Annotated in this window: 50 protein-coding genes and 1 pseudogene (1 of these 51 running past the window's edge); 6 read left to right on the top strand and 45 right to left on the bottom strand. The window is 49.9% G+C overall.

Annotated elements, in window-relative coordinates; all coding sequences use genetic code 11:
* The 23 genes from L1N85_RS13755 to L1N85_RS13660 all read right to left on the bottom strand — a co-directional run.
* Nucleotides 1-1,167: the 5' portion of a xylulokinase gene (locus tag L1N85_RS13755; RefSeq protein WP_235239375.1), read on the bottom strand. It extends 372 nt beyond the left edge of the window; 1,167 of the gene's 1,539 nt are visible here — the first part of the coding sequence; its start codon is at nt 1,165-1,167; the stop codon falls past the left edge of the window.
* Between the two features lie 13 nt (nt 1,168-1,180).
* Nucleotides 1,181-1,831: a fructose-6-phosphate aldolase gene (fsa, locus tag L1N85_RS13750; protein ID WP_235239372.1), complete on the bottom strand. Its 651-nt coding sequence runs from the start codon at nt 1,829-1,831 to the stop codon at nt 1,181-1,183.
* 89 nt (nt 1,832-1,920) lie between these two features.
* Nucleotides 1,921-2,934: an ABC transporter substrate-binding protein gene (locus L1N85_RS13745; RefSeq protein ID WP_235239370.1), complete on the bottom strand. Its 1,014-nt coding sequence runs from the start codon at nt 2,932-2,934 to the stop codon at nt 1,921-1,923.
* A 72-nt stretch (nt 2,935-3,006) separates the two neighbouring features.
* Nucleotides 3,007-3,996: an ABC transporter permease gene (locus L1N85_RS13740; RefSeq protein ID WP_235239366.1), complete on the bottom strand. Its 990-nt coding sequence runs from the start codon at nt 3,994-3,996 to the stop codon at nt 3,007-3,009.
* Entirely contained in the window at nt 3,996-5,516 is a 1,521-nt protein-coding gene (locus L1N85_RS13735; protein ID WP_235239363.1) for a sugar ABC transporter ATP-binding protein, read from the bottom strand. The genes L1N85_RS13740 and L1N85_RS13735 overlap by 1 nt, the downstream gene beginning before the upstream one ends.
* A gap of 326 nt (nt 5,517-5,842) precedes the next feature.
* Entirely contained in the window at nt 5,843-6,847 is a 1,005-nt protein-coding gene (locus tag L1N85_RS13730; protein WP_235239359.1) for a substrate-binding domain-containing protein, read from the bottom strand.
* A complete protein-coding gene (locus L1N85_RS13725; protein ID WP_235239357.1) occupies nt 6,826-8,616 on the bottom strand; it encodes a cache domain-containing sensor histidine kinase in 1,791 nt (596 codons plus the stop codon). Before L1N85_RS13725 ends, L1N85_RS13730 begins: the two co-directional genes overlap by 22 nt.
* A 2-nt stretch (nt 8,617-8,618) precedes the next feature.
* Nucleotides 8,619-10,232, bottom strand: coding sequence for a response regulator (locus L1N85_RS13720; RefSeq protein WP_235239355.1), 1,614 nt, complete (start codon nt 10,230-10,232; stop codon nt 8,619-8,621).
* A gap of 318 nt (nt 10,233-10,550) precedes the next feature.
* Complete coding sequence (locus L1N85_RS13715) at nt 10,551-12,044, bottom strand: sulfatase (RefSeq protein WP_235239352.1); 1,494 nt, start codon at nt 12,042-12,044, stop codon at nt 10,551-10,553.
* Between the two features lie 124 nt (nt 12,045-12,168).
* On the bottom strand, nt 12,169-13,035 hold the full coding sequence (locus L1N85_RS13710) for a carbohydrate ABC transporter permease (RefSeq protein WP_235239347.1): 867 nt from the start codon (nt 13,033-13,035) through the stop codon (nt 12,169-12,171).
* Nucleotides 13,036-13,058: 23 nt separating this feature from the next.
* Nucleotides 13,059-13,928 (bottom strand): carbohydrate ABC transporter permease, encoded by an 870-nt coding sequence (locus L1N85_RS13705; RefSeq protein ID WP_235239342.1) that lies wholly within the window; start codon nt 13,926-13,928, stop codon nt 13,059-13,061.
* Between the two features lie 85 nt (nt 13,929-14,013).
* Nucleotides 14,014-15,294, bottom strand: coding sequence for an ABC transporter substrate-binding protein (locus L1N85_RS13700; RefSeq protein ID WP_235239328.1), 1,281 nt, complete (start codon nt 15,292-15,294; stop codon nt 14,014-14,016).
* Nucleotides 15,295-15,489: 195 nt separating this feature from the next.
* On the bottom strand, nt 15,490-17,715 hold the full coding sequence (locus L1N85_RS13695) for a helix-turn-helix domain-containing protein (RefSeq protein WP_235239325.1): 2,226 nt from the start codon (nt 17,713-17,715) through the stop codon (nt 15,490-15,492).
* Between the two features lie 343 nt (nt 17,716-18,058).
* Nucleotides 18,059-18,271, bottom strand: a complete 213-nt coding sequence (locus L1N85_RS13690) for a hypothetical protein (RefSeq protein ID WP_235239322.1) — start codon at nt 18,269-18,271, stop codon at nt 18,059-18,061.
* 103 nt (nt 18,272-18,374) lie between these two features.
* The gene (locus L1N85_RS13685) at nt 18,375-18,884 is read right to left on the bottom strand and encodes a DUF6933 domain-containing protein (RefSeq protein WP_235239318.1); all 510 of its coding nucleotides are present in this window, start codon (nt 18,882-18,884) and stop codon (nt 18,375-18,377) included.
* A 6-nt stretch (nt 18,885-18,890) separates the two neighbouring features.
* Nucleotides 18,891-19,091 (bottom strand): hypothetical protein, encoded by a 201-nt coding sequence (locus L1N85_RS13680; RefSeq protein ID WP_235239314.1) that lies wholly within the window; start codon nt 19,089-19,091, stop codon nt 18,891-18,893.
* 44 nt (nt 19,092-19,135) lie between these two features.
* Nucleotides 19,136-20,272, bottom strand: a complete 1,137-nt coding sequence (locus tag L1N85_RS13675; RefSeq protein WP_235239310.1) for a DUF6155 family protein — start codon at nt 20,270-20,272, stop codon at nt 19,136-19,138.
* A 230-nt stretch (nt 20,273-20,502) separates the two neighbouring features.
* Nucleotides 20,503-20,691, bottom strand: coding sequence for a hypothetical protein (locus L1N85_RS13670; protein WP_235239306.1), 189 nt, complete (start codon nt 20,689-20,691; stop codon nt 20,503-20,505).
* Nucleotides 20,692-21,062: 371 nt separating this feature from the next.
* Entirely contained in the window at nt 21,063-21,395 is a 333-nt protein-coding gene (locus tag L1N85_RS27925) for a hypothetical protein (RefSeq protein WP_407946400.1), read from the bottom strand.
* Nucleotides 21,347-21,529, bottom strand: coding sequence for a CPBP family glutamic-type intramembrane protease (locus L1N85_RS27920; protein ID WP_407946417.1), 183 nt, complete (start codon nt 21,527-21,529; stop codon nt 21,347-21,349). Before L1N85_RS27920 ends, L1N85_RS27925 begins: the two co-directional genes overlap by 49 nt.
* A gap of 236 nt (nt 21,530-21,765) precedes the next feature.
* Nucleotides 21,766-22,002, bottom strand: coding sequence for a hypothetical protein (locus tag L1N85_RS13665; protein ID WP_235239303.1), 237 nt, complete (start codon nt 22,000-22,002; stop codon nt 21,766-21,768).
* Between the two features lie 123 nt (nt 22,003-22,125).
* Nucleotides 22,126-22,260: a zinc ribbon domain-containing protein gene (locus L1N85_RS27915; RefSeq protein WP_407946399.1), complete on the bottom strand. Its 135-nt coding sequence runs from the start codon at nt 22,258-22,260 to the stop codon at nt 22,126-22,128.
* Nucleotides 22,202-22,549 carry a hypothetical protein gene (locus tag L1N85_RS13660; RefSeq protein WP_407946419.1) on the bottom strand — a complete coding sequence of 116 codons (348 nt, stop codon included), beginning with the start codon at nt 22,547-22,549 and terminating at the stop codon, nt 22,202-22,204. The genes L1N85_RS27915 and L1N85_RS13660 overlap by 59 nt, the downstream gene beginning before the upstream one ends.
* A gap of 311 nt (nt 22,550-22,860) precedes the next feature.
* Here L1N85_RS13660 and L1N85_RS13655 point away from each other — a divergent pair, with 311 nt between their 5' ends.
* Both L1N85_RS13655 and L1N85_RS13650 read left to right on the top strand, forming a co-directional pair.
* Nucleotides 22,861-23,367 carry a TetR/AcrR family transcriptional regulator gene (locus L1N85_RS13655; RefSeq protein WP_235239299.1) on the top strand — a complete coding sequence of 169 codons (507 nt, stop codon included), beginning with the start codon at nt 22,861-22,863 and terminating at the stop codon, nt 23,365-23,367.
* Between the two features lie 116 nt (nt 23,368-23,483).
* A complete protein-coding gene (locus L1N85_RS13650) occupies nt 23,484-24,386 on the top strand; it encodes a hypothetical protein (RefSeq protein ID WP_235239296.1) in 903 nt (300 codons plus the stop codon).
* 582 nt (nt 24,387-24,968) lie between these two features.
* Here the strand turns inward: L1N85_RS13650 and L1N85_RS13645 are convergent.
* The 4 genes from L1N85_RS13645 to L1N85_RS13630 form a co-directional block, all read right to left on the bottom strand.
* Complete coding sequence (locus tag L1N85_RS13645; protein ID WP_235239293.1) at nt 24,969-26,504, bottom strand: solute symporter family protein; 1,536 nt, start codon at nt 26,502-26,504, stop codon at nt 24,969-24,971.
* 3 nt (nt 26,505-26,507) lie between these two features.
* Nucleotides 26,508-26,846 (bottom strand): DUF485 domain-containing protein, encoded by a 339-nt coding sequence (locus tag L1N85_RS13640; protein WP_407946398.1) that lies wholly within the window; start codon nt 26,844-26,846, stop codon nt 26,508-26,510.
* Between the two features lie 159 nt (nt 26,847-27,005).
* A complete protein-coding gene (locus L1N85_RS13635) occupies nt 27,006-27,758 on the bottom strand; it encodes a LytR/AlgR family response regulator transcription factor (RefSeq protein WP_235239287.1) in 753 nt (250 codons plus the stop codon).
* Nucleotides 27,755-29,515: a LytS/YhcK type 5TM receptor domain-containing protein gene (locus L1N85_RS13630; protein ID WP_235239284.1), complete on the bottom strand. Its 1,761-nt coding sequence runs from the start codon at nt 29,513-29,515 to the stop codon at nt 27,755-27,757. Before L1N85_RS13630 ends, L1N85_RS13635 begins: the two co-directional genes overlap by 4 nt.
* A gap of 215 nt (nt 29,516-29,730) precedes the next feature.
* On the opposite strand from L1N85_RS13630, the gene L1N85_RS27910 reads away from it, so the two are divergent.
* The gene (locus tag L1N85_RS27910; RefSeq protein WP_407946397.1) at nt 29,731-30,186 is read left to right on the top strand and encodes a helix-turn-helix domain-containing protein; all 456 of its coding nucleotides are present in this window, start codon (nt 29,731-29,733) and stop codon (nt 30,184-30,186) included.
* Here the strand turns inward: L1N85_RS27910 and L1N85_RS13625 are convergent.
* The 8 genes from L1N85_RS13625 to L1N85_RS13590 form a co-directional block, all read right to left on the bottom strand.
* Nucleotides 30,070-31,425: a glycoside hydrolase family 95 protein gene (locus tag L1N85_RS13625; protein ID WP_235239282.1), complete on the bottom strand. Its 1,356-nt coding sequence runs from the start codon at nt 31,423-31,425 to the stop codon at nt 30,070-30,072. The genes L1N85_RS27910 and L1N85_RS13625 overlap by 117 nt on opposite strands.
* A 58-nt stretch (nt 31,426-31,483) precedes the next feature.
* Nucleotides 31,484-33,805 (bottom strand): glycoside hydrolase family 95 protein, encoded by a 2,322-nt coding sequence (locus L1N85_RS13620; RefSeq protein ID WP_235239280.1) that lies wholly within the window; start codon nt 33,803-33,805, stop codon nt 31,484-31,486.
* Nucleotides 33,806-33,884: 79 nt separating this feature from the next.
* A complete protein-coding gene (locus L1N85_RS13615) occupies nt 33,885-35,486 on the bottom strand; it encodes an extracellular solute-binding protein (RefSeq protein ID WP_235239278.1) in 1,602 nt (533 codons plus the stop codon).
* Nucleotides 35,487-35,556: 70 nt separating this feature from the next.
* On the bottom strand, nt 35,557-36,429 hold the full coding sequence (locus L1N85_RS13610; protein ID WP_235239271.1) for a carbohydrate ABC transporter permease: 873 nt from the start codon (nt 36,427-36,429) through the stop codon (nt 35,557-35,559).
* Nucleotides 36,430-36,455: 26 nt separating this feature from the next.
* Nucleotides 36,456-37,436 carry an ABC transporter permease gene (locus tag L1N85_RS13605; protein ID WP_235239268.1) on the bottom strand — a complete coding sequence of 327 codons (981 nt, stop codon included), beginning with the start codon at nt 37,434-37,436 and terminating at the stop codon, nt 36,456-36,458.
* Between the two features lie 170 nt (nt 37,437-37,606).
* A complete protein-coding gene (locus tag L1N85_RS13600) occupies nt 37,607-38,350 on the bottom strand; it encodes a response regulator transcription factor (RefSeq protein ID WP_235239267.1) in 744 nt (247 codons plus the stop codon).
* Complete coding sequence (locus L1N85_RS13595) at nt 38,347-40,086, bottom strand: sensor histidine kinase (RefSeq protein WP_235239265.1); 1,740 nt, start codon at nt 40,084-40,086, stop codon at nt 38,347-38,349. Before L1N85_RS13595 ends, L1N85_RS13600 begins: the two co-directional genes overlap by 4 nt.
* Before the next feature lie 273 nt (nt 40,087-40,359).
* On the bottom strand, nt 40,360-41,226 hold the full coding sequence (locus L1N85_RS13590; protein ID WP_235239262.1) for a gamma-glutamylcyclotransferase: 867 nt from the start codon (nt 41,224-41,226) through the stop codon (nt 40,360-40,362).
* A gap of 725 nt (nt 41,227-41,951) precedes the next feature.
* Between L1N85_RS13590 and sstT the strand changes: the two genes are divergently transcribed.
* Complete coding sequence (gene sstT / locus L1N85_RS13585) at nt 41,952-43,181, top strand: serine/threonine transporter SstT (RefSeq protein ID WP_235239248.1); 1,230 nt, start codon at nt 41,952-41,954, stop codon at nt 43,179-43,181.
* Nucleotides 43,182-43,211: 30 nt separating this feature from the next.
* On the opposite strand, the gene L1N85_RS13580 is transcribed toward sstT, so the two are convergent.
* The 6 genes from L1N85_RS13580 to L1N85_RS13555 all read right to left on the bottom strand — a co-directional run bounded on the left by L1N85_RS13580 (nt 43,212) and on the right by L1N85_RS13555 (nt 53,329).
* Nucleotides 43,212-43,397 carry a hypothetical protein gene (locus tag L1N85_RS13580; RefSeq protein ID WP_235239244.1) on the bottom strand — a complete coding sequence of 62 codons (186 nt, stop codon included), beginning with the start codon at nt 43,395-43,397 and terminating at the stop codon, nt 43,212-43,214.
* Nucleotides 43,398-43,777: 380 nt separating this feature from the next.
* Complete coding sequence (locus L1N85_RS13575; protein ID WP_235239241.1) at nt 43,778-44,512, bottom strand: class I SAM-dependent methyltransferase; 735 nt, start codon at nt 44,510-44,512, stop codon at nt 43,778-43,780.
* A 340-nt stretch (nt 44,513-44,852) separates the two neighbouring features.
* Nucleotides 44,853-48,107: a UvrD-helicase domain-containing protein gene (locus tag L1N85_RS13570; RefSeq protein WP_235239238.1), complete on the bottom strand. Its 3,255-nt coding sequence runs from the start codon at nt 48,105-48,107 to the stop codon at nt 44,853-44,855.
* Nucleotides 48,100-51,015 carry a PD-(D/E)XK nuclease family protein gene (locus L1N85_RS13565; RefSeq protein WP_235239235.1) on the bottom strand — a complete coding sequence of 972 codons (2,916 nt, stop codon included), beginning with the start codon at nt 51,013-51,015 and terminating at the stop codon, nt 48,100-48,102. Before L1N85_RS13565 ends, L1N85_RS13570 begins: the two co-directional genes overlap by 8 nt.
* A gap of 27 nt (nt 51,016-51,042) precedes the next feature.
* On the bottom strand, nt 51,043-52,005 hold the full coding sequence (locus L1N85_RS13560) for a helix-turn-helix transcriptional regulator (protein ID WP_235239232.1): 963 nt from the start codon (nt 52,003-52,005) through the stop codon (nt 51,043-51,045).
* 76 nt (nt 52,006-52,081) lie between these two features.
* Complete coding sequence (locus tag L1N85_RS13555) at nt 52,082-53,329, bottom strand: vWA domain-containing protein (RefSeq protein WP_235239229.1); 1,248 nt, start codon at nt 53,327-53,329, stop codon at nt 52,082-52,084.
* 192 nt (nt 53,330-53,521) lie between these two features.
* Here L1N85_RS13555 and L1N85_RS13550 point away from each other — a divergent pair, with 192 nt between their 5' ends.
* Nucleotides 53,522-54,160, top strand: a complete 639-nt coding sequence (locus L1N85_RS13550; RefSeq protein ID WP_235239226.1) for a hypothetical protein — start codon at nt 53,522-53,524, stop codon at nt 54,158-54,160.
* Between the two features lie 112 nt (nt 54,161-54,272).
* Here the strand turns inward: L1N85_RS13550 and L1N85_RS13545 are convergent, their stop codons facing one another.
* Together L1N85_RS13545 and L1N85_RS13540 are read right to left on the bottom strand one after the other, a co-directional pair.
* Nucleotides 54,273-55,010, bottom strand: coding sequence for an NAD-dependent protein deacylase (locus tag L1N85_RS13545; RefSeq protein WP_235239223.1), 738 nt, complete (start codon nt 55,008-55,010; stop codon nt 54,273-54,275).
* A 198-nt stretch (nt 55,011-55,208) separates the two neighbouring features.
* A complete protein-coding gene (locus tag L1N85_RS13540) occupies nt 55,209-56,294 on the bottom strand; it encodes an S-layer homology domain-containing protein (RefSeq protein WP_235239220.1) in 1,086 nt (361 codons plus the stop codon).
* A gap of 261 nt (nt 56,295-56,555) precedes the next feature.
* Here L1N85_RS13540 and L1N85_RS13535 point away from each other — a divergent pair, with 261 nt between their 5' ends.
* The gene (locus tag L1N85_RS13535) at nt 56,556-56,732 is read left to right on the top strand and encodes a HupE/UreJ family protein (RefSeq protein WP_235239217.1); all 177 of its coding nucleotides are present in this window, start codon (nt 56,556-56,558) and stop codon (nt 56,730-56,732) included.
* Nucleotides 56,733-56,816: 84 nt separating this feature from the next.
* Here L1N85_RS13535 and L1N85_RS13530 read toward each other — a convergent pair whose 3' ends face one another.
* Together L1N85_RS13530 and L1N85_RS13525 are read right to left on the bottom strand one after the other, a co-directional pair.
* The gene (locus L1N85_RS13530) at nt 56,817-57,386 is read right to left on the bottom strand and encodes a 50S ribosomal protein L25 (RefSeq protein WP_235239214.1); all 570 of its coding nucleotides are present in this window, start codon (nt 57,384-57,386) and stop codon (nt 56,817-56,819) included.
* 189 nt (nt 57,387-57,575) lie between these two features.
* A pseudogene (locus L1N85_RS13525) lies at nt 57,576-57,671 on the bottom strand (DUF1861 family protein); the annotation flags it as partial.

Raw genomic sequence — 57,671 nt, 5'->3', positions numbered from 1 at the left:
TCCTTCCATGACGGCGCGCAGCATATCGAACCGGGTATGGCCGATCCCGAGTCCGAAAAACGTTCCGCGCGCGTCCTTGTCCCAGAGCGGCGAACGCTCGCCCATCAGATACGGGTGGAACACAAGTCCGTTCGCGCCCCACGGCAGCTTGCGAAGCTCCTGTTCCACCGCCTCGTAGGGCGATTCTCCGCTGCCGCGTCCGGCTTCAAAGTCCGCCAGCTCTTTGGCGGCAAAGCTGCGCACGGCCCATTCATAAGCGGCCCCCGCCGTCTGCATCGTGCCGAGCACGTTGTAGCTGTGCGCATCCGGGCCGCACATGTTAAAGACGCGCCGCTTTTCGTCGATGACAGGCTCTGCTGCCGTACGCGATACCCAGGCGGTCGTGCCGAGGTAGATATAAGCGTCACCGGTACGAACGGCTCCGGCTCCGAGCGCAGCGCATGAGCCGTCGCCTCCGCCGATGACGACCGGCGTGCCGGCTAGCAGTCCTGTCGCCGCAGCGGCTTCTGCCGTCACGCTTCCCGCAATCGCCGATGACGGCAGGATGTCCGGCAGACGGCCCTTGGGGACCGCGAATTCGTCCAGGATGCCGTCCGCCCATCCGCATGCGCCGATATCGAACAAGCCGGTCAGCGACGCGTCGGAGTAATCGGTCGTGCCCAGGCGGCCGGTCATCCGGAAGACGAGATAATCCTTCGCTTGAATAAAATAAGCCGTCCGCCGGAACACTTCGGGCCGGTTCTCCCGCAGCCAAAGCAGCTTCGGCAGCGGGTAATGACTGTCGATCCGGTTGCCGGTGATTCCGTACAATTGCTGTTCGCCGATCCGTTCGAACATACCGGCCTCGAGCGAAGCGCTCCGCGTATCCGCATGAATCAGCGCCGGATGCAGCACTTCGCCGCCGCTGCCGACCGGAACGACGCCCATCATATGGGCACCGAACGCGACGGCCTGAATCGACCCGGCGTCAACCCGCTCCAGCACCTGCCGGCTCGTGCGGACAACGGCGTCCCACCAATCCGCCGGCTGCTGCTCGGCCTCGCCGCCGCTGCGGATTTGCGTCGGGTAGACGGCCGTCGCGCCAGCCACGAGCCGTCCTTCCGCATCGAATATGGAGCACTTATGACTGGATGTGCCCAAATCATGGGCCATAAGATAAGCCGCCATCTCCCGATCCCCCTTAGATTCCGGCTTCCTTCCAATCCTGAAGAAACCGGTTCAACCCGATCTCCGTCATCGGATGATTCAGCATGGCCTCCAGAACCGGATACGCCATCGTTACCGCATCGACGCCGACCCGGAACATGTCGAGCACTTGACGGGGGCCCCGGATACTCGCGGCGATCACCTTCGTGTTCATCCCCAAATCCTTATAGGCCTGAACGATATCTCCGATCAACGCTTCGCCGGACCAGCCCACGTCGTCGACCCTGCCCAGATAAGGGCTCACGTACGCTGCGCCCGCTTTGGCGGCAATAATGGCCTGAGGCACAGAGTAGACAAGCGTCATATTGGTCTCGATGCCTTCCTTGGACAGGCGGCTTGCCGCCTTCACGCCTTCGGCCCCCATCGGCAGCTTCACGACGACGCGCGGCGCCCAGGCCTGCATCTCCTTCGCCTCCGATACCATCGTATCCGCATCCGTTCCGATCACCTCGCACCACACCTTGCCTGGCGCCTGTACGAGCTCGGCAATACTGCCGATCGTTTCTTTAAAGGGGCGCTTCTGCTTGGCGATGATCGAAGGGTTCGTCGTTACGCCGTCGAGGATGCCGAGCGAGACGGCTTCCCTGATTTGCGCCAGATCGGCTGTGTCCACGTAAAGTTCCATCTACATTCCTCTCCTTTATCCTATCGTATGCATGTCCGCTTAAAAAAGAAAAGCGAGTAGCCAAACCCCGCTTTTCTCCCGCTTATGGATTACTCGTACAGAACCGCTTTGATCTCTTCGTTATCGATATTAGTTTTGTCGTACCAGTAGAAACCGGTATCAATGTTCGCTTCGACGGCTTCGCCGTTCACGGCGGCTACCGCCGCTTTCACCGTTTCGTAGCCGATGCCGATCGGGTTCTGAGTAATGGCGCCCGCCATCGCGCCGCTCTTGATTGCGTCGATTTGCTGCTTGCCGGAATCATAGCCGATGACCGTGATTTTACCTTCCATGCCAAGCTCGGATACGGCGTTGATAACGCCGATGGCGGAGCCTTCGTTGGCGCCGAAGAAGCCGTTCAGATCCGGGTTGGCCTGCATGATCGCCTTCGCAAGGTCGGTCGATTTCAGGTGATCGCCTCCGCCGTATTGGATGTCGACGATTTTGATATCGGGATATTTGGCTTCAATCTGCTTCACGAAGCCGTCGCGGCGGTCGACGCCTGTACGGCTCGTTTGGTCATGCACGATCAGCGCCACTTTGCCTTTACTGCCGATCAGCTCTGCCATCTTGTCGGCTGCCAGGCCGGCCGCCGCAATGTTATCGGTCGAAGCCGTCGTGACCGGGATATCGCTTTCCACGCCGGAGTCAAAGGCGATCACCGGGATTTTCGCGTCTTTCGCCTGCTGGAGCAGCGGGATCGACGCCTGGCTGTCCAGCGCCGCGAAGCCGATAGCGCTTGGTTTCTTATCGAGCGCGGCTTGCAGCATCTCAATCTGCTTGTCGACCTGCGCCTCGGTCTCGGGACCTTCGAATGTAATTTCCACGCCCAGCTCGTTCGCCGCTTTCTCGGCACCCGTTTTCACCGCTTGCCAGAATTGGTGCTGGAAGCCCTTTGAGATGACGGGAATATACAGCTTCTCCCCGCCTGCGGCAGCCGGCTCGGCATTCGCGTTCGACGCGCCTTCTTTGGCATTCCCTGCGTTGTTGTTTCCGCCGCCGCAAGCACTTAGAACGGTTACCGCAACTAGCAGCATTGAGATCAGAACGGACATCTTTTTCATACCGGAATCTCCCCTTAGTTTGGTTTATTGTATGAAAACTCCCGAAGGACCGGGAGGCATTGCCGGATTCCCTTACTTCTTGCGGCGGCGAAGCATATCCGCGTATACCGCCAGCAGGATGACGAAGCCTACCACGACAGTCTGCCATTCCTGCGGAACGGACATGATGCGCAGCCCGTTGGTGAGGACGCTCATGATAAGTGCGCCGATGACGGTGCCGATGATCGTGCCTTTGCCGCCGCTGAGAGACGTTCCTCCAATGACGACGGCCGCAATCGCCTCCAGCTCGTAGCCCATGCCGAGTGCAGGCTGCGCGGAGTTCAGGCGGGAAGCCATCAGCACGCCGGCAAGACCGGTAAACAAACCGGTAATCGTATAAATGATAATCTTCCATTTGTCCACGTTCACGCCCGACAGGCGGGTCGCTTCCTCATTGCTGCCGAGTGCGAAGTTGTAGCGGCCGACAATCGTCTTTGCCAGCAGAATGGTGCCGATGATCGCGGCGAGGAAGAAAACCAGCACCGCATTCGGTATTTTGAAGCCCGGAATGATCGAGTTCAACAAGGAGCCTAGAGCGATCTCACGGAATACCGGCGTGTCGTTGAAGTAGATCGGCTTTGTGCCCGAGATGACGAGCGCAAGTCCTTTGGCGATCATCATCATTGCTAGTGTGGCGATGAAAGGCGGTATTTTCAGCTTCGCGACGCTGAGCCCGGATAATAACCCGCAGAAGGCGCCGGTCAGAATGCCGCCAAGGATGCCAAGCGGTACCGGCACGCCCCAGAACGTGATGAACACGCCGGTCATAACTGCGCTGAGCGTCATCACCGTACCGACGGACAAGTCGATGCCCCCGGTTATGATGACGAATGTCGAGCCGAGTGCCAGCACCCCGATGACCGCAGTGGAGAGCAGAATCCCGACGATGTTGGAGAAGCCGAAAAAATTGCTCGAAGAGAGCGAAAAGAACACGACCAGCACGACCAGGCTCGCAAACGCCAGCAGCTGCTGCAGCGCGCCCGATTTGAGTTGAACCGGATTGCCGGCTACGGAAAGCTTCATTATAGTGCCTCCTTCAATACTCGCTTAGTTGCAAGCTCCATGATGCGCTCCTGCGTCGCTTCGGACCGCGAAAGCTCGCCGGTAATGCGGCCTTCGCACATGACAACGATCCTGTGGCTCATCCGGACAATTTCCGGCAGCTCGGAGGAAATCATAATGATCGATTTGCCCTGCTCCGCAAGCTCGTCGAGGAGCTTGTAAATTTCGCTTTTCGCGCCAACGTCGATGCCGCGGGTCGGCTCGTCGAAGATGAGGATGTCGCAGTCCCGCGTAAGCCATTTGCCGATGACGACCTTCTGCTGGTTGCCGCCGGACAGAAATTTCACAACCTGATCCACGCCGGGCGTTTTCACCTTCAGCGTTTCCACGACCTTCTCGGATGCCAGCCCAATAGCACCGTCCCTCATGAAACCGAGCGGTCCCGAATACGATCCGTAGCTGGCGACCGCAACGTTTGTCTTCACGTCCATATCGACCATACAGCCGAACCGTTTGCGGTCCTCCGACAGATAGCCGATGCCGTGCCGGACCGCGTCGTACGGGCTTCGGATGGCAACCTTGCGGCCGTGGACGGCCATTTCGCCCGAATCGATCGGATCGGCGCCGAATACCGCCCGCGCCATCTCGGTGCGCCCGGCCCCGACCAGACCGGCAACCCCGAGTATTTCGCCCCTGCGAAGCGAAAATCCGATGTCTTTCAGCACGCTGCCGCGATTTAAGCCTTTTACTTCCAGTACGATCTCTTCACTTGCCGCCTTGGTGTCAGGCACCGACTCGTGGTAGACGGCTCTGCCGACCATCATCGAGATGATCTGGTCGGTCGTCACCTCGTCCGTCCGCACCGTATCGATATAGGATCCGTCGCGCATGACGGTGATCCGGTCGGTAATCCGCTTCAGTTCGTCCATCCGGTGGGAAATGTAGACGATGCCGACTCCGTTCCGTTTCAATTCCCCGATGATGACGAACAAATCCTCAATCTCGCTGTCGCTCAGCGCCGCCGTCGGTTCGTCCATGATGAGCACCCGGGCGTTGAAGGAGAGCGCCTTGGCGATCTCGACCATCTGCTGCTTGGCGACCGTCAGCTCCGATACCGGCTGGCGCGGATCCAAATGCAGATTCATCCTCCGGAACAGCTCCCGCACCTGCTCATGCAGTTTATTTTCATCCAGAAACAGCTTGAATGCCCGCCGCGGCTCCCGGCCGATAAAAATGTTCTGCGCGACGGTCAGGTCCGGCGCCAGGTTAAGCTCCTGGTGGATCATGCTGATGCCGAGGTTCTGCGCCGTTCTCGTATCGGGAATTTCGGTTTCGCTTCCCAGGTATACGATCCGGCCTTCGTCCTTCTGATAGACGCCGGTCAGCACCTTCATCATTGTCGATTTGCCTGCCCCGTTCTCGCCGACCAGAGCGTGAACCTCTCCGCCCAGCAGCTCAAAGCGGCAGTTATTAAGCGCTTTCACGCCAGGAAATGATTTGGTTATGCCCTCCATCAAAATCAGCTGTTCCCCATTCGTCATCTTGCCACCCCGCTTATGTTTCTCGGTTATAGTCCCTATTGTAAGAGAAGCGGCGGAGAGCAGGAATTGAATATCTTCTTCAAATAGGTAACTATTTTCCGATTCGTGCAGAAAGAGGGGCCATTACAAAGGACCGTATCAAAAGACGCAGAATGGCGGGGCCAGGAAGAAGTTACTGGAGTAATCCAATATAGAGCGCCAAATGGAGGGTCCGAGGGGAAAAGTGAAAAAGGGTTGCCCCACATGCAGGTTTACCTACATTGGGACAGCCCCTTCCGTGTTTATCCATTCTGGCGTTGACGAGCCTGTCTGAGCACGCCGCTAGCTCACTCTCCGTTCATGCCAACAAACGGAAACAGCAGCTTCTGGTGCTCCTCCTCATAAATATTGTCCTTCGTGACCACGACCGATCCGGTATCGATGCGCGCCGGAACCTTCTCGCCCCGCAGCGCCTCCACCGCGGTCTTGACAGCCAGGTAGCCCATATTGAACGGCCGCTGCACGACCGTCGCCTGCATGACGCCTTCCTCCAGCAGCCGCACTTCGTCGACCGAGCTGTCAAATCCGACCAGCGTCACCCGGCCGGCCGCGTCCATGTCCCGGATCGCGCGGCCTGCGCCGACCGTGGACGGCTCGTTCAGGCCGACGATCCCGGACAGGTCGGGATGATTCCGGATGAGCGACTTCGCGATTTCGAAGGCTTTCGTCTCATCCCCGTCGCTGTAGTAGGTCTCCATGATCTCGAAGCGCGGATCCGCTTCCAGTACGGCCCGGACGCCCTGCTCGCGCTCCATTTGGGACGCCGTGCCCCGGACATAACTGATGATCGCGATCTTCGACCGGTCGCCGGACAGCTCAGCCATTTTGCGGCCGACCTTGCTTCCCGCTTCGATATTGTCCGTCGCGATGAAGCTCCGCGCTGCGTCGCTGTTAAGCGCCGAATCGACGGTAATCAGCGGAATCCCCGCTTCATTGATCCGGTCGGCGTAAGGAACAAGACGGTTGAAGTCCGTAGCCGCAAGCACGACCGCATCCGGCTTCTCCGCAAGCGTCCGTTCCATCAGCTCGATCTGCTGATCCACATCTGTCTCCCGCTCAGGTCCGATGATATTGACCTCGACGTCGAACTCTTTGGCCGCCTCCATGACACCGTCGCTTAACACGCCCCAAAATTCCATCCCGGTTTCCGTCGATTTGACCAGTACAGTGACTCTCGGGCGTTCCGCCGAGCCGCCCCGCAGCGCATCAGCCAAATTATACACAAGAACTGCAAGAACGGCTGCGGCCGCCAGCCAGCAGAGCCATCTGATCATCGTTCTCCTTCCTGCCATCCGTCAGCCGCCTCCTTTCGCGCCGCTTCCTCGGGAAGCAGCAATGGAATCGTCACGGTGACGGTCGTGCCGATGTCCGGCTCGCTTGCCACGGTCAGCCCGTACTCATGGCCAAAATACAGCCGGATCCGCTCATGCACGTTCGTCATGCCGACCCCTTTGCCTTCGCGGTACCCTCCGCCGCGGGCAGGCGCAAGCAGCCTCTCCAGCGTTCCCGCATCCATGCCGACGCCGTTGTCCGCGACATGCAGCAAAATGCTGTCTCCGTATTTCTCCCCGGAAATCCGGATCGTGCCTGTGCCGTATTTGTTCTTGATGCCGTGATAGATGGCGTTCTCCACCAACGGCTGCAGCGTCACCTTCAGCGTAACATACGAAAGGATCGCGGGATCGACCTCAAGCTGAAAATCGAGCTTGTCGCGGTATCGCATTTTCTGGATTGTCAAATAGTTCGTAATATGCTCGATTTCCGTCCGGATCGACACCAGCTCCTTCCCTTTGCTGAGCGAAGCGCGGAACAGCCGGGCAAGGGCGGACGTCATGAGTACGACCTCATCCGACTTCTTCTCCTCGGCCATCCAGATGATCGAGTCCAACGTGTTGTATAGAAAATGGGGATTGATCTGCGCTTGCAGCGCATTCAGCTCGCTTTTCCGCTTGAATTCCTGTTCCTTCACGACCTGCCCCATCAGCTCCCGGATCTGGAATACCATCAGGTTGAAGGTACGGGCGAGCCTGCCGATTTCCTTCGTCCGGTCCACAGGCACCTGGATGTTGAAGTTGCCCTTCTCCACTTCCTTCATATGCTCATGCAACTGGTGGATCGGCTTCGACAGATTGCGCGACAGCAGCACGGACAGCAGAATCGCGGCAAACAAGCTGAAGACGCCAAGCGCCGCGAACGACAGCTTCATCTCGCGCCGGTTGCCGATCAGCTCGTCCGCATAGGAGACGCCGACGATTTTCCAGCCGATTTCGGAATCCTGGACGGTGTACATTTTGCGCTGGCCCGCTTCATCCGATATGAAGGTTCCGCTCTGGACGCTCAGCACCTTGTCGATCGCTTCCGTCTTCAGGCTGCTGTAAATCAACTGCTGCTGCGGATGGTACACGATACTGCCTTCGTCATTGACGATGAAGACGTACCCCCGTTTGCCGAGCTCAATCTGACTCACGATATCGTTGATCACGCTGAAGTTCAGATCGACGAGCAGCACCCCCAGCCCTCTTGTATTATCGGCGCTTCGAATCTCACGGCTTAGGGACACCACCCACCGATATTCGTCGTCGAAGACCGGCTGCACATGAGGCGGCGAAACGACCGTACGGCCTTCCGCAGCCCGCGCTTCCCGGAACCAGGGCTGGTCCGTCGCATGGACGTTCGGATTAAGCCTTGCATCATTGCGGTCGGAAACGAACCTCTGCCCTTCATAGCCAAATGCGCTGATCGAGGCAATATCCTTGCGGGAAATCATGATTGTACGGAAAAATTCGGAGATGCTCCCGTCATTTTCGGCATCCGCAGACAAATATTCGCGGACAGGCCGGTGGCTCAGGACGAGCAGCGAAATATTTTCCATGTTGGTCACATAGGACTGGATGTTGGCGTTAACCTGCTTGACGAGCTCCCCCGTAAAATCCTTGGCCGTATCGCGGACCGCAACGGCCGACAGCTGATAGGAGATCACGCCCATGAAGACTGCCGTCAGCAGGATGAGCACGGCGAAGGCCGCGGCAATATTGGATTGAATGCTCTTGAAGCGGAACATGTTCACGGCTTCTCCACCGCCGTCTTCTGGCGGTATTCGGACGGCGTTTCACCGGTCGTCTTCTTGAACAGGATGCTGAAATAATGCGGGTCGGCATATCCCGTCCTGGCCGCAATTTCATACGTTTTGAGATCGGTGAATTTGAGCAGCTCCTTGGCCTTCTCTAACCGCTGGGCGGTCAAATATTCAACAAACGTCCTGCCTGTCTGCTGTTTGAACAGGGCGCTGAAATAGCTGCTGCTCATATGGACCTCCTGGCAGATCGTCTTCAGCGAGAGCTCCTGCAGCTGGTAGTTCTCTCTGATATAGGCCTCCGCCCGGCGGATCTGCGTTTCGGCCAAATCGTTCCGCGCATCTGAGATCCGGCCGACGGCGCGAAGGCATGTATCGTGCAGCCAGCTTTCGATATCCTCGAGCGTCTTGAACGCGTAGATGTCCGTGAGCGGATTCACTCGGTCGCCGAACGGCTCCACAGCGGCGCCGCCCAGCTCGTCCAGCGTGTGCATGAGTGAAATCAGTATTTTCTGGATACGGATGTAGCACTGGTTGATCGACAGATTCGAGGTTTTCAGATGGCTGACGATGCTCGTAATCGCCCGGCGCACTTCCTCGCGTGTCCCGGTTTTGACGCCGACGAGCAGCTCCTTCTCCCAGGACGAAGGCACAGCTTCCCCGCCCTCCCGGCGTCCTTCCATGTCCATGATGCTGATCAGCCGGTTGCTGCCCAGCATGAACCGGTAATCGAGCGCAGAGAGAGCGGATCGGCAGGCCCGGCGGATACCGCGCAGGCCCGTTTCCGGCCGTCCGATGCCGAGCGTCACGGTGAAGCGCAAATACGTCTCCACCGCATGGCGGATTTCCTCAGCCAGTTGCTGCGCTTTGTCAAGCAAAGCATCGGTGCCTTCGCCGGAAAGGATACAGACGATCTTCTCTTCGCGTGTGCGAAAAACGGTGGCGCCGGCTTCACGGCCCGCGATTTCCTGCACGATATTATAGACGGCGAACCGCAGCAGCTCGTGGTCGGCCTCCGGATGGGATTCGGCGAAACGGTCTACATCGGCGGCGAACACGATAAAGTCCGGCCCCTCCAGCGGCAGCCTGAAATAGGCGATCCGTTCCTTTGCCTCGCGCTGTCCGATATCCGCGCTGACAAGGCGCTCCAGAAACCGCTCTTTAAGCAGAGGCAGGCTCTCGTGCAGCTGGCGCTTCAGCAGGTCGAGATTCTCGCGCCGCAGCTTCTCCGCATCCAGCTCGCCCCGCACCTTTTGCAGGACGGCAATGAGCTCACTCGCTGTAATCGGTTTCAAAATAAAATCCATCACTTTCAGCTTCACAGCCTGCTGCGCATAATCGAAATCGTCGAAGCCGGTCAGAATGATGACCTTGACATGCGGGCACCGCTCGGCCAGCTGGCGGGTCAGCTCCAGACCGTCCATGAACGGCATGTTGATATCCGTCAGTACGACGTCGGGTGCCAGCAGCTCCGCCGCCTCCAGTGCTTCAAAGCCATTCTCGCAATCACCTACGCAATCAAAGCCGTGCTCCTGCCAAGCGATCCGTCTCCGGATGCCTTCGCGGACACCGGCTTCGTCGTCAACGAGCAATATTTTGTACATGGACATCCCCCGATCCGAATTTGCTCTCTATAGTAAGGCGATTTTACCATAGGAGAGCGGGGTGTGTCTTTGTTATGGAAGTAACTATTATTCTGCGGGCTGCTTTTCCGTGTCATTTTCCTCTTCTAATAGCCTAAGAAGACCCAAAACCTAATTAAAAAGACGACTTTCAATTCAAAAAACCGAATTGAAAGTCGTCTTTTTTTGAAAACTTTTAAAAAACGCAAGTTTTTTAGCGGCCTCCCTTTCACGGTGCTCTTTCTTATGGTTTTGCCGGAGGCGCCGATCTTTGATTCGCCAAATCCACGCCTCATGCAATCACCTCAGCCGAGGGAACCGCTCTTCCTCCAAACCCAACCGCACATATTGCTCCGGCGGAGCATCGTGCTCGCTCATGATGCGCGCGATAGCTTCCCGAAGCCGCTTCTCGGTTTCCTTATCCCGATACGGTGATTGCTGCCCGGGATCCGCCTCGAGATCAAACAACTTCGTATCCAGATTACCTCCCCGATGCGCTCCCGATCCGGATACCTTCAGCGTCCGTACTCCTTTGGTGAATGAGAAAGGCTCCGCCAGCTCGATGCTTTCCAGCTCCTCTACGGGAAAGCGCGACCGCATGTGCGTCGGCATCAGTGTGTAATTATTGAGCGGCTCGTTAACCTTCCCTGCAGGGCCAAGCATATAGACGTACCGGCCATCGGTGCAGTTGACGTGACCGCCATGAATACCGAACAAGGCGACATCGCGAATCGGACGGTCGGCCTCAATCGTCTCCCGCAACGGACTGCCGGTCACATCCGGCGGAATCTCCAGCCCAAAATAGTCCAGGAGCGTCGGCGCCATGTCAATCATCTGCACCAGACTGGTTCGGCGCTCGCCTTTCTTCCCGCAGCGCGGATCCCAAATAAACAACGGCGGGTTCGCCACTTCGTTATAGAAAGGCTGTATGCATTTCGCCCATTGGTCATGCTCACCGAGAAGGTAGCCGTGATCGGTATTGACGATCAGCATAGTATCCTTCCAAAGGTCAAGCTCGTCCATCAAGTCGATCACTTTGCCCAGATACTCGTCGCACATGCTGAGCAGTGCTGCGTATTCGTAACGCATATGCGCAATCTCTTCGGACGAATGCGCCACCGGCCCGTATGGCGGCCAATCGAACAGCCCGCCGCTGTAGTCGTGAGGATACAAGTCCCGGTACTTCTGCGGCGCATAGAACGGCTCATGCGGATCGAACGTTTCAAGTTGAAGAAACCATCGGTCCTCGCCGCTGTTGCGGCGGATAAACTCCATGCCGCTGGCGAACGTTTGCGCCTGCGGGAAGTCTTCCTCGCGATCGCGCCTTATATATTGCCGGTTGACCATATCCTGACGGAACAACGGTGACGACAAGTCATTTCCGACAACCTCCGGCAGTTCCGGGTCGCGAACATGCCCTTTCCAGAGATCGCCTTCCTGTCCCCGGATCAGTTCATACGTGTTGTACCGGTTATGATACGTGCCGCCGCCGTCTTCCCAATAATGCTGGTGGTCGGTCACGAGATGCGTATAGACCCCTTGCTTGCGCAGGAGCTCGGGCATGGAATCGTCAAACGGCTCCAGGGGCCCCCAGCTTCGGTGAAGGAAATTGTAGCGGCCCGTATGAAGCTCCCGCCGCGCCGGCATGCAAGGCATACTGCCCACATAGCAGCGGTCGAACACGACCGTCCGCTCGGCCAGCCGCGAGAAGTTCGGCGCATGCACCCAATCGCAACCGTACGGCGGAAGCCAATGCCGGTTTAAGGTGTCGAACATAACCATTATCGCTTTCATAAGCCCTATCCCCTTTTTCAACGAATATTGCGTTCATAGTCCGTCACGCTTATTCAACCGCCGCACGCACTTGTAACGGCGGTTCCGTACCATCACGGCTTTGGTATGCCCGCCCATCGGCGAGTCAACCCTTGACGCTGGTGGAAATCAAGCTTTGTACGAAATGCCGCTGGAAAAAGAAGAAGGCGATGCACAGCGGCAACGACACGACAACGCTTGCCGCCATTAGAAGGTTGAATTTGATTTCGTATTGTCCGTGGAACACCTGAAGCCCAAGCTGAATCGTACGCATCGCCTCACTGTTTGTGTACACCAGCGGGTGGAAGAAATCATTCCACACATGAACGGTTTTTAAAATGCCCAGCGTAGCCAGCAGAGGCCCGCTCAAGGGGAGGTAAATCTTCCAGAAGGAGCGAAATATGCCGGACCCGTCAATGCTGGCCGCTTCGTCCATATCTTTAGGAAAGCCCAGATAATATTGCCGCGCCAAAAAAATACCCAGCGACCCCGAGAGCTCCGGTATGATCAGAGCATAATACGAATCAAGCCACCCTTGGCCTCCATGGCCGAAAATATCATTGCCTCCGAACAGCGGAACCGACTTCAGCATAATGAATTGGGTGAGGATCGTTACCTGCGGCGGCACCATCAAACCGAGCAGCAAAGCAACGAAGATGATATTACGGAACTTAAAGGAAACCCGGGCAAACGTATAACCCGACAAGGAATTAAAGATCAAACTTCCGCCCACGGCAAATACCGTAACGATAATTGAATTTTTAAAATAAGTGCCCCATTGTCCCGTCTGCATGGCGAGGATGTAATTTTCGAACTTCCAATTCTTAGGAAGCAGACTTCCCGCCGCATTGGCGAGCTCCGTATCCCCCTTCAGAGAGGTAAAAATCATAATCAGCAGCGGGGCAACCATAAAAATCGAAACGATGGCGAGCCCCGCCGAAATAAGTGAATTTGCGGATATTCGTAATTTCATAGTGTTCACCTGGTTTCTTCGGTTTAGTCCATCGTCCGTTTCGAGCCGACCCGATAATTGACGATCGTCACAATGATCGTTAGGAGCAGAAGCACGATAGCCTGTGCCGAGGCATAGCCCATTTTGTATTCCTCAAAAGCAGTTTTGACAATTTGATTGACGATGGTGGTTGTCGAATTGAGCGGTCCTCCGCCTGTCAAGATGTAGACAATATCAAAGACCTGAAAGGAACGAATCGTCAACGTGATGAACAAAAAGAAGGTGATCGGCTTCAGCATCGGCACAGTGATATAGATAAACTTCTTCAGTCCGGTCGCCCCGTCTATGCTGGCCGCTTCATACAGATGGGACGGGATACCCTGCAGTCCGGCCAAATAAATGATCATCGCAAAGCCGATATTCGTCCAGATGCTGATTACAATGACCGCTGGCATCGCCAGAGCAAGGTCCTGCAGCCAGTTTTGCGGCGGGATGCCCAGCAGTTTGACGATCGCGTTGACCGGTCCGCTGCGGGGATCGAGCAGCCACAGCCAAGCCATCGATACCGCAACGGATGACAACACCCCGGGCAAATAAATGGCGCCTCGAAACCATGCGACGCCTCGAATTTTCGCATTAAGCAAAGTAGCTACGATCAGGCCAATCATCATCGTCGGCATGACCTTGAGAACCCAGAAGATCATCGTATTCCAGAACGCCTTGTGGAAAATCCCGTCCTTCAGCAGGGATTCGAAATTAGCCAGACCGACCCATTGGCCGGGACTCAGAATCGTATAGTTTGTAAAGCTTAAGTAGATGGCCCACAGTACGGGGATAAAGATAAACACAAAATAAATCGCCACATTCGGGAAAATCATGAGATAGGGAAGCAGCCTATTCCATCTTATCGCCATACGGTCCCTCCTTTTGTCGGATAAGGCGGCCCTTCCTCCCGACGCCCAAGCACCGGCGGCAGGAAGGACCTGAATTCAGCATCCGCTATTTTTTCTTGATCTCGTCCTGCAACAGCTGGATATTCGTTTTGACCGCTTCCTCCGGCGTTTTTTTGGCGAAATACGCTTCCTCCAGGGCAATGCGCAAGTATTTAACATGCGCTCCCCAGTCGGCCGAAGGCAGGTAGCCTTGAGCATCCTTGAGAATTTCCATCGTTACTTTATTTTCATTGCTTTTCTTTGCGAACGCTTCGGAAACGGATTGCAGCGACGGAATAAACTGCGCAGAATCCGTAAATTTCAGATGGTTGTCCTTCTCGAACATGAATTTCAGGAATTCCCACGCTTCATCTTGGTGCTTCGTGCTTTTGGCGATCGACATGAACGTACCGAGCATCAGCGCCGTACGCTTGCCGGATTCCCCTTGGGGAGAAACAGAGAATCCGATATTTTCCGCCCCGACCTGCTCGATCAGCGCCGCGAAGCCCTTCGGAGCGCCAAAGGCCATCGCCGCAACGCCATTTTGGAAGGTACCGCCCTTCAGTTGCGCGCTTTGCTGCGGCGATACGGAGCCGCTTTCGATAAGCCCGGCCATTTTGCTAATCAGGGCTACCGATTGGGGTGAATCGAACGTCGGATTGTTGTTTTCGTCGTAGAAGTTTTGACCCTGCGGCAGCAGCATGGAAAGGTATATCTGTTCTCCGTTGCCGGTCGGCATATCAAGGCCTTCCTGGACGGTTTGACCGTCCTTCACGATTTTCAGCTTTTCGGCGTAATCGAAAATTTCATCAATCGTCGCCGGCGGCTTCTCCGGATCCAGTCCCGCTTCTTTGAAGAGATCCTTCCGCCACATGAAGCCCCGGATATCCGGCATTAACAGGCCGTATTGGCCTCCCTTCCAATGGCCCGCCTCTAAGATATCGGGATAGATATCCTTCGCTCCCTCCCAATTATCCTTCTTGATGAGCGGATTGAGATCCAGGTACTTATCCTGCTCAACGGTAGAGATCAATTGACCGAAGCCAAGCCCGTGCAAATCAGGAGCCGCACCGGCGTTATAAGCAACAGACAGCTTTTGGAAATAATCCTTCCATGGGATCGAGGTCAATTCAACCTTGATACTCGGATTAATGGCTTCGAAATCCGTAATCAACGTTTTCATAGAATTCACAATGAATTCCTCATGTCCCGGAAACCACAGCTTAATGGTAACCGTTTTGCCTGAATCATCGCTTCCGTTCGAGCCGCTCCCGGGTGCTCCGCAGGCCGTTACAAACAGCATGACCACCATCATCAAACTAACCCAAAACATCCTTCCGTTTCTCATAGCTTCCTCCCCTTTAAGTTTCAATGAGTATTCCGTGCGGCTTGCGGCCGCCGGTCTGATGTAATCGTACGTAAATGAAGAAAGAAAAAAATCACCCATTGATGACATCGTAGGCTTCCTCTGCCTATCGCCTCAAACGGATGATTTTTTATGGGATCTCCCTTATTTGACATCGTCTACAATCGTTGTGAAAGCCTAATAAACCTGGCCTAAATCCAGTGATCGGGGATGATTCAGCTCCCTGTACTGACCGGGAGTAACGCCTTCATGCTTCTTAAAAATCCGGATGAAGCTGTTCACATTTACATACCCTACCGCCTCGCCGATTTCACCTACAGTAAGATCGGGCTTGGACAGTAAATATTTGGCATGCTTAATGCGGAGAGTGAGCAAATATTCGATGAAGGTTATCCCGACTTCTTGCTTGAAGCATCGGCTCACATAGGCCGCGTCAAGCCCCATCTGTTCGGCGATTCCGCCGAGTGAGATTTCTTTATCGAAATTGGCGTGCACGTATTCCATGATTTTCATGACAAAGTTGACCTTTCCTGCCCCGCTGCCCGCCTCAAGCTCCTTGATCAGCCGGATCGAAAAGTCATAACACCATTGGACAATGGCGGGCAACGATTCCATCTTTTCCATATCATCATGCATATCCGTAAGCCGAAGCTCCTCCAGCGGCTTAAACCCGGTCTCCTGCACCCGATCGTAAATAAACATGGTCAGCTCCCAAAAGATGTGACGGACGATGGGCAGCGATTGCCCCGGAAGCCCATCCAGCTCCTTGCGAAGATCACCGAGCGCGCTCTCGAGCAGAGCTTGATCACGCGATAAGAGCGCCTTTCCGATGTTCAGCTCGGTCGCCTTGCGCAGCCGGTAAAGCTCAGGGCTGTGGACGGATTCCACGGTCTGCTCCTCATAGCTGAATATGCCCGAGTTCCCCTTGAACAGCTGGACGTCAAGCGTCTGCAGAGCCTGCTGACAAGAGACGTGGATGGATGCGGCAGACAAGCAAACATTTCCGACAGCCGCACTGACCCGAAACGGCAAATATTGCTGAAGCACCGTGTCAAGCTGCTTCAGCACATTTTTCACGAAAGCCGGCTGCGAATCCTCCCGATCCCCGAGTTCAAATAATAAAGCCACATCCCGCTGGCCGGAATCATAGGCATAGAGAACGCGATTGTTCCCTTCAACGATTTCTTCGGGAACCTTGGTGATGAAGAAACGAAACAGGCTTTGATCCCAGTACGAATATTGTAAGAACCTTTCATAGTTTTCTATTCGCAGGATGGCAACGAGATAACCGTGGCCGGAGAAGGCCATACCGCATTCCCGCATTTTTTTCCGGCACGTCTCTTCTGTCAGGGAATCTTTGTAAAGCAGCTCTTGCAAGCAATGCTGCCGCAAGATTGGCAGCAGCTCCTTCAGCTTCCCTTCAATTTCTTCCTCTTTATGGACGAGTGCGTCCACGTGCCGGGCAATACGGGAAAAATTGCGCAGCACGTAAAGGCCTACGGCAACCATCAATAGCAGAGAAGCTGCGTAAACAAGCCATTGGGCCGGATTTGCGGTAGAAAATGCGCTTGTAGGAAGGCGAAGCAGAAAGCTCCAACCTGTAGTCGGAGAAGTGAACAGCCTGTAACCGTAATCCGCTCCGTTATCTTTCATCAATGCTAACGCGGGAGTCTGCTCCCTTAAAGTGTTAATCATATGAGTGTCTGATTCCGGTTCCCCGGTCTCGAGATTAAACAACCATTGCCCGTCGGGAGTGACAGCCCATATCGCTTGTCCTTCCGGCATACGGTGTCCGAATTCGAACAAGGACGTTTGAAAGTTGATTTTGACCAGCCCCTGAGGCTGATTTCCGACGGACGGAATGGCGCGGATGAAGGAAATAATCGGCGACCCGGCAGTCTTGGTTAACGTATCGTCCACGAACCAGTGCACCTTATCGGCCAGCATGCCCTTGTAAGCCGACCAGGCGGCATCTTCCATACGAACGAGAGCTTCCTGCCCTGTTGATAGCGAGGTGACGAGCCCGATTTGGCGGTAGTACAGCTCGATGGATCTGTCGCAGCAATTAGCGGCGGCCAATTCATACATTTCCCGGTGAGCCGCTTTTAGTTGCTGCTCAATTTGCTCCTCACCGGGGCTTTGCGCCAATCGGTCTACCACCGCAGTATTCGAAAAAAGCAATGTTTGCTGATCGATATTGCCAAATAATTCTTCCATCATTTCTTTGTAGGGACTGATTCGTTGAAAGGAAAGAGCATCCAGCTCCTTTAGCCGCTCGTTCTCTTTGTGAAGCTCACCCAGTGCGTAGAGTGCCATCAAAGGGAAAAAAAGCCCGATACAAAGGGCCATCGTAATCTTTGTAAGCGGTTTAGTAACAAGCCGCATCAATATGCCCTTTTGCATGAGGACTGCCCTCCTTACCCACTATAATGTACTCATTATACCTTCCCTGGCATGCTTCCTTGCGGTCAAAGAGTTCAAATTGAATTGTGGCTATAACATGCTGATTTTTCGTCAAGCCTCCTTACATCGACATCTTTGAACTACCCGCCTTAACGCTATCGCGTCAGTATGATCTCCATACCTGACTAAGTCTTCTTTCTATTCCAATATACATTTTCTCGCTTGTGTTTAATGCCATTTATCCAAACGATTGCTTCGTCTTCGTCGACTTCAAACACAAGAATAACTTGATAAAGCCCCAGCCTTGCCCAGTTCGTCCAAAGCCGTTTGCGTCCAATAAACACTATACGTTTTGTCCATGCTCAAATTCCTGGACCTTGGTGCGTAAATAGTCAAGTCCCGCTTCTTTACCGTATATACGTCCATGCTCACGATCTTCGCGGCTTTGCTGGACTTGTCGAATGAGATTTGCGTCCTCCGCAAGCAATGAGACATCCAGATGTTGCTGATCGTCTCTCTCCCGTTTCATATTCAAATAACCGATAAAATCGTACACTTCGAGCGCATCTTGCTCTGGGATTTCACCAGAACTTTAACCCCATTATACCACACAAAGTGAAAACCTAAGACAGAAGAGGCCGCATAGCTTACATCGGTATTTAAAAATTTTGCAACGCATCGTGCATAGTTTCACCGGAATATAACTTTGGCAGCTTAAGCATGACAAACCGATTCAGCATACGATTGACTTGATCAATTTCAGGATCACCCGTGTCAATAATATTGCCATTCATCACATATTGTGCGACCATAATCATATCGTTGATTTGACCGATTATGCTTCTATCGCTTGTCGGGGTATAACTGACATCCCCACGATTTTGTAAATAGTTATCTACCAATGCTTGTTCTATTCCATCCGCAAGCAAATTGTCGGAGAGTTGCTTTACGATCAAGTCACTGAATCGTTTAAAATCAGCCTTCAGCAAACCAAACATCACAAAATTGTATCTGGTTTCGTTATTCATAACCAATATACACTTTCGGCGGTTAAATGAAAATAAATGAGCATGCCAGCAGTAAAGCGGGTTAAAATTCTCCGGCTTCTCATTAGATAAGGGGACATCGAGCTCTGTTGCCAGCTTTTTTGTGCATTGAATCGTCATCATCGCATGTTACTTCCCGCAGCATTTCTTATGCTTCAGACCGCTGCTTATGTTGTCGTCTGCTTTCAGAACAACATGCATTCTGTTCCATAGCTCTCTCCATAATCGAGCTGCTTCTACCGAGTTTCCAGTTAACGAATAGTGATATCCATCTTGCATGAGTTTTTCCCATTCATTTTGTATCTCCGTGTTTAACGTAAGTTTACTCATTTACATTCCTCCCTGTATATCTGCCTTGCTCTCCATCTTAAGCATTACATCCATCTCAGTCGTTCATGCATATGGGACAATGAATCGTGAAAGCCCCAACCGATTCCTTTCGTATCCGATACTATGGCGCTGATACGTTCCTCGTATTCTTCAAACAGCTCAGCTGTATCATCAAAATTTACTGTCCGAATCACATCTGCATACACGGCTTCCATACTATCGTAAAATCGATCATCGATATCGCCATAGGTAAGCGTAAACGAAACGCCCATCTCGACATAAAACAGCTTTAGCTCAAGGGTGTATTTCTCGTTGCCCGTCAGCTTTTCAAATTCAGAAATTGCCTTTTTCGCCTCCTGCAGCCTCAGCTTCCCATGGCCACGCTGAGGGAAAAATTCATGCTCTACTTTTTTCCGATATTCATGAAACATCGGTTCTAACGCCTCTTCACCCAAAATTTTGACGGCTAGCATTCGCTCCATGTCTTTACTTGATCCATAGCACTCCTTTACCAGCTCGATCAGCTGTTCCTGGCTCATTCTCTTCAAATGTTTGTTCAAGGCCGTCTTGGTCAGCTTTACCGGTTTTTTATCCTCAGCCTGCGGTAATAGTGATTTTGGGATCAGCTTGTTTCTCCGCTGGCGAAGCTTGTCATTCACTTCATCTCGGCGAAAAGTCTCAGGATCATATCCTTCTTTCAGCCATTCTTTAAATTCGTCATATTCGGGATGATTCGGAGTAAACAGCGCTTCCATCATATGCTGATGACCCCATATACCGCCAACATCCTCCTGCGGACAGCTGCGCTCCCCTCCGAGACACATTGGAGATGTCTCCACAAAAGCGGTTGTATCCATTTGCTCCAGCTTGATCGTATGCCGCCAATTATCTCCAAAGTCATACGTATAGGAAAATTCAGTATTCTCCTTTTGCAAATGCTTGATGACTATTTCTCTCCGTGCATTCAGTACTTCACGAGTCTCCATATCCGCATATGTCGGGTCAGGCAATCCGATGACTCGTCCGCCGATTTCAAACTCATACAAATGGTAATCCTCCCAGCCCATCACAATTTGTATGATTTTATGGAGCTGATGAAATGTAATCTCCGGATGAAATTGAAATTGCCGCCATATCTTCGGAGCAATATCATTCAGTTCAATTTTGCAAATATAGGTCATTCACTCCAACTCCCTTTGACATTAGAAATTAAGAATGCCTCATTATAGAGGCGGCTTCCCTTACTGCTATATTACATATTTCGATCGTTATCAGCCAGCACCTTCACCTTCCCGCTTCATATTTCATACCTAAAAATATACAGAAAAAAACCTCCTCCAGCAAAGCTGGAAAAGGCTCTTCCTACGAGACTAAGCATATCTCCGTCACCAGTTGGGTCACAGGGATAACGTTATTTGCGGCGATTCCGGATAATTCTGGAATAGATAATAATTGCGGTGATAATCATGGCAATAAAACCGATATTTTCTGCCGGAGCCGGCTCCATTCCCATCACCATGCAAAGATTGGTAACCAAGCTCTTCACAAGCAGCGCCGACACAATCAACATCAAGGGACGAATAAAATTATATTTTCTCATCGTTTGCAACACTCCTGCTAAGCTGAATCGGTCTGGCTCCCTATATATTTGAAATCGCTTTAACGGGAGCTGCCCCGGCAAGTATACCAGTTTCCAGCGTGATCGTCCAACCTATCGGGCTAGTTGACTCTCCACAGCCTTTGCGCTGCGAACGGACATTGGCGTACAAGCTGAAAAAAATGAGCGGCAGCAGTATAAATATAAAATGCCTATGTTGCAAGCATCTCCATTCCGCGGCTTCATCAGCAGCTGGCCGCTCAAGGCGTTGTATTTGTCCAATAGTATAAGAATAGCTCCCGCCGAGTAAGGTGATTGAATCGTCGAGGCCTTCCCGCCGACTGCAACTCATATTAAGAAAGCTCAGGCATTGTTCATGCCTGAGCTTTGCTTTTTATAACCTTTGTATTCCTTCTATACAGCCAGAATCCCACTAATAAGGTAACCGCTATAGGAATTACTCCCGATGTAGGCATGACCAAATATTCATTTGCTTCAGGTACGGCCAGGTAGTTTTTTAAAAATAGAGTATCGAGAAAGGAATTCCCGACCGTGTGCATGATCAAAGCGGGCCATACGCTTTTCGTCATCACCCATATTTCTCCAAACACGATGGATAAAACAACAACTCCGAGCAACATACGCGGAATAAAGGTTATCAAACTTTCGGTAGTGTGCATGATGAAAATGTGTAGGGGACATGCCATGCACCCCAAATCAGTCCGACGCAAATATGAATGAAAAGTCTGTTGTATCCGATCGAGTACAGCTTCGGGGCCAGGTAACCTCTCCAAGCAAATTCTTCGAAAATATTTTTTATAAAAGCAGGTATGAGAGCCATCCCAAATGCAGCTACAAATGACGATGATAGATTCGCTGCATCCAACCACTTCATATGATGTCCGATTAAAATAAGGATCGCAGCCAAGATGGGGAAGAAAAGAATGCTCACAAAATAAGGAAGGGTATTCCCTTTCAGGTTTGGCTTAATACCGAAATCCTTCCAAGAGAAAAAATAATTATATTCCTTAGCGTTTTTTTATCGTTCGCTCTTTCAGTCATGAGCATCATCCTGTCCTATTCATTTTTTAACTGCGTTAAATATTTCTCATACCACTCGTTCAAAAAAGTATAATAATCCAATCCAAATTGTAATGTAGACATTCTGCTTTCGATTTTTCCGGTATTCAGAGGTTCTTTAAGCTTCGCAATCTGTTCTTGTGACATTTGTTTCATCATCGTCATGGTTGCGATCACGGATTTAATTTCATACAAATACTGTTCGACCAATTCAATCTTCCGGTCCTGTTCCACATAAGTGACGTACCACCCACCTACGCTACACTTAGAGATGGGGGGCTTCTTGGGATGTATCGACCCCTGTCGATATGTTTACCAAGCGATCCCGTTCGCCCTACGGTTCTTGTTCCTGCTGGATTAGGCGATTCCGAGCATACGGCAGCCTTCATTCTTGATGTTTATTGCGGCATTTACATCTCTGTCCAGCTCTGCTCTACATGAACAATGCCATGTAGTGGTCTGGGATGCGGCGGTGAAGATTGATGGATACATTCTTCAATTTAGGCAGCCGAATCGTTTGTTGGTCGATCAGTCGGATTGTTCCGCCTTGATTATTTGTCGTGTAGGACTTTTTGTCTATTTGCTTGCTCTTGAATTTCGGAAATCCAACCGATCTATTTCGAAAGAAGTTCTGATAAGCCGCATGAAGGTTCAGCTGTGCATTCGATAGTGCCAGACTGTCTACTTCTTTAAGCCACGCAAACTCTTTCTTGTAAGCGCTAGGCAGCGGGTACTTTTGATCTTTCAGCTTTTGTTTATCGTTCTTGTATTGCTCATTCATATCCCGTTGGTCGATTCAATAGATGCGTTGCCTACCTAATATACTACAACAAATCCCTAAATACAAACATGTGTTCGATTATAATTTAGAAGCACAAACCACGGCCATTCATCACCACCTGATGAGTAAGGGGTTTAAATACATTTTCACAAGAGCCGGATCTCTTGGTTTTTCTAAATCGATTGCTTGAGAAGCCCAATTCAAAAACTCTTCTTTCCTTCCTTCGTAATTTGATAGACTTTCTTTACTCTCTCTCCTTGATATTATGTAACATGACTATAGCTCGTACTAAATAAAAGGAGGTAGAGAGAATGGTCATCCGCGAAGATCGGAAAGAACAGATCATCGATAAAGCCGTGGGGGTATTCGCGGAACAGGGATATTATAAAGCGACGACGGCTCTGGTAGCGAAGGCGGCAGGCGTAACGCAGCCTTATGTGTTTCATTTCTTCGCCAGCAAGGAAGAGTTGTTCAAAGCGGTCGTTAACCGGGCAGTGACCCGCATTTATGAAACGTTCGCGGGGATCGAAGCGCCGGCCGACCGGTTGGAGGAAACGATGGGAATGGCGTTCGTATCGATCATGAACGTGCATCGTGACGAAATATTGCTTGTCATGCAGGCGTACACCATCGCCGAGCCCGTCATTCGGGGGCATGTCCGGGACAAATTCATTCTCATTCACAAGGTGATAACCGCCAAGTTCCACGAGGCCCATATTCCGAATGCGGACGCGGCGGCAAGCCAGTTCATCGGAACCGGCTTGCTTATTACGCTATCGGAAGTATTGAATTTGCCTCAATTGCTTTGTTTCAAATAAGCGGTTCAGCAAGCGGTTATTTAGGCGGCGGAAAAACTTGCCGCCTTATATTTCGAAATTTTATTTATATTTCGATAAATAAATATTCATTTCCATCAGGAAAGGATTGATCAAGGATGACAGAAACAAACCGTAATGCTGCCAAGGAAGTGAGCGGGAGGCTGTTTGCAGGTGAACGATTGCTTGTCATGGTCGGTCTGATGGGTTTTGCTCTTGCCGCAATCATTGCTCTTTGTATCGGATTCAATGGAGCGGCCGTACTGCCGGAAGGGAATTTGGAAAGCGCGTTTTCGTTCGATGCCGCAATCGGATTGTTCATACTGTCCATTGCCGCAATCATGCCGCTATCCGGCCTAAGTTCCCGCAAACGGGCCATGATCCGGTGGTTATTTATTCAAGGCACTCTTTACTCCTACGCGGTAGAGACGATTCAGCATTTCCGCGGCATCAATCCGCGGTTCACGCAAGCCGGTACGCTCGCCGACAATATATTCGGCGCTTTGTTCGGCCTGGAATCGCTCGTGATTATCGTCGCCACCGTGCTGCTTGCGGTCCCTTTTTTCCGCAAACGACAGCACGAAGCACGCCCGCTGCTTGTGCTGGGCATCCGCTATGCGTTCGTTTCAACGATGGCCGCCTTCGCCGGAGGAGTGTGGATGATCGCGCTGCAGAGCCGCTATACGGGAGACGCCGGCAATCTGATCGTCCTTCACGGGCTGGGCTTCCATGCGCTGCAGGCACTTCCGCTGCTCGGTTGGCTGCTTGAACGGGCAAGCACAGACGGGAAGATTGCCCGTACGTGGATTCACGCCGGCAGCATCGCATGGATGATATCCATCCTTCTCATCGCCGTCCAAACCGTTCTTGGCCTTTCCGCGTTCGAACTGACGGCGCTCCCTGTTATGGCCGGCATCATGCTGCTCGTATGGCTCACTGCCGCCGCAGTCTCCGTTCGCAGGCTGCTGAAATCGACGGACGGCGCATCGCTCTTCAATCTCTTGAGAGATAGGGGAATTTGACGATGATTGAAACCTTATTTTCGATGGCCCGTTTGGCTTCTTGTGTTACCTCGCTATACGGGCATTCCGCAAAAAGCCGAAAGCCGATATGCCCCTTCTCGTCGAATAGGATTTAAGGACATCCATCTCCATCTCTTAAACCTACCGTAAATGCAATAAGGGAGCCGCCGGACTAACATGATAAGGAATTTGGAGAATGCGAGAGTATTTTTCAGAATAGCCCGACTTCTTTGGGGTGCATCGCAAAAAACCCATTTATAACGGTTTTGCCTTCTCCAAAAAATTATGATAGTTTTGACTCGTCCCACATCTCGTTACACACATATGCGGGCTCCTCATTTTTCAAAAAAAGTGAAGGAGGAACAAGGATGAAGTGTAAACCATGTGAAGGAACCGGGCTGCTTCTTTTCTGGTTTGCAGCGGGACTTCGATATTCAAGCCCTGTCGCCATAAGGCCGAGTAATTTCTATGAGTCCCCTCTATAAAAAAAACAGCGAGCGTATGATTGACATACACTCGCTAAGACTGTTGACTAGCCCCGTTACTCGGGGCTTTTTGTTATTCGTGCAATGTCGGACGTTATCATACCAATTCCCGAATACCCGTGTTCGCTTTCACTAATATCTCGTCAAACTTTGCATCGTCCCGCTTGGAGGAAAAGTAAGTTCCGATAAACGCCCCCAAGAACCCTAATGGAATCGATATGATCCCCGGATTGGTCAGACTAATAAGCGGTGTGCCGACGAAGATCGCCTTGCCTGCGACCGGATCCCAAACGTTAGGACTGACCGCTACAAGAACGAGAGCGCTGATTAAACCGATCAGCATGCCCGTAACCGCTCCCGTTGTGTTAAACCGTTTCCAGAATACCGTAAATACGAGAACGGGCAGATTGGCGCTGGCGGCCACGGCAAAGGCAAGAGCCACAAGGAACGCGACATTCAGCTTCTGCGCAAACAGAGCAAGCAGGATGGAAATAACGGCAACGCCCACGGAAGCCAGCCGGGCTGCCCTTACCTGCTCTTTCTCCCGTACGTTCCCTTTCCGAATAATATGGCCATAGAAATCGTGAGCGAAAGCGGAGGCGGCTGCGAGCACAAGACCGGCGACAACAGCCAGAATCGTTGCGAACGCCACAGCCGATACAAAGGCAAACAAAAATTCTCCGCCAAGAGCTCTGGCAAGAAGAGGAGCAGCCATATTGCCCGCAGCGTTCGCTTGCACAATCACGTCATTGCCGACGAAAGCTGCCGCACCGAAGCCGAGAAAGAGCGTCATGACATAGAACAAGCCGATGATCCAAGTGGCGACGACAACGGATTTTCTTGCGGTAGGCGCGTCTTTCACGGTGAAGAATCGGATCAGAATATGCGGCAAGCCTGCCGTCCCCAGCACAAGAGCCAGGTTAAGAGAAAGCGTATCGAGTCCGTTCGCAAATTTGTTGCCCGGATTCAAGAACGCTTCCTTCAGAGGGGTAGCAGTCCGCATTTCGTCGAACATATGCCCGATATTGAAATTGAATTTGGCGAAAACAATGAGCGAAATAATGAACGTGCCGGCTACAAGCAGCACACATTTGATGATTTGCACCCAACTCGTCGCCGTCATGCCGCCGAATACAACGTAGACAGTCATAAGCACTCCGACGATGAGCACGGAGGCCGTGTAATCGAGGCCGGGGATAAGAAGCGAGATGAGCGCTCCGGCGCCGACCAGCTGGGCGATCATGTAGAAGATGGAGATGACGATCGAATTGAGCGCTGCAACGCCGCGAATTTTTTTGTTATCGAAACGTGCCGCAATCATATCCGCCATCGTATACTTGCCCAGATTCCGCAGCGGCTCCGCTACGAGATACAACACGACCAGATAGGCGACAAGAAACCCGATGCTGTAGAAAAATCCGTCAAAGCCGAACAGCGCGATCATTCCCGCAATCCCGAGGAAGGAAGCCGCCGACATGTAATCCCCGGCAATGGCAAGTCCATTCTGCCAGCCTGTCAATCCCCCGCCGGCGGTGTAAAATTCGTTAGCCGTTTTTGTTTTTTTTGCAGCATAATAGGTGATCACAAGGGTGCCCAGCACGATAATGAGAAACAATAGAAACGCCGTATTCATCGGTCAACCCGCCTTTCTTTCGGCGGCTTGCGCCTGATCTTTGATCTCTTTGCAAAGCGCGTCGAATGTTTGGGATTTCCTGGAATAGATAGAGCATAAAGTCCATGTCATAATAAACTGGGTGAACGCAAAGATCCACGCCCAAGAAATCGAGCCGACAGCCTTATTATTCAAGACCTCGGAGAATGATGTCAGGACCGGAAGAGTAAAGTAAAACGCCAGGAAGAACAGGGTCATCGGAATGATAAAACGTTTCTTCTTCACAATCAGCTTGCGGAAAAGCTCCGAACGGGCAATATCGCTGTACGTTAACTGGTTCTTTCTCAACGCGATTCCCTCCATTTGATGAATTGCGCCGATAAACGGTTTCGGTATAAATCATGTTGTAAGCGCTTCATATATTATAGCTTCTATTTTCCGCTATTGAACGATTTCGGTGCGAAACGTCGGAAATCGCTCCTTACATACACAATAGCCGTCCTGAACGTACACCATTAACGATTAATGCCCCTGCAGCAGCCGGATCATTTCTTTGGCCGCCACACGGGAAACCGGTATTGGAGTCCGATTCGGATCTCTTAAAATAGCATTGTAGGCGCCGTTAAACCAAGGCTCAATCTCATAAATATAATCCAGATTGACCAGATAGCTCCGATGAGGACGGAAGAACGAAGGTCCAAGCCTCTCCTCGAGCTCCTGCAGCGTCTGTTTTGCCGCATAAGACCGGCCGTCCGCCATATGAATGCGGGTAACCTTATCCTCTTTAACCGCATAGAGGAACAGGTCCGCCTCCAGCACGACCATACGGGCGCCGTCATCCACAAGAAGCTTGCCGCTCTTGAAGGGGGGAGCCGGCGGCGCTTTCGTTCTCGCATCGGTCCCGGCTTCAGCCTTTCTCCCGCGGATTCGCTCGAGTGTCCGCCTAAGCCGATCTTCATCGTAAGGCTTAAGCAAATAATCGACCGCTTCCAGTTGAAAAGCCTCAAGCGCGTACTGATCGTAGGCCGTCGTAAAGACCAGGAAAGGCCGGAGATCCAGCTCATAAAGCCGGTGAGTCGCTTGAATACCGTCCATCTCAGGCATTTCGATATCAAGAAAGACAACATCAGGCTTATGCTTCTGGACCAGCTCCAATGCTTCAACCCCGCTGGCAGCCGACGGTACCAGCTCAACGTCCGGCTCCTTCGACAGCAGATAGATGAGTTCCTCTCTTGCCAGCCGCTCATCCTCCGCAATCATGATTCGAAGCTTCATTGACTTCTCCCCTCCATTCCACGTTCCCCGTATGGGACGGCAAACGTTACCCGCGCCCCGCTCTCGTTACGGTTCCCGTACGTAAGCGATGCTTCCGGACCAAGTAAACTGATCAAACGCTGATTGACATTGTGAACGCCCAGGCCGGTGCTCCCGCTTCCGCCCCTCATCGGGACCGTGCCAAGCTTGTCCAGGAGGACGCCCGGAATTCCTTCACCGTTATCCTCTACGGTGATCCGCACTGCATCCCCTTCCCGCTTCAATTCAATTCGAACCCATCCCCCGTTCTTTTTTTTCTTAAGCCCATGCTGGATGCTGTTCTCAACGAGGGGCTGCAGCGTCGACGGCGGGATCAGAACCATCTCAAGATTCGGCTCCGATACGCATTCCACCTTCAATTGATCGGCGAACCGAATCCGTATAATCTCCAAATAGGTGTTCAGATGCTCCATCTCCCGATAAAGGGGAACGAGCGGCGACTGGGTCATCGTCAAGTTCATCCGCATGAACTGCCCCAGCTGTACCGTCATATGGCGCGCATGGTCCGGATCGATCCGTATTAAGGTCACAATGGAATTTAACGTATTAAACAGAAAATGCGGATTAATCTGCGCTTGCAGAACCCGGAGCTCCGCATCCTTCATCAGCGCTTCCAGCTTCTCGCCCATCGCGCTCGTTAACTGGCTGGAGATCAGCTTTCTCAAACCGTATGCAAATTCAACCTCCACCTTGCGGATCTGTTTGGGACTGCGAAAATAAAGCTTGATTAATCCCGCCGTCCGGCCCGATTGGTCGAACGGCACAATAATGGCCGCTCCCAAGTCGGAATGATGTGGCTGAATCTGTTCCCGGTTATCCGCAATCTGAATCGTACCGGTACGAATCGCCTTTCTCGACAATTCCGTAACAATGGATTCCCCGGGGACGTGCCGGGAAGTGCCGATGCCGGCATGCGCAAGAATCCGTTCCGTGTCCGTCACGCCCACGGCGTCGGCCTGCAATTCCCGCAGCAGAATGGCTGCCGTCTCCCGTGCAGTCTCATAGGACAGTCCCTGCTTTAGGTGAGGAAGCACCATTTCGGTAATGGTAAACGCCCTTTGGGTTTCAAGCGCCGCCGCCCGCTCCTCTTCCTTGAGAGCAACCTGAATCATCGCGACGAATATGGCGATACCGATGCTGTTCGTAATGACCATGGGAACACCAACCCGATTAACTAGCTCGATAGCCGTTTCCGAGGAGGTGGTGACAATCAATAGGACTCCCATCTGAAGGATAGGGGCAAACACCCCGATGAACATCGCTTTGATCGGGGCGATAATCCGTTCTTCATAGAAAAAACGAGCGACGAATCCCGCCAGAAGGCCGATGAGCGGAGAAGAAACAGCATAGGAGACACCTGCAATCCCGCCCAAAGCATAAGCATGCAGGCCTGTCAGCAATCCCGCTCCGGCACCGACATAAACGCCTCCGAGCAATCCGGCCATTACAATGCCGATGAGCGCGGAATGGGCCATCATCTCATCAGGGGCAAGCGAGGTTACCCAGAACGCGGAACCCGTCTCCTCCGGACTCACGGCGACGCCCGCGTACGTCCCTACAATACCGATCAGGCCGAACAATACGGCAAAAACGATTCCCGTTCGAAGATTGATATCCCGGTCCAAAATATTTCGGAACAGCGGGATGCGGGTCAGTATAAACATAAGGATCAAGAGCATCCCCATTCGCTCGAACAAGACAAGCGCGAGCTGTTCCACAGGCACCCCTCCCGCCGCATAAACTAAAAGCCCTTTCATATAAAGCGAAAACAATCTCTTTCCTCTTTTAGGATAAATGCTTATTCTCGTCCACGCAATCTTTTAAACGTGATCAAGTAGCATGGGCTACCACCGAATCAAGCGTATGCATCAGAAGGACGATTTAGACGAGAAATTGAAACGAATGTTTATACACTATAAGATGAAGATGCTGCATGTTTGGTCCGGAGTGGATGAAGGACGTGCTTGCCTATATCGATCAAAATCTAGACGACAGATTGGACTTGGATTCTTTGGCCAAGAAAGCGTCTGTATCGCCGGCGCATTTCAGCCGAGTATTTAAACAGCTGATCGGTATGAATATAACGGATTATATCGCGGAAAAACGAATCGTTGCCGTAAAGGAGCTCCTTTTAAACAGCAAGGACAAGATCAATGCGATCGCCGAGAAATGCGGATTTGAAAGCATGCCTCATTTTTACCGCACCTTTAAAAAACAAACCCGCATGACTCCGGCTAGCATATCGAAAACTATTATTCCCAGGTTAATTATTTTACTTGGATGGACAGTAATGAAAAGGATCTCCCGCATTCACGCCGCATCGGATCGACTCATTCCGGTAGCGCAACGTACACGACAATCCTTTCAAAGAACGTACAACAGCTCTTGAAAGCATTCCGTCCTCCCATGTCATGTCGATCTCGAAACCGCCTCGCGCGCGTAATCCCGTGACGGATCCTTCCGGCCATTGAACCGGCAGCGCCGGCAGCAGATCAATCACATATTCGGCGCTGTTCCCTTTATATCGGGCACGACTTTGCAATAGCATTTCTGCGATGCCGGCGGTGCCCCCAAAGTTCGCGTCAATCTGCATGGGAAAAGGCTCATGTTGATTCAAGTATCGACCGAATTGAAAATACAATGCCGCTAATGCCGGATCCGCCTTCTCGCGAATAGAGCGAATTTGTTGATCCGTCGGCAGACGGTCTCTTCCACCTTCTTTTTCATCCTTATTCGCATCTCCGTCCAGCCGCAACGCAACACGATTGAACAAGGCCGAATGATCTTCGATATGCTCGTTCAACACTTCCTCGTAAGGACGACCGGCGATACGCGCAAGGTTTTGCCGGTTTTTCTCTGTTGGATCCCCGCCGATGTCACAGTAATTTACAAAGCCGGTTGCTCCCGTGAAAACGAAAGTCACCGCATGTGCGTTCACGATCTTCAGTGCGCCATCGGCAGCAATACACTCTCCTCCATCACAAAAGGTCTTGAGTATGCCTTCAAACCGCAGCCCCGGCCCTTCCCAGGCTGCGATCCAGTGTTTAGATTCCGAGCGTGTGCCGGTCTGTCCAACAAGCCTGATCGCGCCGTCCCCATCCGTCAGAACAGAAGTATCCGGATGTACACTGGACAACGAAGCATTCACGCAAACGCGTCCCTGCGCGCTGCTCGTAAGCCGGATAACCATGCACCCTCCTGGATGGGAACAGAAAACCTCGCGGGTGTACGCGACCCCGTCTATTTCGTAGCGGACTGTCGCCACCGCTCGTTCCAAGTCCAATTCCCGGCAGTACTTATCGACCGGCCAATGTCCGGGAAATTCTAACCACAGATCGCAAAAAGGCATATAAGCCTGCAAATTTACCGGATCGCCCATCATTTGCTTCAGAAACAACTGTTCTGCTTCCTCGATGCGGCCCGCGAAGATCAAGCGCCTGACCTCATGTAAATACCGCCCGGCATCTTCACGGTTATAATCATGCGGAGCCCCTGACCACAGCGTCTCCTCGTTGATCTGGATTCTTTCCTTCTCCAATCCTCCGAACACCATGGCTCCGAGCCGTCCGTTGCCGATTGGCATCGCTTCTTTCCACGATGAACCAGGCGAATTATACCAAAGCTTCATGTTAATTTCCACCTTTCAAGCCAAAAGACTAACACTCCAATGGCACTTCCATTTTTTCCTAAACTGTCTGTAAGGCGCGCAGCTCGTAAGCTTCACCGGGGGTTATCTCAAACCTGACAATTCCCGCTTCTTCCGTGGCAAGAAGCAAGACCCCATTAGAATATACCGCCACAGGGGAATCGCACCGCACGGTGCAAACACCGGCAGCTGCAGGTACGATCCGTGCATAAACCAGTTTGCCTTCCGCCCATTCCATGTCAACGGTGAAGCTGCCCCGAGCTCGCAAACCTTGCGCTTTCCCCGTATGCCATTCTGCAGGTAAAGCGGGAAGCAGGTGTATTTCTCCCAGATGGCTCTGAAGCAACATCTCCGCGATGGCTGCAATCCCTCCGAAGTTGCCGTCGATCTGGAACGGAGGATGATTATCGAGCAAATTCGGCAGCGTGGACTTGACAAGCAGCGCTTGAAGGTTATCATGCGCAAGCTCCGACTCCTGAAGCCTTGCCCAGAAGTTAATGATCCAAGCTCTGCTCCATCCGGTGTGACCGCCGCCGTTCGCCAACCGGCGTTCCAACGTGACTCTTGCCGCTTGCGCAAGTTCCGGGGTCAGGCGGTCGCTGATTTGGCTTCCGGGATGAAGGGCGAACAGATGGGAGATATGCCGGTGCCCTGGTTCTAGCTCCTCATAATCCTCATACCACTCCTGCAATTGGCCATACTTGCCAATCTTCAGTTGCGGAATCCTGGTCAGTACACGGGACAATTCGGCGCCAAGAGCTTGCTCCCCTTGAATAGTAAGCAGGTTTTCAGCCTCTATCACAGCGGAGAACAATTCGTGAATAATCTGGCTGTCCATAGAAGGCCCTGCACAGAGAACGCCGGATTCGCCGTTCTGCAGCAAGTACGTGTTTTCCGGGGAAACGGACGGACATGTGACCAGTTCCCCGGTTGGGCTTTCCACCAAATAATCCAGAAGGAACAGCGCAGCCTCGCGCATAGTGTCATAAGCTTTTGCCAGAAAATCCAGATCCTGTGTAAATTCGTAATGTTCCCATAAGTGTAAACACAACCATGACGCACCCATAGGCCAGTAAGTCGCGGGAAGGTAAATATCCTGCGGCGCCGTATCCGCCCATATATCTGTATTATGATGTGCCATGAATCCCCGGCAGTTGTACATGATCTTGGCCGTCTTCCTGCCCGGTTCCCTCATGCGCTCCAACAATTCGAACAACGGCTCGTGGCATTCGGACAATCCGCAAACTTCCGCAGGCCAGTAGTTCATTTGGGTGTTTATGTTAATGGTATATTTGCTATCCCAAGGCGGTAAAAAGTGCTCATTCCAGATACCCTGCAAATTGGCAGGCAAGGAGCCCGGCCTGCTGGATGCTATAAGCAAGTAACGGCCGAACTGGAAATAGAGCGCCATCAACGCAGGATCATGGCCTCCATCCGCCACCCGCTTCAGCCGCCGTTCGATACTCAGTCCTGCGATTTCTTCCTCCGGCTCTCCGAGCGACAAAGAAACGCGGCCGAACAAGGCACAGTAATCGTTCCGATGGCGCACGGCCAGTTCACCGAATGAAAGCTCAATTGCGGCCGCTCCTTTACTGAGACACTCTGACAACGGATCGCTGCTTCGGAAAGATGTCGCAGCGGTTAAAACCAAGGTAACACTGTCAGCTTGGTCCACCACAAGATGTTCACCGACAGTTTTCACTGCACCGCCTTCGGCACACGCTTTCAATACAGCGCAATAATCGTTGCCATCCTCTCCGCCGCAGTTCCCCCGGATAAAGATCGTATCGCTGCCCGTCTTTCCTGACCGGTCCGCATAGCGCCACTTTCCCCGCTCCAGGCGGGCTGTAAAGCTTAGTGAGCCCGGTTGATCAGCCGTTAGACGAATGATGATCGCTTGATCGGGATAACTGGCGAAGATTTCCCGCTTATAAGCGACCCCATCCTGCTCGTACGTTACGCGCACTGCCGCATCTTCCAAATCCAGCACCCGCTTGTAGTTCGTAAAATTGCCGGTTGGATGCTTAAAATTCAGCAGCAGGTGGCCCAGCGGGAGGTAATGACGCTGCGTTTCCGGCAAACCTGATAACGCGAGCACCGACAGCTGTTCCGCCTCCTTCAGCTTTCCTTCGAAGATCAGCTTCCGAATTTCAGGCAGATGTTCAAGCGCATCGGGATTGTTGCGGTCCCTGGGTCCGCCGTACCATATCGAATCTTCATTTAATTGAATGCGCTCGGATACCGGCTGCCCGTACACCATACCGCCCAACCGGCCGTTCCCGACCGGGAGCGCCTCATTCCACTCGTTCGCCGGACGGTCATAGCTAAGCTCCAATGCTCCCCGTTTCCCGATTTTATCCATATGTAACAATCACTCCCGCTTATTATTTTAGTTAAAAAATCCGGTAGGGGCTTGCCAGCCAGCCCCTACCGGATTCCAATTAATTGAACAGCGACTTCTTCTCTGCGTAAGTTTGGTTTGCCCAATCCTCAAGCTTCTGCAATCCGATCTTATCCGCATTTTTCAACATATTTTCAAAGAGTTGAGCCGCCTCTTCCTCGGATTTTGCGAGATAGATCTTGACTTTTTCATTCGTGACCATCTCGTCAATTTTCGTCTTGATCGATCTCTCTTGGGAATCAGCTCTTACCTGAATCATGCCGAGCTCCGGTTTGTACGTTGTAATCTCTTTCGTTTCAATCAATGCTTGCGTTGTTTGGGTACCAGGCACATAACCCCACAGTCCTTCAACGATCGCATCGGAATACAAGAACCACCATTTGATGCCGTTTCCGTTTATGAAGTCGGAGTCTGCTGGGCTATATTTCAGGTTTGGATAGCCTTCCTCATTCCATGTCCAATGCTCGCCTTCCACACCAAACATCGTGAGCTTCTTACCTTCGTCGCTAGCCAAGAATTGAAGCAGCTTGATCGACTTTTCCGGGTTCTTGTTTTTCTTCGTGATGAAAGATCCAGACCAGCCTACTCCTGTGCTCACCTTGATCGCATCGTCGGATAATTTCGTCGGAATCATCTTGAACGTGTAAGCTGCGCCGTTTTGCTTCGCAGAGATGTTGTTTCTTTCCGCAATGCTAACAGTATGGCTGTGTGCGAACGCCTTTCCGCCGACTGCATATTCATCGTCGATTTGGTCGTTGGCATGAGCGAAGTTCTCCGCCAGAATGTATCCGTTCCGGTGCAGACTGTTCATGAATTTGAAGAAATCAAGCGCCTTCGGATGCTTCAACCAATAATTGACTTTCCCTTCATTTTCATACCAGGAACCGATCCCCGCTTCCATGCCGAACTGGGTTATGAAATACTGCTCGAGCCAGTTCTTGTCCATAATCAACGGAACCATGTCCGGATACTTTTCCTTCACCATACCAAGAATGTTCTCAAAGTCAGCAAGTGTTTTCAGTGGCGGATTACCCAACTCATTCATGATGTCTTCACGCACGGCAATCCCTGGATTTCCGTCGTTGCCCAGCGCGTATTTATTTGCTTCCCATTCTTCCGTCGTTGCGAATGCGTTGCGGATCGTGTAGAAATTGCCGTCTTCCATCGTATTGATTGCGATTCTTGTCTTGTCAATTTCGAAATCCGGAGCATACTTCTCAATCAATTCGTTCCAAGGATACGAAATATTCGAGTTTGCCAGTCTGTCGAAATCTGTGGCAGTGAAGATCAGATCCGGCAGGTCACCGGAAGCGATCATCAGCGGAAGCTGCTTGTCGTCGGTTGCAACCGTAACCTTCAACTTAACACCGGTTTTCTCCGTAATTTTGTCGGCAATAGGACCCTTAAATTCTTTCACAGGGTACCAGCTGTGGTTGATGAACAACGTCAATTCCTCAACGCCCTGATTAGCGGAAGCCGCACCCGTATCCGTGCTCTCGGAGGATTCCGATGTGTTCGCGCTGTCGCCTGCGTCAGCATTTTGACCGTCGGTGTTCCCCCTGCTGCAAGCAGCCAACATTGCAAGCACCATCAGCAACGTGAGTGACACGGCGAAAAACTTCTTCATTCTGTTTCTGTTCAAAACTACCCCTCCAATTGTATTTTATATATATTAAAGCAGTTCGCTTTAATATCAAATATGGGAAATTCGCTTATCCTTTCACAGAACCCAGCATAATGCCTTTGACGAAATATTTTTGCAAGAATGGATAAACACATACGATCGGAGCGATCGATACCACCATGGAAGTAACCTGCAAAGAATAATTTGTAACACCCGATGCGCTGGATGCCGCACCGATCGATTCAATCGGGATATTGCTCTTGTTAATAATCTCCATCATCCGGAATGTGAGCGTGCGTAAGCCATCGGACTGAACAAAGTACGCTGAATCCAGCCAGGCATTCCATTGACCTACCCCCATGAAGAGAGCCATAGTTGCAAGCAGCGGCAGCGAAACCGGAAGAATTATCTTATAGAAGATAACAAACTCGTTTGCGCCGTCCATGAATGCCGACTCCTTCAATTCCGCCGGAATTTCCCGGAAGAAGGAAATAGCAATTAAAAGAAAGAACGTGCTCAGCATGGAAGGAATGATGTAAACACCGAAGGAATTCAGCAATCCAAGCGACCGCAAAACGACGTAATACGGAATCAGTCCTCCCGAGAAATACATCGCAAATATAATGATGGTAAAATATACCTTGCTTAGGAGGAGCTCCTTATGTGAAAGCCCATAAGCGACGAGACAGGTGAACATGACACCTAGGAACGTTCCTGTTACGGTCCTTGCTACAGTAACGAACAGCGCTTTAAACCATTGCGGATCCGAAAGAAACGTCGCATAATTCTCTAATGTGAAGCTTCTCGGCCACAAATATATGCCTCCGAGCAACGAGTCTGTGCCCTTATTGAATGAAATGATCAGTACATAATAGAACGGGTAAAGCGTTCCCATCAAGATGCAGAACAATAGAAAATAAATAATACTGTCAAACGCTAGGTCCTTCTGTCTTTGGCTCATGAGTAAATGTCTGTCCCTCCTTGTTCTCAGAATAAACTTGATCCAGATACTCTCTTCGCAATGTAATTGCTAGAGAAGATCAAGATAACGGAAATCACGGATTGAATCAGGTCAATTGCGGCTGCATAGGAGAATCTCCCGTCTGCTAAGCCAACTTTGAAGGCATAGGTTTGCACGATTTCCGAAGTCGAATTGTTAATGTCATTCCCAAGCAAATACGCTTGATCGAAGTTCGATCCGCCAATGCCTCCGCCAATGATGCTTCCGATGGCCAGAATCAACACCACCACAATCGTCCCCTTGATTCCGGGGAAAGTAATATTTAGAATCCGCGAAAGTCTTCCCGCCCCGTCAATCTGTGCCGCCTCATACAGTGCGGGATTAATGCCAGCGATTGAAGCGAGGAAGATGATTGTCCACCATCCCATTTCCTTCCAGACCGCGCTGCCCACGGCCAAACCCCAGAAATAATTAGCGCCTATGAGAATATCCAAAGGTTTGTCGATGATCCCGAGTTTCACCATCAAGTTGTTGACGATGCCGATATCTGTTGAAAAGAAGGAAAACGCAATACCGACGACAACTACCCATGAAATGAAATGCGGCAAATAGCTGACCGTTTGTACAAGGCGCTTGAAAGCCATATTCTTCACTTCATTCAGCAAGATGGCAAATAGAATCGGCGCCGGGAACGTAAATATTAATTTAAGAAAACTTAGCGCCAGTGTGTTTCTTACAATTTCTATGAAGCGGTAATCGTTTACAAATTCATCGAAATATTTGAGGCCTACCCAATTACTAGTGAAAATCCCCTGAATGCCTGTTACGATCGTGTAATCCTTGAAGGCCATGATAATACCGAACATCGGCGTGTAAGCGAAGATTAACAGAAACACCATCCCCAACCCCACGAATACGTGGAGCGGCCACTGTTTCTTAAACCGCTTCCAAAAAAATGTCTGCCCCCTTGCTGTAAGCGTTTTAGATACGGTTGTTTCCAGATTCACTAGACTTCCTCCCCTCGTTTTGATTATATAACTCATCGTAACTTGTCAAAAGACAACATATTTAAGAAAGCGTTGTCATTTTTTAATATAGGTATATTCCAAATCTCAGCTGAAGCGAAAAACCTCCGAACAACCGCGGTTTTCGCGGCTTACGGAGGTCTTTCTTTCGATCAACATTTACCCTTGCCCTCCTCGCTAGAATACGTCTTGTCGTCTTCTCTGTAGGCTCCCGGCGTGATACTCGTATATTTCTTGAACACTTTCGTGAAGTAATGCTTGTTCTCAAACCCGACCCGCTGTCCGATCACGTTAACGGGAAGATGATGATGCGTCCTGAGCAGCTTCTGTGCTTCCCGGATCCGCAAAGCGTTCAGATAATTGACGAAAGTATCTCCCGTTTCCTTCTTAAACAGGCTGCTGATGTAATTCGGATGTAGATCCATTAAATCAGCAACCCTGTCCAACGATAGTTCCTGCATGTAGTGCGCTTCCATATAGTTGAGGATTCGCTTGACGTGCCGTGCATATTGCGAATCCGATTCAGAAGGGAGCTCTTCGTCAATACGCGCCAAAAGTTCTCTAATCTCATCCTTGTCAATCGGTTTTAGCAAGTAGTCCACGACGCCGAAGCGCAGCGCTTTGCGAGCATACTCAAAATTGTCGTAACCTGTCAGAACGGTGAACCGGTCGCAAAGCCCGCACTCCCGCGCTTCTTCGATCAAATCAAACCCGTTTTTTTCCGGCATATTAAGATCCGTAACCGTGACGTCAGGCATAAATTCCCGCATGACAGCAAGCGCCTCAGGCACATTGCCCGCCCAACGCACTTCCGTCCCTGTAGGTGCCGCTTCCCTCACGATCTTGACCAAGCCGTTCAGAATCAACGGCTCATCATCCACAATCAGTACTTTCATCGTTTTTTCGCCGTCCTTTTATCAATTATGATGGTCAGGCTCGTTCCCTCTTCCCGCTCGCTGGCAAGCTCCAATCGCGACGTACCGCCAAAGAAGGATTTAATCCGTTCGCTGACATTATAGAGTCCTACGCCACCTTCTCCTTCACTCAGTGTTCTTGTCTCGATGTTCCTCGATAGCTGCCTTTGGATCGCGTTCAGCCTCTCCGGCGGGATACCGGCCCCGTTGTCGATGACGGCAATCCGGATTTCGTCGTCCGTTTCCTTCGCCTCAAGCCGGATCTGAACGGGCCTAATCAAGGTCGAGGCTCCATGGATGATACTGTTCTCAACCAATGGCTGGAGCATGAAACGGGGACAGGCAATTCGCGTCACGTCGACCGCAACGTCGATTTCGTAGGTTAGCCTGCTTTGAAGCCGCATCTTATGAATGTTGAGATAGAAAGTGACGGTCTCGATTTCCCTGGCCAGCACCGTGTTGTCCTGCTGTGAAGACAGACTGTAGCGCATCAGCTTCCCGAACCAGAATGATATGTCCGCAACCTCTTTATCGTTGTTGGATTCGGCGAGCATTCGGATGGTTTCCAGCGTGTTGTATAGAAAATGAGGTTTGATCTGCGCCTGAAGCACTTGATATGCTGCTTCCTTATTTCGCAGCTCCGCACGGTGAACATTGTTGATGAGCTCGTCCATGCGACGGATCATGCTGTTGTAAGTCGTGATGAGGAACCCGATTTCATCCTTGTTGTCCGGGCCGTTTACCATCACCTTCAAATTGTCTTCATCCAAGTTGCGCATATGCCTGGCTAGGCGGAGGATACGCTTCGTGATTGTTGATGCAAGCATGTAATAAGCAAACGACAAGGCCGCCAGCAGGGCGAAGATCGTCGAAACCAGGACAATTTCCTTTCGTTTGACCGTATGGAAAACGTCGTCTACCTTGCCCGTTACGACGACACGGACGCCAAGCTCCTTAATGTCCAACTGGTTCACGATCATTTTCCGGTTGATGATATAGGCTCTGCGTTTGTTCGCAGCAAGCAGCTTCTGCGTTTCCCCGTCAAGTCCCGCCATAACATCCCCCGCGGTCAGCGGCACACCCTGCTCCGACAGCAGGAAGGCTCTCCAGTTCCCTTCAACCCCAGCCGCCTCGTAAAATTTCTTGATCAAACCGCTGCTGATTCGGATCTCGAGAACTCCAATTATCTCCGTAATGTTGTTATTATAAATATTCTGATAATAAACGAGCGACGTCTCCGGCGCTCCGGGATCGAGCAGCTTCCATGCCCCTTTTGTGGGCTTCAGCGACCGGGAAACTTCCTCAGCCTGCGGCTCAAGCAAGGATATGTCAAGAAACCGATCGGTGATCGGAAGGACCTGTTGCTTCACCTTATAAATCTGGAGCGATTCGATTTCCGGGTTGGCAAACAGCGATTGCGTAAATATCGGACTGATGTAACGGATATATGCGTAGACGCTGTCGGAGTCGGATTCGTAAACTCCGTCCATATAATCAGTGACGTACAGATTATATTGCAGCATACGATGGATCGATTGAATCCGAATCAGGTCCGTTTTCATGTTCGCGTAGGCCTGCTCCAGAATTTTCTGCCGACTTTCGGCGAATTGATTGGTCAGGTTGCCGTAGATTTGAGTGTAATAGTAATATCCGAATACGATGACGGGAATAAAAATCAAGACTACGTATCCCAAAATGATTTTGCGGACGATGCTCATGATGACTTATCCCTCCTGTTCATCTAAATCTAACAGTATCATGAGAAAACAAAATCCGGTAGAGGCTTTTTATGCCACTACCGGTTCCGTTAGCTTACTGTTGCCGAACAGTTATTGGTTTGCCTTGATAAGAACTGATGGATTTATATAATCTAACTTAGCGACCGGTTTATTCAGGCAAAGATTTTCACAATTACCAATTAATTTAGCAAAGTGCATAAGTCATGTTATATCATTTTTTCAGGAAAAACATGGAATACAGATAAATTCAGTCTAATCCGCTCTTTCTCCCGATGGATAATGAAAAGACGAAATAAACCGTTCTACTAATGCTGTAAAATACTCACTAGAAACGATTGGCTCTGCACCTCGCAATATTTCTTTCATATACTTAACTGGGGGAGGAAGCTCCGTTTTTTTATCCGCTACTACAAAGGTCAATGCCTCTAACACCTCTCCGCCCTGCTGCATAACCGGGACGATAATAGGACGGTATGTCTTGCTCCTTACGCCTTCCCGTATATACAAATATTCGATAATAGCAGTCACCGGTACACGATACAGCTTCCCTTCCACATAACCGCCCGTTTCTACGATATCCGCCCGACCGCCATCGTCGCTATGTTTAGTAAATTGAAGATTAAACCCATTAAGCGTTCCTCTTCCGATTACATCTTGGAAATCTTCCAAGTAACCCGCTTCCTCGATTCGCTGTACATCCATGCAGCTGCCATAGGCAAAGTACGGGAATAGACTGCTCTTTTCCATGTGATACACTTTCCAATCCGAAAATGGAGCAAGAGACTGTATATCACTATCGTCGTTGTAAAAGTACGTCCAAGCTTTTATGCTGCCACGATCTGTATAGACCTCGACTTCAAAGCGATTGTACAGATTATCGGGATTTTCATTTCCGAAAAAATCTTCCAACTCATCCATACTCGCCAGCTGACTTTCGGAAACTTCGTACAGCTCGCCGGTCACCTCTCCTTCCATCTTTAATAAACCCGGATATCCATGACCGGTATCTACGAGCCCACCCTGTATTCTAGCCGCTGTAGCCAAGCAGGTTGAATCGGCAATAAGCCGGTGATTACATTCTCCTCTTCGAAGCGTTCCATAAACGAATACATTTTCCATACGCTTACCCCTTTCATCTTCCGGATTCTTTTGTTTTCTCTAATTATCCCGGTCATACTCTCACCTCCCATTTAACACTTAACTTAAGGCAACACCACGCTAGTAGTCTCTCAAAGCTAATAGTAGAGAATGGCTAGATATGGTATGATAATGCCAAAAAGAGGAATATAACGATGCGTCCTATAAAATACCCAGTCCGTTTATCGATTGAAGAACAAACGAGCTTGCGCAGCATATAAATATTCATCAAATTAGCAATCACAGACCCAAACATTGCTTCATCTCTTGATATTCCAACTTGACCGATTTGTTGATCTTGTGAAAAATCAAGCTTACAAGGTTATCCGAACAGAGTGGCGAAATACGGAGTTTCATTTGATCACATTTGACCAAATTATTTGCTGAAGCCGGAGTTTATCATTATAAAAGAAAACGGTCCGTTTCATTCTTAATTTGATGGAAATTTTTTCAGCCTTAGAATCTCTTCACCAGCTGCCTGTCAGCTACGAGGCGATTTGGTTCTTACCTCGATTGAACTTTCATCAATGAGTTGTGCCTGGCTAGACGCGCAAATAAATAAAAACTGGTAATTATACACAAACTTTTGCGCTCGTACACATTCGACAATTTTCGTGGTAAACTAAACGTTAAAATATAAACTTGCCAAATTACAACCTGGTGACTGGGCTTAGTTATATTTCCATATTAAAAACCGGAGGAAATACATGAAAACATTAATACTCAAGTGGAATCAATTGAGCCTGGTAAAACGAATATTTATGGGGATTATAGTTGGTATTATCTTGGCTTTATCGATTCCTAATGCAACAGGGATCACCATTTTCGGTTCCTTATTTGTATTCGCATTAAAGGCGGTTGCGCCCGTATTGGTCTTGCTGCTAGTGATGTCTGCCATCTCTAAACATAAAAAAGGCCATCAAACGAATATGAAAGCGATTCTTGCCCTCTATAGTGTAAGTACGTTTCTGGCGGGGCTGATAGCAGTTATTGCAAGTTTTATATTTCCGGTAAGCTTGTCACTTGTAAAGGGTGCCGAAAATCTGACTCCACCTGATGGGATTGTAGAAGTACTTAAGACATTACTGTTTCAGGTTGTTGATAACCCGGTAAACGCCCTAATGAATGCCAACTATATCGGTATCCTGGGCTGGGCTATCCTACTTGGCGTTGCTTTAAGAAATGCCCATGACAGTACAAAAACCTTGCTTGCAAATTTTTCAGATGCCGTATCACAAATCGTCAAATGGGTAATCAATTTGGCACCGTTAGGAATCATGGGACTTGTTTTTGATTCCATTACAACAAACGGGCTTTCTTCCTTGCTCGATTACGGAAAATTACTTCTCGTTCTTATTGGATGTATGCTATTTATAGCGCTTGTTGTCAATCCGCTGATCGTCTACCTGAATATTCGCAGAAATCCATATCCACTTGTTTTTAGTTGCCTGAAGGAAAGTGGGATTACCGCATTCTTTACTCGAAGTTCAGCTGCAAACATTCCAATCAACATGAGATTATGTGAAAAATTGGAGCTGGATAAAGATACGTATTCGGTATCCATTCCATTAGGTGCTACGATTAATATGGCGGGCGCAGCGGTTACGATTTCTGTCTTAACTCTCGCAACTGTTCATACGCTTGGCATTGAAGTGGATTTTGGTACGGCGCTTATTCTTAGCCTTCTATCCGCTGTATCTGCAGCAGGTGCCTCAGGTGTTGCCGGCGGCTCGCTCTTACTCATTCCGCTGGCGTGCAGCATATTCGGCATTCCGAATGATATTGCGATTCAGGTCGTTGGTGTAGGTTTCATCATAGGTGTTTTACAGGACTCTTTTGAAACAGCACTTAATTCATCCTCCGACGTACTTTTTACAGCAACAGCTGAATATGCAAAAAAACGTAAAGAAGGCAAGGAATACATGATTAATGTCTAAAAGCGGATGGAATATCCGCTTAAAAAATGTTCATATCGGCAGTAACAATGGATTTCCGCCCATTGAGATCAGGAGTTGCATAACCGTTTCAAAGGGCAGTTTTTTCTTTCGGGTAAAATCTTTTTTAGGGTTTTTGACAAAAGGTGCTGGTGCGGCTGATATTTCTCGTATGAGGAATGTCAGCGTTTGTTTTAGCGAATTCGCGTACTCATTCATTGGTGTAACCTCCTCGTTTTTCAAGGGGCTTCGCCACACATTTCAAAAGTCCATCCATTGGCCAGATCGGTTTCCCATAAGCCGGCAAATAATTATTTTTATAATACGGGACCGACTTCCTTATTTGCATGCTGCAATCCACCGTCTTTACAAATAAATGGAATCCTTCAGCATATTATTCGAAAATTGAGTTAAGTCTACGGGCAAATAATAAAATGTATATATACCTACGGGCCTGGGGCTCCACGCAACGCGAAGGCTGGCTTCCTCTCTAAACGTATAGTTAGACTAATAGAACAAAAGCAACCCGCCCTCTGACGAGGAACGAGCTGCTTTTGTTCTATAATTGATGAATAATTTAGTTGCACGGACTGAATTTCCTAATTCTTGACCGCTGCAATTAAGAGGAACATAGGACGGCGAATTTCGTCTCGCATGCCGGAATTGTTGATCAGCATTTCTTGCGTCGGTTGAAGCTCGGAAAGCTTCGTAATTCTGAAGCCGGATTCAATTAGTGCATTAACATGGGTGGCGACGGTTCGATGATATTTAATGACATCATTGTCCAGAAACCTGGTCTGCCGTGAACCTTCATAATGGTAATCGTCGACAGGCCAATGTAATTTTTCACCTTGCGGACCGTAGTGCCAGTCTTGTGCGGCGAGCGCGGTGAAGACCGGGTGTTCAACCGAGAGCACGAAGGTTCCCCCTGGTACAAGAAAGTGATGAACTTTCTCACAGATAATGTCAAAGCGCTCGACATAATGGAGTGCAAGAGAGCTTATCGCCACGTCGAATTCCTCTGCGGCAAAGTCGATGTCTTCGATCGCGAGACGGCGATACTCGATTTCAGAATCGTTGGTCATAGCTCTCGCGCGTTCTAACATATTCTCTGATAGATCTACACCCACCACCGATCGGGCCTGCTGTTCGCGCACATATCGGCAATGCCAGCCAAAGCCGCAGCCAAGATCCAGTACCTTTTTATTACATAGATCAGGCAGCAATGCACGTAAAGCGGACCATTCCCCAGCAGCATTCAGTCCGCCGATCGAACGAGGCATCTGACTGTAATTTTCGAAGAATCCTGAATCATCATATTTGTTCTGTTTCATATTAACCGAAGCCTCCTAACTTGATGACAAGAAAAATTCCTAATAGTTTGTTACCTATACATTACCATCACACTATAAAAAGTATCTATGGCAGTTTTAATTTTAATTAAACTTTACTGCCGGCATTTTGGATGCCGTCTCTTTTGTAATATAATTTACTATATATAACAAATGGTATTGGAGCTGAGAATCCGGATGAAATTGAAATTTCCGCCATATGCCCGGAGCAATATCATCCAGTTCAATTTTGCAAATATAGATCATTTAAGCTATCTCCTTTTCATCCATGAAATAAAGAATGCCTCACTAAGGAGGCGTTTTAACTTATATAGTTACAACATCAAACAACAACAAACCGATCCCTATCCAAAAAATATACCCCCGCTTCCTTCACCTTATCACCAATCATTCGTTCCCACTCTTCCACATACGCCTGTACCTGCGGCTTATAAAACTCCACAAACTGCTGCTCCTGCTCCAGTTCATACCGATCCGTCTTGAAGTCGACAATAACCCAGCCCTCCTCCTCCTCGAATACTAGGTCGATGACGCCGCGAAGCAGCGTCGCGACTGCCCCTCCAGTTTCACTCTCAGCAATCTCCCGGGTAGTCATAAAGGAAAACTCGTGATATTTCCTCCTTGCTTTCAAGCTTCTCTTCCATAATTCCGACTGCGTGACCAGCAGCACCGCCTTCTCCGCTTGCTCAAACCATATCTCATCAACGCCCTCTTCCTCAGCCACCATGCGGCAGAAGTCAGTCAAATCGACTACATCCAAACCTTCCCCCAGCGCCTGCAAGCACCGATGAATCAAGCTTCCGTAAGCCATCCCTTTCCCTTCGGAGGACCGCTGGAGGATAATCTCACTGGACGACTTTGTAAGCCCAGTCACACTTCCTACCCGATAACTGGGCTGAGAGCAAGCCGCCAGCCCAAGACTCCAATCCTCTAATCTCTCCCCCACATTCGGGGCTTCCACCAACCGCTCCTGCGCTACCGGGGCAACCGCTGTAAAATCCAGCTCCAGCTGATGCTGAAGAGGAACCGCCAGCATGCTCCACGGATCGATTGCTGGCCGCGCTGGATATTGACTCACAATGAGCAGCTGCTTCGCACGGGTGACCGCTACATAGAGCAGGCGCTCCGTCTCCGCATGCATGAATTCCCGCTCCCTCTCCGCACGCTCTGTCCAGCCTACGGGCTGGGCGAGAATTTCCGAAGTGTAGCTGTCCTTCTGCTTCGAGATCGTAAAATACCCAAGCGGCGGCTCCGCCAACCGATCCACATGCTCCGACGCATCATGATCGATATCGCCGCAAGGGCAGGCCAGCAGTACGACCGGTGCCTCCAGTCCCTTCGCCTTATGAAGGTTCATGATGCGAACCGCATTCCCGCTTCCGGAGAATATGCTTGCCGCCTCCATCCCATCCTTATCAGTCAACCGTCCAAGACAATCGGTTAAGGACCGCCATTCGACGGCTGCCTCCGGCTCGCCTTGCAGCAATTCCAACAGCTTAATCAGTGTCCCGCTTCGGATTGCGCCGGATTCACCTGCAGCTGCCGCCGGGATGAGACCGATATCGTCGACGATACGGGTGAAGGCTGCCAAAGCCGGAAGCGCGAATACCCACTCGGCATATTGCCTCAGTCTCCGCAGCGCTTGCTCCACCTTCATGCCTTTCTCCGAAAGGGCGGCAGGATCCACGCTTGCGTACAACTCAATGCTTCCGCCTTCTCGGCGATAATGATGCAGCTCATCGTCGCTTACCCCGAACAGCATCCCGCGGAGTACAGCCAGTAACGGCACTTGATCGGTAGGATCGTTTAACGCCTGAACCAGCAGGCTTATTGCTCGCAGCTCTTCGGAAACAACCTGGCTTCCTGACGTACCGGATGAAATCCCATATCGATCGAGCAGCTCCGCATACAAGTTAATGTATCTGCGGAATTTTAACAAAATGAGAAAATCGCCTGGGACGGCCGGACGAGAGATTCGTTTGCCTTCCCGATCTCTCTCTTGAATCATCAGATTTCCAGCGCAAGCCCAAGCAATAAACTGCGCAACCCGCTCCGCATCATACAGCGCGATATCCAGCTGCCGGTCCCAATCTTGCTTCGGTACGGTTTGTGTATATACGCCGTGCAAGGACGCCTTGCCTCCCGGATTTGGCTGTTGAGTCATCATGTGCACGAAGGGAGCCTGATAATCCGAAACGACTCCCGGCATCGCAAATTTACTCTCAAAAGCATAATTGACAAAGTCCCCGATCGATTTGACGGATCGGAAGTTGCGCGTTAATTGCAGCACAGCGCCGCACTCTGAAATACGCTTTTTCACAAAATTATAGGTCGAAATGTCCGCTCTGCGAAACCGGTAGATAGATTGCTTCGGATCGCCGACCACAAATAAGGAACCGGGACGGGGCAGCTGCTTGCGCCAATCGGATTCCGATTCGTCAGCCCCTGTCAGCAGCATCATCATTTCAGCTTGAATCGGGTCCGTATCTTGAAATTCATCGACAAATAACCGGCTGTACCGTCGAACAAAATACCGCCGGACCTCCGGATACGTTCGCAGAAGCTCGGCTGCCTTCATTAGTAAGTCCTGAAAGTTAAGCTTTCCCGCTTCCATACGTTTTTGTCTGCAGAAACGCACCGCCGGAAGGACGAAGGCGATCAGCTTCGGATGAAGGAACTCCCTCCAGTCCTGAAGAAAAGGACGCAGCACTGACGTCTGCCACTCGTTGAACTGCTCCTTGATCTGCTTCGCCATCTTGGGATCTGTCCAGCGATTCTGCGTAACGCCCAAACTCCGGTCGAAAAGCTTCGCCATGATCAGAACATTCATATCGTCCGCCATATTCTTGCTTCGCATATGCCGCTGAGCCGTACGTATGATCTTCTGCAGATCGTCCCAACCTTTCTCCGGCTCGGAAGTCGGGATATAGACGGCCGCATCTTCCAGTATGGGGAACAGCGCGTTACGCAGTCGGTCGAAATCTGGGCGTTCTACTTGCTCCGTATAAATCTCCACATCCTCATACTCCGAAACCCGATTGTAGACGGTCCGCAAATCCTCCACATGAATTTGAAGAGAGGAAAGCTCATTCATGGAGCTTACTTCGCCGCGAATACGAAGTTCGTCCAGATATTCATCCCAGCATCGATCCCGCAGCTCCGTATCCTCCAGATCATCCATTTCCCGGAAAGCCGGATCAAGCCCCGCTTCAATAGGCCGTTCCCTGAGCAGTCTGCCGCAAAAAGCATGAATGGTCCCGATGAAGCATTCCGGCACTTGGCGCATAGCTTCCTCCAGGTTTTCCCGTTCAGGCCCTGCATCCGCCTTGGAAAACTCCTGCTCTAATCTTAGACGAAATCGGCTCATAAGCTCCGCCGCCGCTTTGTTCGTAAACGTAATGGCCGCAATGTTGCGAACCTCGGCTTTGCGCTCCCGAATCAAAGCGATCATCCTGCCCACGATGGAGGTCGTTTTACCGGAACCAGCGCCTGCTTCCACCAGAAATGTCGTATCTAAATCCTTCGCGATTCGGGAGCGAGCCTCCTCATCTTCTTGAAGCAGCTGTTCATTAAGCAAAACGATTCACCTCCAATATTCGTTCCAGTCTGTCTGCATTCCCGGCGGCGTCCCTTTTATCCGCAAATTGTTCCGCATGAGAGCCGCATACCGCGTTGTAATCGCACCAAATACATATTTTAGAATCGTTGGCAGGCGGATATAAGCCTTGCTTCATCGCTCCAAGCATGGCGCCGAGAAGAGCTTTCAAATCTTCTCTCCGGTTTTGAGGACGATTGATTTCCTCACCCATCCCCCGTTCCGTAGGAAATAGATAAGCCGATTCCACTACTTGGGCTTGCCCGTCAACGCCAGTCTCTTTCATCCATTGCTCGACTGCGAGCCCATAGAGAGGCAGTTGAATTTGTGTCCCGCCGGAGAAGCACTCGTTTTGCTTGAACTTTCTCGGATTGCCTGTCTTGTAGTCATAAATTTTGTAGCGATGAGGAGTGATCTCATCCACTCGATCCACGAATCCTTTGATTGGCAATGACCATTCTTCGCTTATCTTCAACTGCAGCGGTGAATCGTCCCCATGGAGCTGCAGCTCCGTGTAAACAGGAATAGTCGTTCGATTCTTCTCCCCAGCGAAGAAAATGTCCGCATCCTTACGAATGCTTTCCGCTTCCTTGCTCAAAATATGCTCGCTTGGCGCCGGAACTTCCTCCGCATACTGCCCGATGATCTGTTCCGTAATGATACGCAGCAGCTCAGCAGCATTACGGACGAAGTCATTTCCTTGTGTACGGTATTCCTTAACGCCCATCAAGTACTGATCAAAGATATCATGCAGCAAGCTGCCGCGTTGACTCGCGTTCAACCACTGTGTACGGTCGTAGACAGCAGCCTCTTTCGCTCGGACTCCCAAAATATATTGATAAAAATATTGCAGAGGGCATCTGCCGTAACGCTCCAGGCTGCTGGCGCTGAAAGCAGAGGAGGCACCTGCCTCTCCTGGAAGAAGAACTGGATAACGGTCTGTTTCCACAATACCGTCATAAGGCGAAAGCTTCGGTTCAGACCTTGCCTGCACAGCCCTAGCCCCTTCTCTTAATGAGGGATAATGAGAATAAATAACTTGCTGCGCTGTCATCAAGCGAGACGGATTGGAAAGCAGCGAACGCATCCAAATCTCCACCGCATCAACAGCAATACCTGACGAGGTTCGGAAATAGCGTTTTGTTTCCTCCATCGAGTGGTGCAGGACCTCATAATCCGCATTCGCTTGCTTCGTTTTCTTGCGAAAGACCTGAAGCATCTCATATGCAGGCGTATATTCGCAATGCTCAGCAATATCATAGGAGCAATAACTCATCGTACAATGACCGCGGATCATAGAGATCCTGCTGTTTCGCTCTTCAACAAGCCGCTTCGCCTGCGATGAACTTAATAGCAGACTAGTACTAATTCGTTCCCGTTCTTCGTCAAGTATCACAGGATCTTGGCGGAAGGAAGGCGACCAGATCGTTTCCGTCATTCCCATAATGAAGGTGTAGGGACGACCCGTTTGCCCGCCGGAAGACAAAGAAGTCACATGAATATGGCCCGGCGAAGGGGTTGAAACCTTTTGGACTCGCAAGCTATCCAATTCTTCACGAACATACCGGAGCACCAAGTCACCATTTATGGCAAAATCACCAGCGGCTCGCATCGACTGCTCCAAGCTTTGAAGCTGGTCGATGACCTGATGATCGCTTTCTTCTTTTAATACCGCATAAGCCTTTACGAATTGCGTCAGCTCATGAACCAACTTTACCGGCGTGCGGAGCGCTTGCTCGGTAAGAGGCTCAAATAATCTTGCAAATACGCGTTGAAGTAATTGTAAAACGGTAAGCCTTTCTTTCTGGATGTTTTCCGCTTTCAACATTGAGGTGAGCAGCTTATACCGCTCTCTTCCCCAGCCGATTCCTGATTGCTCCAATTCCCGAATCAAACGGTCCGCCTTGGCATCCTCAAGCTGATCATCTCTCAGTCGAATGATCCCTTGTTTCAAGGCCGTTAGAATAGGAGCAAGATTGAATCCGGATTCCATCCATACCATATACATTTTTGCTGCTTTGCCTGCGTTCGTGACGCCAATAGGCAGCCCGCCGGCAAAGGTACATGGAATATGAGATGTGGAAGCAACCGTATAAACGGCAGCAGCATTCTTCTCCTTGTCGGAAGCGATGATTTCAACCTGACCCCATGGAATTTTCTGCTCAACTATACGACGCATCACCTCACGGGCTTCCGCAATTGATCCTGCAGTGTGGAAGAACTGAGTACCCTCAGCAGGAAAATGGGAGTCCGGAGCTGTAAATCCTGAAACATCGCACAGCATCATGAAATTGCCGGCAGTAGCTGTTTGTATGAGTCTTCTATCCGTTTCCGACCGGACAGCATATTTGTCAATGATGATCGTATCGTTGGACAACGAATTCTGCTCGCTATAGTCCAACAGGCCTGCCAGATCAACATATTTATTTTTTTCCAGCCAATTCTCATAGCTAGCTAACAACTCTTTAACGAAAGTTCCTTTTGCGGCTTGTTCAAAATGTTCCAGGACCAGCCCCGCCGCTCGCACTCGGCTTTCACGCAGCTCCATCACCGCTTGATGAAAGGCATCGGTCAGTCCTGGCGTTAACGCGATTCCGGTCAAATAACCGTTGCCATTTTGGCTTATGTCCTGAAGCAGCTTACACAAGATCCACTTAGATTCAGAAGAAAAGAGGTAGCGCAGCTTCTTCTTCGCTAGGAATAGCTTGGATCTTTCCAAAGCCCAAGTCTCCAGTGTTCGAACCTCGGTATTAAGCACAGAACCATACTGCCTTGTTACCTGCTCCAACCATTGATGCCCCTGCGCATGGCTTGAGACGATCAGTACTTTTCGATCCAGCGGATTGCTTTGTATGATTTCATAAAGATGCTGAATTTTTGACCTCATCATCCAAGAACCCCCTGTCACCTAGTGGGATTAAACTTCATACAGCGTTTTCCAGCGCTCAAGCTTTTCACGCATCACATTGCGATAGGAAACGGGCTCTAAAATTTCCGCATCAGGTCCGTATTGACTCAGCCAATTCAGGAATTCGCGGTCATGATTGACCGTCACCTCAAAGAGCAAGCTCCCGTCTTTTTGCGGAGTCAACTTGGGCTTCATGAATAGTTCCTCTTCCTTTACATACCTGGCCGAATCCGGGTGAAAACGGACTTTGAACTTGATTTGATGCTCGCCGCGCTCAATCGACCATGTATTTTTCATATACGTCTTAAGATTAAAATCCTCTTTGTCAAAGGTTTGCTCCAAAATCTCGACATCGCGAAAGCGGCTGATTCGGAACGTCCGGATATCTTTGGCGGAATGACAATAACCTATGACATAGAACCGATAATCCCGAGGCACCAAATAATAGGGATCGATGTCTCTTTGCGATTGTTCATTCCGGCCTTGCGAATAGTACACCGTCCGAATGGTTTGCTGGGAAAGCGTAGCTTGAATAATGTCATAGAGAAAGGATCTGCCGTCTTCCCTGTACGCTGGAGTTCCGAGCTGGATGACATCCGCGACATGCTGCACAATATCGACGCGTCTAGCTTTTTCTTTATGGTGAGTTCCCATGACTTTCTCATAAGCAGAATCAAAGCCTTCAGGAATCAATGTTTTTATTTGCTCCAACACGGAAGGAAGCATGGAGAAGGACACCGCCTCCTGCTCCGTCCAGTCAAGCGGGTACATGGAGAAGTTACTGATGAAAGCATATCCTTTGCCATGCCCGAAGTTGGAGATGGGAATATTCATCGCGTGAAGCGCCTCAAGATCTCTATAAATCGTCCGCTCCGTTGTCTCGCAGCGTTCGGCTAGTTCTCTGGCCAAAATACCCGGTTTGGATTGGATCAGATTAATGATGCGCATTAAGCGAATTAAACGTTCGGTCACAGCAGACACTCTCCTTTTTTTCCCAATCAACATAGGCAATATCTAGTAAGTTCGACCTATGCCTAGAAGAGTCCTGCTATTTCTTTCGCTTTATCTGACGATACTTCTGCTCATGAAGCGACTTCCTTGTTTGGCTGGAAAACGAGAAATCCTCCAACTGGTTATAAAGCAGTTGCGCCTCCTCCCGAAGCTCGGCATCCTCGGATTGTATAGCGGCACACAGCATCGTATCAGCCTGCTGCTGCAGCAGCTTGAGCCCGGTCTCTTCATCTCCGCTGTCAAAAGCATCAATAGCATGTTCAATCGCCAAAGCAGTCTCCGTGATTTTGACTTGTTTTTCGACGTGGGAATTAGGAGCTTGCCCGAGCAGGTTAAAGTCATTCGTAAAGCTCGCTTCGACTGCGAACTGCAGCGAGTAGAGCTTGGCTCCATTCGTTACATCCGCGTAGTCCCATTGAATGTCTAAAGCTTTATGCTTCCCTGCCGCATGCGGATGGAACGATAGTTCCACTAGGATGGATTTCGTTTCTTGATCGAACACATCGCCGAGAGAAAGCCTCAGGCCCTGATCTGTATTTTCCAGTTTATATCCGTAAATATGGTTAATCGATACGCTCTCCGAAGGCTTGATGGTTAGCTGCACATTTTGAGCGATCACCGACATCAGACCCTCAAGTTCTTTTGAGAAAATACTAGGAATATCTTCCGGCTTCGCTATGAAGTAGAAGTTGCCGCCTCCGTGGTCGGCGATGCCCTCCATCAGCTCCTCGTCAAACCCGTCTCCTACACCCATTGTCGTTATGCCAACTCCCATACTGGAGAACTCCTTGGCGATAGACTGCAGCTTAGCGCTGTCCGTAATTCCCTCGTTGGCATGGCCATCGGATAGCAGAATGACCCGATTTACGCTTCCTTCTTTTTGTCCTTGCTTAACGTACTGAATGCCTTGCAGTAATCCTCCGCTAAGGTTCGTGCATCCGCCTGTTCCTATCGTCTCGATCTGCTTTTTCATAAGGTCCTTATGCGTCACGTTTTGTTGAGCAAATATCGTTTGGACTTGATCGTCGAAGGCTACCATACTTAACTGGTCACTCTTACTCAATTGATCCGTGACGAACTGACAAGCCTTCTTGCTGAAGGCAAGCGGAGTCCCTTCCATCGAGCCGCTGCGGTCCAGCACCAGCGATACATTCATTGGTGCTCGATCCGTACGCGATTCAGCCGTATTTCCTTTTAGCTCGAGCAGCAGAAATGCCCGCTCCGTCCCTCCCGTCGGCCAAAACTCTTTGTTCCATGCAGCGGTCGTTATAATAGTTGTACTCATATGCGGCATCCTCTCCTATTGAACTATTGATAAGAATGTAACATACGGATTGGGCAACGCTGTGTCAGGGAATGGTTGTTCGTATAGAAAGAAAAAACTCAGCCCGTTATGGAGCTGAGTTTTACATTTCAAAACAGGAAACTATTTGAAAGCTGCTGCGTCTTATACATATTACATTTTAAGGGAGAGATCATGATGAAAATAACTTGTTTCTACGGTTCTTATTCAGATATGGGTTACATTTATTTAAAGCCTTCAGAATTTTCCACAAAAAATTTAGAATCAGAAAACGAGCTTGCGCAGTATATAAATATTGATCAAATTAGCATTCCTTATCTCACAGACCCAAACATTGCTTCATCTCTTGATAAAATGACGGTTGCTGCGCATACATTCGAAGCTGATTATGAGAATGGCTATGATACAGAGTATGGCAATGATATGGATGATGACGGTTATATTACTGGAATTGAATTAACACTCCAACTTGACCGATTTGTTGATCTAGTGAAAAATCAGGCTTACAAGGTTATCCGGACAGAGTGGCGAAATACGGAGTTTCATTTGGTCACATTAGACCATTGGGAGAAAGTGTTTCAAACGAACAATGTCATTTATAAATTGAATAATCAAGAAGACGCCTTCGTTATTGTTCAACTTGAAGAGCCCGAGAAGCTTGGTTACCACTACACCGATAAGAACGATAGACAGCCTATTGCTTTGTTCAAAGCTTTAATTACCTCAAGAAATGATATTTATCCCATTGATTATTTGCTGAAGCCGGAGTTTATCATTATAAAAGAAAACCGGTCCGTTTCATTCTTAATTTGATAGATGGAACCAAATTACGTTGAATTAAAGCGTCAATAAACCTCCGCCAATTAAGGGGAGGTTCTGTTGCGTTCTATCGGTTACACGGTGTTTAAATGCAAGGCGCTTCTTTTTATTTAGCTATATATGGCTTGACTTGATTAAATACAAGAACAATGTCCTCATGAATAACTATATCGAACATGCCATCACTCATTGTCGGTTCCTTGTTAATGATCACTTTCGCAATATGGCTTGCGTTTCGGATGTAGCTTGGCAGTTCCTTAACGGGAAAAACATTTAACGATGTCCCTAATGCTAAAAAAGCATCGGTTTCGCACGTAGATGTATAGGCTTCTTCCATATGCTTCACTCTGCCTTCGAATAACACAACATCGGTTTTTAGAATATACCCATCCTTTTCGCAGCGAGGAATTTCTTCTTTCAGCAGATGCTCCATCCCGTAATTCTGGCGGCATTTCGGACACTTCGCGGTATCTAATGCTCCATGGACCTCTAAGACGTTTGTGCTGCCGGCTTTGCGATGCAGCCCATCAACGTTTTGAGTGATAATCGTCACTTCTTTGCCCATATTCTCCAGCTCTTTCAAGAATTGATGACCAGGATTAGGTTCATATTGCCCTATGGCATCGAAACGAAAAATATCTTTGAAATACTTCCAAAACAGCTTGGGATTCATGTTGAAATACGATTCCGATAAGATACTTTCCAAATTCAAATCGTTATCGTATAAGCCTCCGCGGGAACGAAAATCAGGAAGTCCGCTTGCCGTACTAATACCCGCTCCGGTTAGTACCGTTATTTTTTTAACCTTCGTTAATACTTGTGCCAGTTGTTCATACACATTCACCTTTTTCACCTCTTACAGCGAATTATACCTCAGCATGTATGGTATTCAATAACTTATCCGTAGGCGTAGGTGGATTCATCTCCAATAAGAACAGGGATTTTCATAAAATCCTTCTTTATTAACGAAGGCTTTTACGAAAATCCCTTATCGATCAAGGAATCTGCTGTCTCACTCTACATCGTTTACTTGGGCAATCTGTTAAAATGGTTCTGTCTGTTCCGGTAAATATCGAATCAAATGCTCGAGAATGCCAGTTTGCTCCGCTTCATGTGCGACCTTCGAAGCCTCTTCGACCCATGGGAAGGACCACAAATTTAGCGTAACATCCGGGTAATGCTGAATAACCTTGGTTTCGCCGTCCATTAATGCCCCTCTCTGAAGGGCCAAACTCATCATTTTGGCGGCAACCTGTCGTTCAACCGGTTCATCCGGGAAGAAATGTTCCTTATCTATCCCATCAATATATTTCAATCCTTTTGCAGTTGCGATCGCATCCTTCGCCCAATGATTCTTCGAGTCGTCGAAGGTCACAAGCGGGACGCTTTCAATTCCTCTAACGCGTAATAGCAAGCTCACAAATTCAGCGCGTGTAATCTTTTCCTCCGGCCGGAATTTTCCATTGTCCCCGACCATATAGCCGTGTGCAGCTACCTTGCGAATGTAATCATAGGCCCAATATGTTTCGGGCGCATCGGAGAATGAGAAATCCTTCCCGGTTTCCGTCAAATTTAAAATTCGAACCAACGTTGCGGCAGTTTCTGCGCGGGTTTGATACGCTTTTGGATGAAATTTACCATCCGGATAACCATGATAGAACGGCTGATGGACTTCAGTTCCTAATTCTACCTTCGTTTTTCCGCTCTCGTACAGCACGATTGTCCCTGTTCCTGTTTGACAAGAAACCTCGTAAGCTATAACCGACTCTTGTTTCTGATCCGCTTTTACCTTTAAGTTGAAATGAATGACGTCTGCGCCGTTGCCCGGCATATCTTTCAAATTCCATGTTATTGTGCTGTTAAGTTCATCCCATTCGAAATCACTGGTCTCGTCTAGCGTTAATCCGTTCGGGACCTTAACCTTGATCCATGCCTTCGACATGATGTTATTTTGCACATTGTGATAAAGAATGTGATACGAAATTTCCCCTCCAGATGGCACCTTTTTTTGATCGGCGACGATTTGGCAAGCTAGATCGGCTGAAATGGCAAAAGACTGACGTGGTAACATCAACAGCATACTAAGTGTCAACAGTGCCGCAAGTACAGCATAAGAACTTTTTTTCACTTCTAAACCTCCATCCTTTAATAATGAGTATAATTATGCCGGGCAGAAGTTCATTATGCACCGCCCTTAATGAGCATACATGTATTCAAATCAACACATAAGTACCATACTTCCTATATTCACCAAATCTTATTGCTCTCCTGACACCCCGCATACACTAGCTAACTAACATAAGACATGAAATAAACAAAACATAGGTAATAGAGGGAATTGAAGAAGATGATGGTAATAAAAAAGTTGATGAGGAGCTCTAAGGCCCGTATGATTCTCTTCAACGTAGGGGTGGAGCTCGGGCAGATTATAATCATCGCGCTCGTATTCCCGCTTGTCGTTTTATTACAGCGTTACCGGACCTATCCCCGTATCGTTTATACCAGTTCCGCTGCCGTCATTGTGATGGGCGTAATTTGGTTTATACAACGAACGACGATGCTATAACCGAATGAATAGGAAAATAGAGCAAAAAGCAGCCCGCCCTCTGACGAGGAACGAACTGCTTTTTCTATAATAAGACGAAATCTTTTATGCTGTTTCTTCGATTTCCGCATGCACCGTTTTGATCTGGATCATGACCGTATTCGGATCAGTCAACACTTCAATTCCATCCTTGAAAATCAGGTCGGATACGAGAAGCTGGGCACCGGCTGCAAGGCCGCTTATATCCACTTCCATGGAAGACGGCAAATCTCCCGGCATACAGCGAACTTCTACTTCATACATTTCCACCTGCAGTACCCCGCCGGATTTCACGCCGATAGCCTCTCCGGAAAAATGGATGGTTACTTTGCTATCCATGCTTTCAGTCATGTTCACATGGTGAAAGTCGATATGCAGCAACTTGCCCGACATGGTTTCCCTTTGGATATTCTGAACAACGACCGGCATCACTTTTTCATCGGATGTCTTGCCCTGCAGAATAGCCCGCGGATTTTTTTTCAAAATGTCCAGCATTTCTTTTTCGTTAACTTCTAATGACATAGTATCTTTACCAATTCCATACAACACAGCCGGAATGCGTCCCTGTTTTCTTGCTTGATTCAAGTGAGACTTCGTTTCGCCAGTGCGCTTGTTCAATTGAATAAATTTACTCATTTGTTTGTTCCCACTCTCTTTTGACCATAAATTCTTGTCAAAATGATTATAACATGACCATAGAATCTAGTCAAATGAACCATTTCTCATTTCTCATTATTCATATTCCATAAATGGATCAGGAATTTCAATATGATAGGCCTTGCGGCAATAATTTTTATAGGTGTTTTCTCCTGCAAATTACATGTAAAAAAAGAAGACTTGAGAGAACTCGCTGTCCCGTTCCTCAACTCTTCCTAAGATCACTTCCTCCCCGTCATATAGAAACGGGGCCGTTATATTATA

This window comes from Paenibacillus alkaliterrae, assembly GCF_021532375.1.
Lineage (GTDB): Bacteria > Bacillota > Bacilli > Paenibacillales > Paenibacillaceae > Pristimantibacillus > Pristimantibacillus alkaliterrae.
Note: the sequence above shows the minus strand (reverse complement) of the source record. Positions and strands in the feature narration are given on the sequence as shown.

Excerpts from the sequence above, each read along its gene's own strand:
- fsa (WP_235239372.1), bottom strand. The coding sequence starts at position 1,831 with ATGGAACTTTACGTGGACACAGCCGATCTGGCGCAAATCAGGGAAGCC.
- L1N85_RS13745 (WP_235239370.1), bottom strand. The coding sequence starts at position 2,934 with ATGAAAAAGATGTCCGTTCTGATCTCAATGCTGCTAGTTGCGGTAACC.
- L1N85_RS13740 (WP_235239366.1), bottom strand. The coding sequence starts at position 3,996 with ATGAAGCTTTCCGTAGCCGGCAATCCGGTTCAACTCAAATCGGGCGCG.
- L1N85_RS13735 (WP_235239363.1), bottom strand. The coding sequence starts at position 5,516 with ATGACGAATGGGGAACAGCTGATTTTGATGGAGGGCATAACCAAATCA.
- L1N85_RS13730 (WP_235239359.1), bottom strand. The coding sequence starts at position 6,847 with ATGGCAGGAAGGAGAACGATGATCAGATGGCTCTGCTGGCTGGCGGCC.
- L1N85_RS13725 (WP_235239357.1), bottom strand. The coding sequence starts at position 8,616 with ATGTTCCGCTTCAAGAGCATTCAATCCAATATTGCCGCGGCCTTCGCC.
- L1N85_RS13720 (WP_235239355.1), bottom strand. The coding sequence starts at position 10,232 with ATGTACAAAATATTGCTCGTTGACGACGAAGCCGGTGTCCGCGAAGGC.
- L1N85_RS13715 (WP_235239352.1), bottom strand. The coding sequence starts at position 12,044 with ATGAAAGCGATAATGGTTATGTTCGACACCTTAAACCGGCATTGGCTT.
- L1N85_RS13710 (WP_235239347.1), bottom strand. The coding sequence starts at position 13,035 with ATGAAATTACGAATATCCGCAAATTCACTTATTTCGGCGGGGCTCGCC.
- L1N85_RS13705 (WP_235239342.1), bottom strand. The coding sequence starts at position 13,928 with ATGGCGATAAGATGGAATAGGCTGCTTCCCTATCTCATGATTTTCCCG.
- L1N85_RS13700 (WP_235239328.1), bottom strand. The coding sequence starts at position 15,294 with ATGAGAAACGGAAGGATGTTTTGGGTTAGTTTGATGATGGTGGTCATG.
- L1N85_RS13695 (WP_235239325.1), bottom strand. The coding sequence starts at position 17,715 with ATGCAAAAGGGCATATTGATGCGGCTTGTTACTAAACCGCTTACAAAG.
- L1N85_RS13685 (WP_235239318.1), bottom strand. The coding sequence starts at position 18,884 with ATGATGACGATTCAATGCACAAAAAAGCTGGCAACAGAGCTCGATGTC.
- L1N85_RS13680 (WP_235239314.1), bottom strand. The coding sequence starts at position 19,091 with ATGAGTAAACTTACGTTAAACACGGAGATACAAAATGAATGGGAAAAA.
- L1N85_RS13675 (WP_235239310.1), bottom strand. The coding sequence starts at position 20,272 with ATGACCTATATTTGCAAAATTGAACTGAATGATATTGCTCCGAAGATA.
- L1N85_RS13670 (WP_235239306.1), bottom strand. The coding sequence starts at position 20,691 with ATGAGAAAATATAATTTTATTCGTCCCTTGATGTTGATTGTGTCGGCG.
- L1N85_RS27925 (WP_407946400.1), bottom strand. The coding sequence starts at position 21,395 with ATGGCATGTCCCCTACACATTTTCATCATGCACACTACCGAAAGTTTG.
- L1N85_RS27920 (WP_407946417.1), bottom strand. The coding sequence starts at position 21,529 with ATGGCTCTCATACCTGCTTTTATAAAAAATATTTTCGAAGAATTTGCT.
- L1N85_RS27915 (WP_407946399.1), bottom strand. The coding sequence starts at position 22,260 with ATGTATCCATCAATCTTCACCGCCGCATCCCAGACCACTACATGGCAT.
- L1N85_RS13660 (WP_407946419.1), bottom strand. The coding sequence starts at position 22,549 with ATGAATGAGCAATACAAGAACGATAAACAAAAGCTGAAAGATCAAAAG.
- L1N85_RS13655 (WP_235239299.1), top strand. The coding sequence starts at position 22,861 with ATGGTCATCCGCGAAGATCGGAAAGAACAGATCATCGATAAAGCCGTG.
- L1N85_RS13650 (WP_235239296.1), top strand. The coding sequence starts at position 23,484 with ATGACAGAAACAAACCGTAATGCTGCCAAGGAAGTGAGCGGGAGGCTG.
- L1N85_RS13645 (WP_235239293.1), bottom strand. The coding sequence starts at position 26,504 with ATGAATACGGCGTTTCTATTGTTTCTCATTATCGTGCTGGGCACCCTT.
- L1N85_RS13640 (WP_407946398.1), bottom strand. The coding sequence starts at position 26,846 with ATGGAGGGAATCGCGTTGAGAAAGAACCAGTTAACGTACAGCGATATT.
- L1N85_RS13635 (WP_235239287.1), bottom strand. The coding sequence starts at position 27,758 with ATGAAGCTTCGAATCATGATTGCGGAGGATGAGCGGCTGGCAAGAGAG.
- L1N85_RS27910 (WP_407946397.1), top strand. The coding sequence starts at position 29,731 with ATGTTTGGTCCGGAGTGGATGAAGGACGTGCTTGCCTATATCGATCAA.
- L1N85_RS13625 (WP_235239282.1), bottom strand. The coding sequence starts at position 31,425 with ATGAAGCTTTGGTATAATTCGCCTGGTTCATCGTGGAAAGAAGCGATG.
- L1N85_RS13620 (WP_235239280.1), bottom strand. The coding sequence starts at position 33,805 with ATGGATAAAATCGGGAAACGGGGAGCATTGGAGCTTAGCTATGACCGT.
- L1N85_RS13610 (WP_235239271.1), bottom strand. The coding sequence starts at position 36,429 with ATGAGCCAAAGACAGAAGGACCTAGCGTTTGACAGTATTATTTATTTT.
- L1N85_RS13600 (WP_235239267.1), bottom strand. The coding sequence starts at position 38,350 with ATGAAAGTACTGATTGTGGATGATGAGCCGTTGATTCTGAACGGCTTG.
- L1N85_RS13595 (WP_235239265.1), bottom strand. The coding sequence starts at position 40,086 with ATGAGCATCGTCCGCAAAATCATTTTGGGATACGTAGTCTTGATTTTT.
- L1N85_RS13590 (WP_235239262.1), bottom strand. The coding sequence starts at position 41,226 with ATGGAAAATGTATTCGTTTATGGAACGCTTCGAAGAGGAGAATGTAAT.
- sstT (WP_235239248.1), top strand. The coding sequence starts at position 41,952 with ATGAAAACATTAATACTCAAGTGGAATCAATTGAGCCTGGTAAAACGA.
- L1N85_RS13580 (WP_235239244.1), bottom strand. The coding sequence starts at position 43,397 with ATGAATGAGTACGCGAATTCGCTAAAACAAACGCTGACATTCCTCATA.
- L1N85_RS13575 (WP_235239241.1), bottom strand. The coding sequence starts at position 44,512 with ATGAAACAGAACAAATATGATGATTCAGGATTCTTCGAAAATTACAGT.
- L1N85_RS13565 (WP_235239235.1), bottom strand. The coding sequence starts at position 51,015 with ATGATGAGGTCAAAAATTCAGCATCTTTATGAAATCATACAAAGCAAT.
- L1N85_RS13555 (WP_235239229.1), bottom strand. The coding sequence starts at position 53,329 with ATGAGTACAACTATTATAACGACCGCTGCATGGAACAAAGAGTTTTGG.
- L1N85_RS13550 (WP_235239226.1), top strand. The coding sequence starts at position 53,522 with ATGATGAAAATAACTTGTTTCTACGGTTCTTATTCAGATATGGGTTAC.
- L1N85_RS13535 (WP_235239217.1), top strand. The coding sequence starts at position 56,556 with ATGATTCTCTTCAACGTAGGGGTGGAGCTCGGGCAGATTATAATCATC.
- L1N85_RS13530 (WP_235239214.1), bottom strand. The coding sequence starts at position 57,386 with ATGAGTAAATTTATTCAATTGAACAAGCGCACTGGCGAAACGAAGTCT.